We start from the raw sequence: 41,175 nt of genomic DNA on the forward strand, positions 1-41,175 counted from the left end.
CTGCCGGCTGCACCAGGCTGGCTGAACGCCTGAAGGAAGATGCGGTTTCCGAAGCGGCAGAAATGCCTCCCGGAGGGAACTTCCCGTCGGCCTTCCTGTTTGTCGGCCAGTGGTACCGCCGCCGTACGGGGGACATCGTGAACGCTGCCGATTCAATACGCCTTCCTGCCGCCGCTTCTTCATCATCCTTCCGATGGTCGGGCCTCGCCCTGGGCTTTGCCTTCGGCGGCTTCTTCGACGGCATACTCCTGCACCAGGTACTGCAGTGGCACCACCTTCTGAGCGGCCTCGATGGGGCCGCCGGCGATATCCGCCTCCTCATCCTGACGGACGGCCTCTTTCACGTCCTCATGTATGTCGTGGCAGGGGTCGGGCTGTGGCTGCTGTGGCAGGGACGCGGGCAGTTCGCCACTCCGGCTTCGGATCGCCTGTTGCTAGGGAACGTCCTCATCGGCTTCGGCGCCTGGCACATCCTCGACGCCGTCCTGTCCCACTGGCTGCTCGGCATCCACCGGATCCGGATGGACACGGACAATCCCCTGTTCTGGGACCTCCTCTGGCTGGCGGTGTTCGGCATCGTTCCGTTGCTGGCCGGCCTCGTGCTGCACCGGAAGGGAGGCACCGGAGGCCGCCGATCCACCCTCCGGTCCCATACGGCGCTGGTGATCGCCATCGTCCTTGCCGGCTCCCTGTCCGCTCTGCCGCCCCCTTCCAGCGATACGACCCTGGTGGTCTTCCGCCCCGGAACCTCGCCTGCGCAGGCCATGGCGGGGCTCGCAGCTTTGAACGGGCGGCTGATGTGGTCCGACAGCAGCGGGGCCGTCTGGGCCGTGGAAATTCCCGAAGGCACCGATCCCGGCGCATTCTACCGCCATGGCGCACTACTCGTCAGCAACTCGCTGCTGCCGGCCGGCTGCCTCGACTGGACGAGAGCGTGAAGGCGGAGCAACGGCCGCATGACCTTGCTGTACGACGAGCGGGACATAGGCGAGGCTGAACGGTTCAACCGGGTTCTGCGGCTGCTTCCACGCTATCACACCGACCGCCGGATGAACGCCCGGGTGATCCAGGCGATCCTGAGGGCATGGGAGACGCTCCCCCGGCTTTCGCGCAGGAGCGATGTCGATATCGAAGAGCGTTCGATAGATCGGGACGGGCGCACCCTGCGACTGCGGCTGGTCATCCCGCGGCAACGGCCGGCGGGTATTTATCTGACCTTTCACGGCGGCGCGTGGGTGATGGGAACGCCGCGCTTCGACGATCCCATCAACAGCCGGATCGCCGCCGAATGCCGGGCTCTCGTGATCAGCGTGGATCACCACCTCGCCGTGGACGACCGGCTGGACCTTGCCATCGAGGATGCGCGGCGGGCGGCGGAATGGGCGGCTGCGGAAGCCGCCGCCGAGTTCGGGGCGGAGCGGATCGTTGCGGGCGGCGAATCCTCCGGGGCGCATCTGGCGGCGCTTGCCCTGCTCCATCTCCGCGCGCTCTGCCCGGACAGGCTTGCCGGCGCGGTCCTTTTCTACGGTGCCTATGACATGGCCGGCACCCCCGGCCTGCGGAGGTCGTCATCGCGATCCCTGCTGATCGACGGACAGGCAGCCTATCGGAACCTGCTGCGGCTGACGTCGCAACTCACGGAAGAACAGCGGCGCGATCCCCGCCTTTCGCCCCTCTTCGCCGATCTTTCCGGAATGCCCCCTGCCCTTTTCGTGGCCGGAGAGATGGATCCGGTGTTCGAAGACAGCCTCCGGATGGCCGAGCGCTGGAACGAAGCGAACGGGAATGCGGAATTTCTGCCCGTGCCCCGGGGCGCACACGGTTTCAACCGTCTTCCGCTGTCGATGGCGCGCAAGACGAATGCCCATGCGCGGCAGCGGATCCGTCACTGGCTGGAATGCGGTCTTTCGGCTAGCTGACTGACCGGGTCAGAGCCAGCCGGTGCGCTTGAAATGGAGTTCAGCGCATCCTCCACCGCCAACTCGTGCAGCCCAAAGGTCCTGGCAAGGCCCTCGATCTCCGCGGCCACCGGCTCGTGCAGTCCGATCCAGACGAAATCCCTCTTCCCCAGGAAGGGGAGCGTGCCATCGGTCGGAACAGGCTCGCAGCGCTTACCCTTGCGATAGACGAACGAGGCGACGAGGACCATGGAGTTTCCGGCAACATAGGACAGCCAGCCCCCGCTCCAAGGGGCGGCTGTCCGGCCGGGCCGTGCTTCGGCCGCTCACGAAGAACGGGACTGATGCACCGCTGCACTGGCTTTACGTGCGCAGCGCCTTAAAATTGCGCCAAAACCGAAATCGCCCATCTGCAGGAGATGCCATGTCCAACGTCCTGGAATTCAAGCGCCCGCCGACGCCACCGGAACCGAAGAAGCCGAATCCGCGCCTGCGCAGGCTCCTGACCGTGCTGGGCATCGCCGCGGCTCTTGTGCTGGTCTGGGCATATTTCCAGTATGTAGGCGGGGAGGCCCCCTGAATAACGCCTCACGCGCTCGCTGCCGGCACCCGCAGTTCCAGGCAGGTGAGATCGAGCCAGCGGCCGAACTTGGTGCCGACCTCGGAAAAGGTGCCGACATTGCGGAAGCCGAGGCGCTCGTGCAGGGCAATGGAAGCGGCATTGCCCGCTTCGACGCAGGCCACCATGACGTGGATGCCGCCCTTGCCCGCCTCTTCGATCAGAGCCGTCATCAGCAGCCGCCCAAGGCCCAGTTCGCGATGGTCGCGATGGACATAGACGGAATGTTCAACCGTGTGGCGGAAGCCGTCGAAGGCACGCCAGTCGCCATAGGAGGCATAGCCGGCGACGGCGCCGCCGGCATCGGCCACCAGTACGGGGAAGCCGCGGGACCGACGGGCCTTGAACCAGTCCTGCCGGTTGGCGAGGTCCACCTGCGTGTCGTTCCAGATCGCCGTGGTATTGGCCACCGCGTCGTTGTAGATCTCCATGATCGCAGGAAGATCGGCTTCGGTGGCGGCGCGTATGGTCGGAATGGATGTCATGGCGGTTTCCGCGGATCGGGCCGTTCGGCATAGCAGACGGGATGAAGCGCTGTCCATGGAGGGGCGCCGGAGGGCGAAGGGCATCCTCGCCCTAGCCGCAATCTGGCTTACGTCCGCCGGTGCCGCGGCGCCGCAGTGGGTGACCCATGAGGATCAGCGCGGCGGGTTCCGGCTGCACGTCCCGCCGGGCCTCCAAGCAGCAGGGCCGACGGGCGAGCCAGACATAGTCAGGTACGAGGGCGAGAACAGCATGCTGTCGGTGGAGCGGCTGGATCTCCAAAACCCCTTCGCCGCCGAGGCCCGTTCAAGGCGGGATGCGGCGGCCGCAGCCGGCTGGTTCCATTCCTACGAGATCATCGACGGGCGATCCGCGACCTTCCACCGGTCGAAGGACGGGCGGGTGCACTATGTCCACGGCATCCCCCTCTGCGACGGCGCAGCCGTCTTCTTCCAGTACGACTACCATTACCACGACGTGAAGATCCTCGCGCCGATCCTGCGGCACATGGCGCTCAGCCTGCAATCCACCGGTGCTTGCGCCGGCACGGTTGCGGATATCGGCTATCCTACAGATTGAAGCTGGTGACGACCGCGACGTAGTGGACCGCGGAGGCGGCGACCACGAAGCCGTGCCATATGGCGTTCTGGAAGCGGAGCCGCTCCCAGACATGGAAGATCACGCCGAGCGAATAGATGATGCCGCCCGCGACGATCAACCAGACGCTGACGGCGGGCAGGTATTGCGAGATGGGCACGGCGACGATCACGCCGCTCCAGCCCATTGCGAGGTAGAGCAGGATCGCCAGCCGGTCGTAGCGGCCGGGGAACAGGCATTTCAGCGTGATGCCGCCGATCGCGGTCAGCCAGATCGCGACCAGCATGAAGAGGATCAGCGGATCGTGGATGCCGCGCTCGAGGAAGGGCGTGTAGGTGGCGGCGATCAGCACGAAGATGGCCGAATGGTCGAGACGGCGCAGGAGCCATTTCGTGCGCGAGTGCGGCCAGATGTTGTAGGTGAAGGAGATCGACAGACAGAGCAGCAGGCCGAGGCCGTAGATCCAGGCGGCGGCAAGCTCGCCGAGGCTCGCCCAGACGGTGGCGTAGAAGATCAGGGCGGTGACGCCGATGAGCGCCAGCACGATGCCGATGCCGTGGACGATGCCGTCGGCGACGATCTCGTGGAAATCGTATTTTCTTCCGAAGTTGAAGAACTCGCTCATGCAATCCTCGCGACACCCGTCCGGTCAAGATGATCCGTGTGATGCCGCAAGGCAAGAGGCTGTTGATTCAAATAGAATTTCACTCTGTCAGATTGCGGCGGCACAGGTCTGGCAGAAGGGGGTGTGGGGGACCACGTCGAGACGCCCCTCGGCGATCGGATCGCCGCATTTGACGCAGGTTCCGAAGGTGCCGGCCGCGATCCGGTCGAGCGCCGCATCGATGGCGGCCAGTTCCTTCTGCCCCGCTTCCCCGAGCTCTTCCAGAACCTCGTCATTGTTGCGCTCGACGGCACGGTCGTCATCGTCGGGATTGCGCGGCTGTTCGAAGTCCTCCTCGATCTTGTGCAGGCGCCCGTGGAGCTCGCGCTGCCGTTCGGTGAGGATAGCCTTGTACTTGGCGACGTCCATGGATCTGTGTCCTTTCTCTTGTTCTTCTTGCCTGCTCAGCGATCGACGAGGACCGAGCACTGGGCGTGACGCACGATCCTGTCGGCGGTGGCGCCGAGGAAGTAGTTCGAGAAGTCCGGCTTGTGGGAGGCCAGGATGATGAGATCGGCGTCATGCTCGGCAGCCGCCGTTAGGAGTTCGCGGGCCGGGGCACCCTGCCGCACTTCGATGGTCGCGGCCAGCCCGTGCCGGCGGCGGAGATCCTCGATCCTTGCCTCCGCCTCCCGGCGGGCATCCAGCGATATGCCGACCGGCACTTCCGCCAGGACATAGCCCGGCAGATCCTCCACGACGCTGACGAGCACGATGGATCCCCCTTCCCGGAGGAGTTTTACCGCCCGCGGGACGATGCGGTCCGCCTTGTCGATCGCTGCGGCATCCACGGCGACGATGATCTTGCTGTACATGGTGCTCTCCCGAGAGGTTCAGCTCGCATTGAAGAGTTTCTTGCGTTTTCATGCGGGGGGCGCATTGATCACGATCAACTTCGATCTGCCCACCGTCAATGGGTGATGAACGACCTATCAACAGACCGGCATCTTTATCGAACGCCGGTCAAAGCCGATATAGACGGAAACGGCAGCCCGCCAAGGATAGGAGATGCCATGACCCAGTCCCAATACCCATTCGCCCTGACACGCCCGGCCTTCGTGGACCATGTCCATCTCGTGGTTTCGGACCTTGCGGCGGTCTCACAGTTCTACCAGCGCATCATCGGCCTTGCGGTCATCGAAAGGCAGGCGCGCGGCGAAGTGCTGGGGGTGGCGGGACGCCCGCTCCTGACGCTGGAGAGGCGAAGCGACGCCGTCCGGGCGCCGAGAACGGCCGCCGGCCTCTTCCATACGGCCTTCCTCGTGCCTGGCCGCGCGGAGCTCGCCCACTGGCTGGCGCACGCGGCGGAGAACGGCGTGCGGCTCGAAGGCGCCTCGGACCATCTCGTCAGCGAAGCGCTTTATCTGTCCGACCCGGAAGGCAACGGCATCGAGATCTATCGCGACCGCCAGCCCGACGAGTGGACCTACCATGCGGACGGAATGGTGGAGATGGCCACTGAACGCCTGGACCTGCGGCTGCTTCACGCGGAGGCGCCGCAGGCGCCCTTCCGCGGAATGGCCGAAGGAACGGCGATCGGCCACATCCACCTGCAGGTGGGCGACGTGCCGGAGGCAGAGACCTTCTATCGCGACGTGATGGGACTGAAGCTGATGGCCCGGTATCCCGGCGCCAGCTTCTTCGCTACCGGAGACTATCACCATCACGTTGCCGCCAATGTCTGGAACAGCCGCAACGCGGGCCCTCGCCTGCAGAACATGACGGGCCTCGCGGGGTATACGCTGCGTTTCAATGATGCTGCCGCACTCAACGAAACGCTCGCCAGCATGGAGGCACGCCAGATCAAGGTGCGGCGCAACGGCAACGAATGGTCTCTCCACGACCCCTGGGGGATCGGCATCAGGCTTTCGCCATGAGCCGCGGAACCGGTGTTCCCGCTGCGCGTTGATCGCGCGCACCGGGACTCGACAAGATGGCGACTTCAGATACCAACGGCCGGAAGGCAAAGAGATCCGCGGCGGACCTGGCCATAGCCAAGGCAGAAGCAGCGGCCCAGCAGGACGAGGCCGATGTTGTCGAGTTCTCCCCGCTCGGGCGGGCCGCACTGGAAGTAGCGGCCAGTTGGGCGATCATCGGCATCTTCTGCCTGCTCGGCCTCGCCCTGATCTCCTATATGAAGCTCGTCCTGATCCCGATCACGCTGGCGATCGTGGTGGGCATCATCCTCGGAATGGCCGCCGAAAGACTGGGCGAGCTCGGCATACCCCGCTTCGGGATCGCCATCACCCTCTCCTCCGCCGTGGCGGTGGTGCTTTTCCTGATCGTCTATGCGCTGGCCGAGCCGGTGGCCTTCTTCATCAACAGCGGGCCGGCCCTGGTCGAGCAGACGATCGACCGCATCCTTCCCTATCTGGAGCGGATGGAATGGCTGAACATCAGCGCCGCCACCTTCGAGACGGGGCCGATGTCGATGGAGAAGCTCCTGGAGAACAGCAGCAGCGTGCTGGCGATCCTGAGCGCCAGCCTGGCGCCCGCCGTCATCCAGGCGCTGATCTTCTTCGCGGCCCTCCTGCTCTTCCTCTACGGGCGCGTGCGGCTGCGCCGCACGATCATCATGGCTTTCCCGCAACGGCGGCAGAGGCTGGTGGCGATCCGCGTGCTGAACTCCATGGAGGAGGTGCTGGGCTACTACTTCGCCACGGCCAGCCTGCTGTATCTCGGGCTCGGCCTGTCCATGACGCTCATCGCCTATTTGGGCGGCCTCGCCGCACCGGCAATGTGGGGGATCTTCGCCTTCATCTCCAGCTTCATCCCCTATCTGGGGATCACGCTCATGACCTTCTCGGTGGCGCTTGGCGGCGTGCTGACGCATGATACGCTGATCGTCGGCCTGGCGCCGGCCGCCGTGTTCTTCATCGTGCACCTGATTATGGAGAACCTGATCTTCCCGGCGATCATGGGCCGCCAATGGGAGATCAACCCGTTCCTGGTGTTCATCGCCATCATCTTCTGGACCTGGATGTGGGGAGCGGTCGGCGCCATGCTGGCGCTGCCGCTGTCGCTGATCGCCATGACGATCGCCAACGAGCTTTTCCCCGAGCGCAGGACGGTGCCGCACCTGCCGGGGTGAGGCCATATCAATCGTAGAGGTAGTACCGCTCCCATTGGTCGCGCGGCACCTTGCTGCCGATCCGGTACTTGAATGACTGGACCGTCAGGCCACGCTCGCCGGTCACGCATTTGAACTTCAACCGGTACCAGTCTCCGCCGCTGCGGAAGGCGGCCCCCGGCGCTTTCACCGCGTTGCCCTCTTCGACGGGATCGGAAAAGGTATAGGCGATCACCTTGTCCGGGCTCATGCCTTTCTGCTCCTGGGCGATGCGCTTCATGGCCTCGATATCGCAGCGCTGCTCCCGCCGCTCTTGCGGAGCGAGCGCCTTGAGTTGCCTGACGATCGCGGCATCCAGAGCATGGGCAGGCGCGGCGGCCGCGAGCGTCAGAAGGGCCAGGAAAACAGTCTTCTTGTTTTTCATCTTCGTCTCGCCGGAGGGATTCGGACGGGCCGGAAACTAGGAGATGACAGCCCGATTGACCACCCACCGAAACGGGAAATAGGATGATCCGGGGACTGGGTGGAACCTTGATGAGCAAAAGGCATGAAGCGATGCGCGCCAATCCGAAAGCGGACTGGCGCCTGGAGGACATCAAGGGACTTTGCGAGGAATTCGGCATCTCCTGTGAGCCACCGAGGGGTGGAAGTTCGCACTACAAGATCAGCCATCCGCAGATGCGGGAGATTTTGACCGTCCCTTTCAAACGTCCGATCAAGCCGGTATATATTCGGAAACTGGTTCAGTTCGTCGATGCAGTGAGGTTACTTTGACGCGCCCCCTGCGGTTTTCTGTCGTCGTTTCTCCGCTTGCCCCCGAAGACGGTGGCGGCTTCCTCGCGACCGTGCCTGATCTTCCCGGATGCATGAGTGATGGCGAGACTCCGCAACAGGCTATTTCGAACGTGCAGGATGCCATCGAGAGTTGGATCGAGGCGGCCCATGAAACCGGCCGGCCGATACCGCAGCCCTCCCGCCACCTCAACGCTGGCTGATTCCGACCGCTTGTCTCCCACCGAGGCACCCCCTATCTCTGGCACTCCCGCATGATATTCCGGAGTGCTTCCTTGGCCCTTTCCCGCAAGCCCGTCTTCCACAACCTCCCCTCCCCACCGGTCGCCGAAAGGAAGCCCGCAAGCGATACCCGCCACGGCATCACCCGAACGGACGACTATGCCTGGATGCGGGCAGAAAACTGGCAGGCGATGTTCAAGGATCCGAACCTGCTCGATCCGGCACTGCGGGCGCATCTGGAGGCGGAGAACGCCTATATGGATGCCGCCATGGCGGATACCCAGGCGCTGCAGAAGACGCTGTTTGCCGAGATGAAGGGCCGTATCAAGGAGGACGATTCCTCCGTGCCGATGAAGGACGGGCCCTTCGCCTACGGCACAGCCTATGTGACCGGCGGCGAGCAGCCGCGCTATTTCCGCATCCCGCGCGACGCCGACCACAGGGACGAAGCCAGCCGCAAGCTGCTGCTCGACGGCGACAAGGAAGCAAGCGGCAAGGACTATTTCCGCCTTGCAGGGCTTGACCACACGACCGACCACCGTTTCGGCATCTGGGGTTATGACGACAAGGGGTCGGAATACTTCACCCTGCGCATCCGCGACCTGGAAACGGGTGAAGACCTTCCCGACGTGATCGAGAACACCGGCGGCGGCGGCGTCTGGGCACCGGACGGCAAGAGCTTCTTCTATACCCTGCAGGACGAGAACCACCGGCCGTCGAAGGTCTTCCACCACATCGTCGGCCAGCCGCAGGCGGCGGACCGGCTGGTATACGAGGAGAAGGATCCGGGCTTCTTCGTCGGCGTCGGGGGCTCACTGCTCGACGACTTCATCTATATCGACGTGCATGACCATGAGACATCGGAATACCACCTCCTCCCGACCAAGGACCTGACGGCAGAGCCGTCGCTCGTGGCGGAGCGCGTGGAGGGCATCGAGTATTCCCTGACCGAGGGCGGCGATGTCTTCTACATCCTCACCAATGACGGCGGCGCCAAGGACTTCAAGATCATGGAGACGCCGGTCGAGGCGCCGGGCAAGAAGAACTGGCGCGAGGTCGTGCCGCACGAGCCCGGCCGGCTGATCCTGTCGCACATGGCCTATGCCCGCCATCTCATCTGGCTGCAGCGCAAGGACGGGCTGCCGCAGATCGTGATCCGCGATCGCCGGTCAGGCCAGGAACATGCCATCGCGTTCGACGAGGAGGCCTATTCGCTGGGCCTGCAGGGGGCGGCGGAATACGATACCGACGTCATCCGCTTCTCCTATTCGTCGATGACGACGCCCTCCCAGCTCTTCGACTACAACATGGCGACGCGCGAGCGGGTGCTCCTGAAGACGCAGGAGGTGCCCTCCGGGCACAATCCGGACGATTACGTCACCCGGCGGGTGATGGCGCCGGCGCATGACGGCGAACTGGTTCCGGTCTCGCTGCTGTACCGCAAGGACGTGGCCCTCGACGGCTCCGCGCCCTGCCTGCTCTACGGCTACGGCGCCTATGGCATCACCATTCCGGCAAGCTTCTCCACCAATGCGCTCTCGCTCGCCGACCGCGGCTTCGTCTACGCGATCGCCCATATCCGCGGCGGCAAGGACAAGGGTTTTGCCTGGTACGAAGACGGGAAGATGAAGAAGAAGGAGAACACCTTCAAGGACTTCATTGCGGCGGCGGACCATCTGGTGAAGCAGAAGTTCACCTCCTACGAGAACATCATCGCCGAAGGCGGCTCGGCGGGCGGCATGCTGATGGGGGCCGTCGCCAACATGGCGCCAGAGAAGTTCGCCGGCATCATCGCCGCCGTTCCCTTCGTCGATGTGCTCAACACCATGCTCGACGACACCTTGCCGCTCACCCCGCCGGAATGGCCGGAATGGGGCAATCCGCTGGACTCGGAAGAAGAATACCAGTGGATCGCCGCCTACAGCCCCTATGACAATGTCGGGCCGAAGCCCTACCCGCCGATCCTGGCGCTCTCAGGCCTGACGGATCCCCGCGTCACCTATTGGGAGCCGACCAAGTGGATCGCCAGGCTGCGCGAGAAGGCGCCGGAGGCGGGACCCTATCTGCTGAAGACCAACATGGCAGCGGGGCACGGCGGCAAGTCGGGCCGGTTCCAGCGGCTGGAGGAGGTAGCGTTCGAATACGCGTTCGCGATCAAGATAGCTGGGAGGATGTAGCCGGCACAGGCTGCGCCTTCTACCTCCGCCCGCCACAACCAACAAGCGCAAATCACCCGCATTCGCGTCTTCACGAATCTGTCAAGAGTCCGATTCGCCCCATGCGCGCCCCGCGCAAGCTTCGCGCAAGGTTGCCTCGTTAACCATTTGTTAACGATTGAACCTGGTATGGCGCAATGAAGATCGACAGCGGCCTCAGCGGCTACGGCTACCATAGCCGCCCGAACGACATCGAGAGGCGGACAGAGGAAACTCCGCTGCGGGAAAGCGATGCCCCGACACGCTCCAATGCCTTCACAGTGGAAAGCAGCACGCTCCTTTCCAGCTCCCTCGCAAAGGCACTCTGGCTTGGCGTCGAGAGCAAGAGGAGCGAAGCCGCCGGACAGGCGGCGACCCAGACCGTCGCGCGCCCTCTGGCGGAAGAATGGGTCGCCGACCGTTACCGCGAATTCAGCGAATTCTAGCAAACAGCACGCGCTTCAGTGCGAGCGCGAGGCTTTCGGGTGATCATGCCCGCAGTGGTCGTGCCCGCTATCCCGGCCGTCCAGGCCGACATTCCCATCACTGTGCCCGGCATGGGGATCGAGCGATATTTCTCCGCCCGACCGCCATTCCCGCCACGACTGCCGCAGGATCTGCACCGACGAGGACAGGAACAGCCCGGCCATGATGGCCGCCACGATGAGATCCGGCCAGGCCGTCGCGGTTCCCCATACGCCCAAGGCCGCAATCATGACGATCACATTGCCGATCGCATCATTGCGCGAGCAGAGCCACACGGAGCGGACATTGGCGTCGCCGTCCTTGTAGTTGACGAGCAGCAGGACGCTCAGGAGGTTGGCGGCGAGCGCAAGGAAGCCTATGAGGCCCATGACCGGCGCCTCCGGAACACCGCCCTCGAGGACGCGCCAGATCGTCGAGCCGAAGACCCAAAGCCCCATCAGGAGGAGGCTGATCCCCTTGACGGCGGCCGCCGTCGTGCGGACGCGGATGGAGGCGCCGATGACGGCGAGCGAGATGCCGTAGGTGATCGCATCGGCGAAGAAATCCAGCGCATCCGCCTGGAGTGCTTGCGAGCGCGCCATCTGACCCGCGGTCATCTCCACGAGGAACATCGTGGCGTTGATGGCAATGACGGCCCAGAGCCGCCGCTTGTAGTCTCGGGACAGCCCCTCGAACGTGCCGTGATGATGGCCGCAGGAAGCACTCATGATGTCGCCTTTCCTCTTGCATGGACGTTGGTGACACCATAGCTAATCCCTCTAGCCACTATAGGTTCAAGAGGAAATTTCAGAAATGTATTCGATCGGCGATCTCTCCAGGCGCACCGGCGTGAAGGTGCCGACCATCCGCTATTACGAGCAGATGGGGCTGATCGCGGCGGCGCACCGTTCCGAGGGCAACCAGCGGCGCTACGAGAAGGCCGACCTTGAACGGCTCGCCTTCATCCGCCACGCGCGCGATCTGGGCTTCGACATCCAGGCGATCCGCGACCTCATCACCCTCAGCCGCCACCCGGAAATGCCCTGCGCCGGGGCCGACCGCATCGCCGGGGAACATCTCGCCGCGGTGCGCGAGAAGATCGCCAAGCTCAAGAAGCTGGAGCACGAGCTGGAACGCATCGTCTCCCATTGCGGCGGCCATTCCGTGGAGGACTGCTACGTCATCCGCGCGCTCTCCGACCACGCGATGTGCGAGGCGGAGCATTGAAATCTTCAGGCGGCTGCCCTGATGTCGAAATCAAAGTGGATACGGTCATAGGGAAAGACGATGCCGCCGGGAGCTTTCTCCACGACGCCGTTTTTGACCAATGCATCAACGTCTGTATACACACCCTTGAAATCACGGCCGACACGACGCGCAACTTCTCTGATGCTCAGAGGCCCATGACCCACGAGCACCTTCAAGATGTTTAGACGCTTGGGTGCCAGAACGCGGTGCACGGCATCCCATGAAGGGAAGGACAAAGTGGCGACGGCATCTTGCGAGGGTGCTGCTTCCTGCCTAATGGCCGAACCCATCCGAGACATCGTATCCTCAAGACTCTCTATCTTCACCGTCAGCGTGGTCATTCAACCATCCTCTTACCGCAGCATGAAAATCGGCGATGAGGGCGTCCATCGAGGAAAACTCGTACGGGGTCTCCCGATCCCCAAAATGCCGATGGTCACCCTTTCCCGCCTCGTTATCGAAGCGAAGCACGCACTCGCCGTTACAGATGAGGGCGAGGCTGTACTTGTATGCATGGTGGCTGCCTCTTACATTCTCCGGCACCCGCCATATGAGCATCTCGATGAAGGCGCCGTCGCGAATATAAGCCCGCGACTTGTGGATCAGAACCGCCTTCGCCATCTGCCCTCCATGCCATTGATGTAATCTAATCCATCATGAGTGACTTGGAAAGATCAAGATTGACAACCCCGCCGAACGGGCGCATCTACTTCGCCATGATCGACGCACGCGCACCCATCTCCTGCACGTATTTTTGGGCCTACCGGTAAGGGGCGGCTCGACAGATCACAATGTCAACAAGCCGCCGTCAGGCGGCTTTGTTGTTTCAAGACGGCTCCTCCTGACGGCACAGATACCCAAGAGGACGCTGAAATGACCGAAGATACCGAAATGACCCTTCCCCGCCCGGCGGTCGTGACCATCCGCGCCGCCAAGCGCCATGACCTCCCTGAACTCAACGAGATGATCGCACTTCTCGCCGCCCATCACGGCGACGCGGCGGCCATTACCCCGGACAAGCTGGAGCGCGACCTGTTCGGGCCGATGCCCTGGATCCAGGCGCTGGTGGCCGACAGCGGCGACGGGCTGATGGGCTACGCCATCCTCGTGCCGCTCTACAGGGCCGATACCGGCACGCGTGGCATGGACCTCCACCACCTCTTCGTGCGCGACGGCCAGCGCGGCAACGGCATCGGCCATCATCTGGTTTCCCGCGCCCGCGAGATTGCCCGCACCGCCGGCTGCGACTATCTTTCGGTCAGCGCCGCCACCGGCAACTTCGCAGCGCACCGCTTCTACGAGCAGATGGATTTCCGCCCGCGGCCGGTGACCGGCATGCGTTACATGCAGGCAATCGCCTGACCGTTCAGGAGGGCTGAGGATGACCCGTATTGCCATTGCGCTGACACCCCATTTCGCGGATTGGGAATGTGCGCTGCTGATGGCGGTGGCGCGCAGCTATCTCGGCGTCGAGATCGTCACCGCCTCGCCGGACGGCCGAACCGTCACCTCGATGGGCGGCCTGCGGGTGACGCCCGACCTTGCCCATGCGGCCCTCGATCCGCAGGCTTTCGACGCCCTCGTCATCCCCGGCGGGCTCGCCTGGGAGAAGGGCGAGGCGCCGGATTTCACGTCGCTTGCCGCGGATTTCAAAACGGCCGGAAAGGTCGTGGCCGGCATCTGCGCCGCCGCCAGCGCCCTTGCGGCGGCAGGCGTGCTCAACAACGTGGCGCACACGGGAAACTCGCTCGCGTCCCACAAGCAGCAGGCGGGCTATCGGGGCGAGGCGCTCTACCGGGACCAGCCGCAAGCGGTCTCCCACGCCGGCGTCATCACCGCGCCGGGCAATTCGCCGGTGACGTTCACCACCGAAATCCTCAGGGCGCTCGGCCTGTGGGGGCCGGAGGCCGAGGCGGAACTGGCCGTCTTCAGCCGCGAGCATTCCTGAAAAAGACGAGAGCTTGCAGCCCTCGCAGAAAAACCACCCCCGGCCAAAACCGAGGGTGGCAAGAGACATGGCCGACGGGATTGCATGTTTTTCCGTGCCCCCGCCGTTCTTTCAAGCCATACGACGCTGCTTAGCGCCCGCTATGGTGAACCGTCTTGTCGGTGCCCACCGCGCCCATGAGGGGCATGATCTGGTAGACGGCGGAAACACCGACAAGAATGTAGACGATGCGGGCCAGCAGAGAGCCGGCACCAAAGATTGCCGCGACAAGGTCGAAGCTGAAGAGGCCGACAAGGCCCCAGTTGAGGCCACCGACGATGAGGAGGGCCAGTGTGATGATGTTGAGCGCCTTCATAGTGTTCTCCTGGAATGCATGAGGTGGAGGGGATGCCCAAGGGCATCCCCGATCGCCAGGGTCAGCCCTCGGGCGGCAGGATGACCTGGTCGATCACGTGGATCACGCCGTTGCTGGCGGCCACATCAGTCGCCGTCACATTGGCCTCGTTCACCTTCACGGCGCTTCCGTCGACCTGGACGTCGATCATCTTGCCGTTGACGGTCTTGGCTTCATCCAGACCGACCACGTCGGCGGCCAGAACCTTGCCGGGGACCACGTGATAGGTGAGGATATCCACCAGTTGCTGCTTGTTCTCGGGCTTCAGCAACGTGTCGAGCGTCCCTGCGGGGAGCTTTTCGAAGGCGGCGTCGGTCGGGGCGAAAACCGTAAACGGCCCCTCGCCCTTCAGCGTGGAAACCAGATCCGCGGCCTCCAGCGCCGCTGCAAGCGTCTTGAAGTCGCCGGCGCCGACCGCCGTGTCGACGATGTCCTTGTCGGCCGCGTAGGCCGGAAGCGCGGTCGCGACGCTGATCAGCGCCGCAGCGATAAGCCTGTTCATCTTCATCTCAAACTCCCTTGTTGAATCCGTCTCGCTGGCGGATGATTTTCATATGGAGAAAAGTATTTTTACTTCCAATCACGTTTTCTTGAGATGAAAGATGTATTTCTTGACATGAAACTTATACCCCCCGCATTGTCGTGCGAGGAAAAAGGAGTTCATCTTTGACGTCGGAAACATTGGCTACGGAACTGGAGCGTTATCGCATCGGACCCCGCATCAAGGCGTTGCGCCTGAAGAAGAAGCTCGGGCTTGTGCAACTGGGCGACCACACCGGCCTTTCTCCAGCCATGCTCTCGAAGATCGAGCGGGGACAACTTTTCCCCACCCTCCCGACGCTGCTCAGGATCGCCATGGTCTTCGGTGTCGATCTGGACCACTTCTTCAGCAAGGGCGGGCCAAGGGTGGCGGTAACGCGGAAAGGCAGCCGCATCAAGCTCCCCATCCCCGCCGATGGCGCATCGGCTGCCTATACGTTCGAGAGCCTCGACTATCCGCTGCCGAAACGGAAGATGGAGGCTTTCCTGGCGGATTTTCCCGAAGGAGCGCCGGCGTCAGAGCCGCACCAGCACGGCAAGGAAGAGGTCGTCTACGTGATCTGCGGGACGCTGCAGGTCACGATCGGCGACGATATCCATGTGCTTGAGGAAGGCGATGCCATCTCTTTCGATTCCAGCGTGGCACACAGCTATGCCAGGGAAGGAACCGGGATCTGCTCCGCCCTCGTGGTGACGACGGAATAGCGGCCGCGCGACCAGTCTCGGCGACGGCATCCGGCGGGCAGCGGGTTACCGGCAAGGCGGGCCTCGGCCGACGCCTGCATCGGTCATGGCTGCGGACGCGCCCACCGGCGAACCGGCGACGCGAAGGCGTCGCCCTCTTATTCCTGCGCCGGCACGGCCTTCAGATAGGCGGCGATCGCTTCCAGATCCGCCTGCGGCAGGTGGGCAAGGTTCTTCTGTACCTCGACCATGGAGCCGCCGACGGAATCGTAATCGGGCGTGAAACCGGTCTGGAAATAACTGACGAGATCCGACTCGCTCCACGAACCGACCGACCGGGAGCCGGGAGTGATATTCGGGATACGGCCCTCGCCTTCCGGATTTGGCCCGCCGGCGAGCCATTGGGCCGTCTGAAGGCCGCCCAGCGCATTGCGGGGCGTATGGCACTCCCCGCAATGGCCGGGGCCCTCGACCAGGAACTGGCCGCGCTGCAGCTTTTCATCCGCGGAGGCGAACTCGACGCGCGGCCCGTCGTCGAAGAACAGGAACTTCCAGCCGCCGAGCGCGATGCGCATGTTGAACGGGAAGGAAAGCTCGTGCGGCGGCGCGACATTGCCGCTTGCCGGCAGGGTCTTCAGGTAGCCGAACAGGTCGTTGATGTCCTCAGGGCTCATGCGGGCATAGGAGGTATAGGGGAAGGAGGGGTAGAGGTGCTCTCCTTCCCTGCCCACGCCGCGCAGCATGGCATTGCCGAATTCCGCCAGCGTCCATTCGCCGATACCGGCCTGCGGGTCGGGCGAGATGTTGGGAACATAGAAGGTGCCGAACGGGCTGGTCAGCGCCAGGCCGCCCGACATGACCTTCACCTCCTCGCCCGTCGCCCCGCCCGCCGCATGGCAGCCGGTGCAGCCGCCGGCCCAGAAGAGCATTTCGCCGCGGGCAAGGTCGGGCTCGCCGCGGCCGTTCCAGGTCTCAGCAGGCATGGGGTTCGGCTTCGTCAGGAACCAGGCCGCCGCCACGCCGACCGCAACCACCGCCGCTCCGGCACCCAGCACCCTTCCCCATCGCAAAGCCATTCACATCTCCATTTGTTCGGTCCCGGTGCCGGCGGAGGGCCGCCGGCACCGGACAATCTATTGTTTCTTCGCCCGGAAGGTCTCGTGACAATCCGAACAGACGGGGCCAAGCCGCTGCATGGCCGCGCCGACGCCCGCCTGGTCGGCGGGCATGGAGGCGAGCAGCGCCTGGGCTTCGGTGTGAAGCTTTTCGGCACCCGCCCGGAACTCGTCCGGCTTTTCCCAGATCGCCGGAAGAGCCTCCGTTTCGTGGCCCTCCTCGGAACCCGGCGGGAACTGGTCGGGGAAGGCCTGGATATTGGTGCTGATCGTCGTCAGCGACTGCTCGACCACCGCAGCGTCATAGGGCTTCTCACCCTTGGCGATGGCGCCCAGCGCGCCGACCGAGCGGCCGATCTCCTTCATCAGGTTCTGCCGCACGACCTGCGGCTCCTCCTGCGAAAAAGCCGGGGTGGAAAGACAGAGACAGGCGGCAGCAGCCGCGGCAAGCAGAGACATCGACCGCATTCTTACACTCCTCCCGAAGTACCGGCCTGGCCGGCGGTTGACAACGCCGACACGATGCTCTTCGGGATGCGGAGGCGAAAGTAACAAGGCGGTGATATCGAAGCGTCCGGCCGGGCTTTCATCTCCGCCGACGGCACAGGGGAGACGAAAGCCCCCTCCCCGCAGCCTCAGCGCTTCAGGCGATAGGTTTCGTGGCAGTCGCCGCAGGTGGCGCCCAGCGCCTTCATGGCGGCGCCGACACCGGCCTGGTCGGCCGGCACCGAGGCGAGCAGCTTGTCGGCCTCGGCAGCGAGCTTTTCCGACTTCGCCCGGAACTCGTCCATCTTTTCCCAGACGGCAGGCGCGGCTTCCGTTTCCGAACCGCTTTCCGAGCCGGCCGGGAACTGGTCCGGGAAGGCTTTAGCATTGGTGCCGATCGTCTCCAGCGCCGTCTGCACGACTGCGGCGTCATAGGGTTTCTCGCCCTTGGCGATGGCGCCGAGCGCACCCATGGACTGGCCGATTGCCTTCATCTGGTTCTGCCGCACGACCTGCGGCTCCTCCTGGGCGGAGACAGCGGAAAGACAGAGGCAGCCGAGGACGGCTCCAAGGGCGAGAGACTTCAGACGCATGCAGCGATTTCCTTTTCGTAAGGCCGGCGACGGGCCGGGTTGATGCGCCGCAACATGGCCGCTTCGGCGCCTGGAACAAAGTAACAAGCCGGTGATTGGGCCCAGAAAAGCTGCGCTTTATCAGAGCTTCTCTGGACCATTTTCCCCACCCCTTATCGGCGTTAGGAGTTTCTTGAAATTCTGCGCTTATGCCGAAGAGGGACAAGGTGGATCAATGTTGCAGCGTTGGCTCAAAGCAGCATGTGGAGCATGCTATCAGGAAAGCGTGGCCCTAGGACCCTTCCATGTGATAGTCGCAGTCTATTCCCTACTGGTGCTGTCGACTGCTATCGCCCTTAACCAGACGGATGCCCTATCTTACCGAAGCTACTTCGCCAAGCTCGGTCCACTTTATCTGGCCATTCTTCCCATCGCGGGATTTTCTCTCGCAGTCGGAGTGATTGCACATCGCACCGACGACTGGTCTGAGAGAGGCAGGATGACGCATGAGTACCTCTCGAGCGAGACCGTGGGACGCGTCGTCGCGGGTCTTCTCGCCATGGTCAGCTTCATCATTTTCATGGGGTCCTTTACAAGCTGGAAGAACCTGATGCCCGCAATTCAGGACGGCTTTCAATACGACAGAGCCCAAGCGGCCATAGACAGGGTTCTCCACCTGGGTGCGGACCCCGGGCCGGCTCTTGTCAGACTTCTGCCATTTCCACAACTGCTTGCGGCAGTTGAATGGAACTACAGCGTCTTGTGGTCTCTATTCGGATTCTTGCCCCCCTTCTTTGTCGCAACTCACAAAGCGGCCGATGGCATCAGACTGCGTTACCTCGTCACGTTGGCGGCTACTTGGATCGTCGTTGGAAGCCTTCTCGCCTGTGCTTTCCTCTCTGCCGGCCCTGCTTTCTACGGGAGCGTTACTGGCGATGTCACCCGCTTTGCAGAAATCCCTGCATTCCTTGCCCAAGGCTCATCATCATCGTCCTCCGCGGTGGCATTCCAAGCCTACCTATGGAACCATCACGCGGCAGGAACATCCGCTCTCGGCAGCGGGATCTCGGCGTTTCCGAGTATGCACGTGGCGCTGGCGATGGTTAACGCCCTGTTCTTGCGCGAATTCAGCCGAACTGCCGGTCATGCAGGCTTTGCCTATGTCATCTTCATACTGTTCAGTTCTGTCTATCTAGGGTGGCACTACGCAATCGACGGATACGTCTCCATCATTGCAGTCCTCGTCCTCTACGCCCTCACGCGCCGCTTTGTTCGCGGCAGAGAACCGCTCCTCCGCGCAGAACCTCTCGCCATGCGGACGATAACGTCCCCTCCGCGAGGGTAACAAGCGAAACGGGGACGAGAGGGACGCCGGCACCGCGACCGATCCAGATCGTAGCAGTGGCGTTCCCGACAATTGCCTGCCGCGCCCTGTCCGCGGCCAGTGCCAGGCCGCCATAGACGGTAAGCTAGGTTGCTGCCGTCATCAATTTCCGGGCCGACCGGGTGGAACATTGCGGCCTTCGAAGCAATCCTACCGCGGCGAAGGCGCCCGGTTGCGCAAGCTCTGGGTGGACGGCTGGAGGTAAGCACCGGCGCCACCTGGTCTCTCCAAGATGTCAGCCCTCGGGCGGAGACTGGAAGAGCAGGAAAATCTGTGCTTACTACCTGGCGGGGACATTTAAACGGGGGATAATCCATGCGTTACCTGCCAGCATTAGGCATGGCGGCAGTCTTGATGTCGCTTGCCTCCTGTAACACCATGTCCAAGGAAGAATGCCGCGTTGCCGACTGGGCCGTCGTCGGCGATACGGACGGCGCGGCGGGCTACGACCCGCAGAGCCGCTTCGCCGATCATGTGCGCTCCTGCTCCAAGAGCGGTTCCGTTCCCGACCAGACGCGATGGTACGAGGGTTACCAGGCGGGCATCAGGCGCTTCTGCACGCCGCTGAATGGCGCCTCGACGGGAGAAGCCGGGCGTACCTACCACAACGTCTGCCCGGCCGAAACAGCCGCCGACTTCATGCGTGGCTACAGCCTCGGCAAGCGCGTCCACGACCTGCGTTCGCGGATAAACTCGCTCAACTCCAGCGTCAGTTCGAGCGAGTACGAGATCGACCGGCTGTACGACGAGATGAAGAAGGCGGCCGACAAGGACCGGCGCGGCATCCGCGACCGGATCGACGACCTGGAGCGCGACCGGCGCCGGGCGCGCCGCAAGGCGGACGACCTGGGCTATGAACTGAGCGAGGCCGAGCGGGACCTCGCCTTCTTCCGGCAGAACCCCATGGCGCAGCTTTCGCCGGGCTACTGAGCAAATGAAAAGGGCTCCGGCAGCCGCCGGAGCCCTTTTCCGTCCTGCCCGCGCAGGATTTACTTCGTCGCGGCTTCGTAGCGCTCGAGCACGTAGTCCCAGTTGATCAGGTTATCCACGAAGGCTTCGAGATACTTCGGCCGCGCGTTGCGGTAGTCGATGTAGTAGGAGTGTTCCCAGACGTCGACGCCGAGGATCGGTTCGCCGCCGTGGACCAGCGGGTTTTCGCCGTTCGGGGTCTTGGAGATTTCCAGCTTGCCGTTCTTCACCGAGAGCCATGCCCAGCCGGAGCCGAACTGCGTGGTGCCGGCGGCGACGAAATCGGACTTGAACTTGTCATAGCCGCCGAGATCGCTGTCGATCGCTGCCTGCAGCCTGCCTGGAAGCTTGGTGCCGCCGCCGTCCTTCTTCATCCAGTTCCAGAAGTGGATGTGGTTGTAGTGCTGGCCGGCATTGTTGAACAGCGTCTGGTGCGTGCCGTAGGACTTCTTGATCACCTCCTCAACGGAGAGATCACCCATGCCGGCTTCCGACGCCAGCTTGTTGCCGGTGTCGACATAGGCCTTGTGGTGCTTGTCGTGGTGGAATTCGAGTGTCTCGGCCGACATGTAGGGGGCGAGAGCATCGTATGCATAGGGGAGTTCGGGAAGTTCAAAGGCCATGATCTTACTCCTTTTCGGCAAAGCACGGTGAAACCGGTCGAGCGGGAACATAGGTGGCGAGCGGCAAAGTGGCAACGGCAGCGACGTCAGAATCCGGCCCCTCATTGCCATCATCAACGATGACGCAGCCCCGCCGTCGAGCCTCTTGCGGAACCGGGGTCCATTACGGCAGTTTGCCCCTGCACAATGACGAGGGAACGGCATGGGCGACTTTTTCGGCAGTGACCTCCTGGTCTTCATCGCCATCGGCTTCTTTGCCCAGATCGTGGATGGTGCACTCGGCATGGCCTTCGGCGTGCTGACCACGACCAGCCTGCTGGCCGTCGGCGTGCCGCCGGCCGCGGCAAGCGCCATGACCCATGTGACGGAGTGCTTCACGACAGCCGCTTCCGGCCTCTCCCACCTCTATCACCGCAATGTCGAGTGGCGGCTCGTGGCCCGGCTTGCGCCGGCCGGCATGGTGGGCGGGGTAATCGGCGCCTATCTTCTCTCCACCATCGACGGCAAGGCGATCGAGCCCTTCGTCTCCGTCTACCTGATCGGCGTCGGCCTCTTCATCCTCTACAAGGCCTTCCGGCCGAAATGGCCGCGCGACGTGCGCGACTGGATCGTGCCCTATGTCGGCGCCGCCGGCGGGGTGCTCGACGCCATGGGCGGCGGCGGATGGGGGCCGATCGTCACCAGCACCCTGCTTGGCCGCGGCCACGAGCTAAAGAAGGTGATCGGCTCGACCAACCTTACCGAATTCGCAGTGACATCGGTCATCTCCATGACCTTCCTGCTGGCGCTCGGCTGGTCGGAGCTTTCCTCCGCCGTCGGCCTCGTCATCGGCGGCGTGCTGGCCGCTCCCTTCGGAGCGCTGATCGTCAGGAAACTGCCGGTGAAGCCGCTGATGATCGCGGTTTCGCTGATCATCATCGGCACTGCGGCGGTGCGGCTGGTCTAGGCTGGCGCCCGCCTTTCCGGACGGAGGCCAGTCTTCACGCGGCCGCCGAGCGGGCCCAGTCCATGTAGAGTTCCAGCGCCTTGCGGGCGACGGGGCCTTCCTGGAAGTCGCAATCGTCGAGGCGGGTGACCGGGACGATCTTGGAATAGTTGCCGGAAGTGAAGATCTCATCGGCGTTGCGGAAGTCCTCCACCGTCAGCGTCACCTCGCGGACCTCGTAGCCCGCCTGGCGCAGGAGGCCGATGACGCGGGCGCGGGTGATGCCGGAGAGGAAGGTGCCGTTGGCCACCGGCGTCATGACCACGCCGTCCTTGACCATAAAGACGTTGGAGGAGGCCGTCTCCGCGACATTGCCGTTCATGTCGCGGGCGAGCGCATTGTCGAAGCCCCGCGAGCGCGCCTCGATGATCATCCGGCCGCTGTTGGGATAGAGGCTGCCGGTCTTGGCGGCGGTCATGGCCACTTCCGGGTTGGGGCGGCGATAGGGCGAGACGGTGAGCGATGACGGCTTGGCCGCGTGCATCGGCGCCTCGAAGAGGCAGAGCGCGAAGCGGGTCGATTCCGGATCGGGCGCCACGACGCTGTAGGACGTGCCGTGCTCGGCCCAGTACATGGGCTTGATGTAGATCGCCGTCCTGCCGTCGAACTTCTGGACGCCCTCGAGCGCGAGCCGCTCGATTTCCTCGGCCGCCATGGTCGGCTTCAGGCCCATGTTGATGGCCGAGCGGTTGACGCGCTCGCAGTGGAGGTCGAGATCGGGGGAGATGCCGTCGAACCAGCGGGCGCCGTCGAACACGGTCGAGCCCAGCCACATCGCATGCGATGTCGGACCGATCAGCGGGGGATTGCCTTCCAGCCATTCACCGTCGACAAAGGTCCAGGTTGCTGTGCGGGGCGCGGTATTCACGGGCATCATCGTCTCCTTGCGATCTGGCGGGAGTGAAGTCCCCGACAACCGGCGAGGTCAAGACAATTCTTGCCGCAGGCGTGGCTCAACAACCCGACGTCCTGCCAGGACACCTGTTGATATCGTTGACGATTTTCCCAAGACAGCAGCGCGCCGAATGGATCGATCACAAAATATCATGCAACGGGCGCAGCCGTCAGGAACGTGTCGGCGGCGGGAAAAGAGGGTTGCGCTCGGGCCGGACGGTTTCCATGAGCCCGTCCTGCATGCGCCCGGACCCGAAGCGGTCGAGCAGGACGATGCTCAGGATACAGCCGAGCAGGAAGAGCATGAAAAAGAGGAAGGACAAGCGCATCGGAGACTCCGGGATGGAACGCAAAACATATCCACAGATCCCCACCGTCCGGTCGCGGGACCGCCGATGGACGATGCGATTGAAGCGCTAAAATGCGTCCTGCTCATGGCGAGGAGGAAATCTTCAAAAGCGCCCGCAGGCGGTCCGTTACGGAGGCGATGGGCCGGCGTCTTCGGTGCGCGAGATCGCCGAGGTCGTCAGCATGTCGCGCGTCTGGCCCGTTTCCGGGCCGCTAGCGAGCAGGGTGCTCAGCACTGCCATGATGAGCACCAGAAAGATCACCGGCAGGGCAATTTGCATTGGGTCGTCCCTCGTTTCCGTCACTCACGGAACCGCGTCGAGACTAAATCGTTCCCGGACCGACGCGTCGAATCCCTCGATGCCGACAGGCTGGCGACCACCGGGGCAGGCAATGACATCGATACTGGCGGAGGGCGAGAGCTGCTGGCGCATAGCCCATGCCGACCGCTTTGCGGTGATCGTCGACGCTGCCGACTTCTTCCGTCATGCCAAGCAGGCGATGCTGAAGGCAGAGCGCTCGATCTTCCTGATCGGCTGGGACTTCGACACGCGCATCCGGCTGGAGCCTGGAAACGAGGACGCGCACCGGCCCGACAAGCTTGGCCGCTTCCTGAATGCGCTCGCCCGCAAGAACGACCGGATCGACATCCGCATCCTCAAATGGGATGTCGGCCTCATCTCCTCGCTGACGCGCGGCGAGACACCCTTCTACATCCTGCGCTGGATGTTCAACAGCCGTATCCACCTCAAGCTGGACGGCGCCCATCCGGCAATGTCGGCGCACCACATGAAGCTTCTCGTCGTCGACGACAAGGTCGCCTTCTGCGGCGGGATCGACATGACGGTCGGGCGCTGGGACACGCGGGAACACAAGGAGAAGGACCCGGCGCGACGCTCACCGCTCGGCTTCGCACAAGGCCCCTGGCATGATGCGACGAGTTGCTGCTCCGGCGCGGCCGCTGCTGCGCTCGGGGACCTCGCCCGGCAGCGCTGGGAATTGGCGACGGGCGAGAGGCTGGAGCCGGTCCTGGCGGAGGGCGATCCCTGGCCCGAGGACCTGCCCGTGGAGTATCGCGACGTCGACATCGGCATCGCACGCACCGCACCGGAATACGGCGAGAGGAAACAGGTGGTGGAGATCGAGACCGCGACGCTGGCGATCATCGCGGCGGCGCGCAGGAGCCTCTACGTCGAAAGCCAGTACTTCGCCTCGCGGCGGATTGCCGAGGCGATCGCCAAGCGGCTGAGGGAAGCGGATGGCCCGGAAGTGGTGCTCATCAATCCGAAGGAGGCGGACGGGTGGCTGGAATCGAAGACGATGGATTCGGCGCGGGTGCGGCTGATGAAACTCGTCCGCGACGCCGATCTCCACAACCGCTTCCGCATCTACCATCCGGTCAATGCGGTCGGCACGCCGATCTACGTCCACGCCAAGCTGATGATCGCCGACGACCGCATCCTGAAGATCGGCTCGGCCAATCTCAACAACCGGTCCATGGGCTACGACACCGAATGCGACCTCATCCTCGAGGCGCGGGACGACCAGCCCGCGCTACGCGACCGCATTCTTGCAGAGCGGAATGACCTGCTGGCAGAGCATCTCGGATGCACGGCTGCGGAGGTGCAGGAAGGCCTGGGGCGCACGGACGGTTCGCTGATCGCCGCGATCGACCTCCTGAACCGGCCGACGGGACGCGGGCTCCGTCCCATTCCGATACGCGACCTGACGGCGGAGGAAAAACTGATGGCGGAATCGGACCTGGCCGATCCGGAACGTCCCGCCGGCCTGCGCTACCGGACCCCGAAGCTCCTGCGCAACCGCTTCAGGCGGACGGCGGTCCTGCATGCGGAAGCGGGCTGACCGGGCCGCGTCGCGCGGCTCCAGCGAAAGACAAGTTGCGTCATGCAATCGGATTGATATTGTCCGGCAGCCGGCCGGAGGAGACCGATATGCAGCCGTCGCTCTATGCACATCCTTTCTCGTCCTACTGCCAAAAGGTGCTGATCGCCCTCTACGAGAACGAGATCCCGTTCACATACCGGATGCTCGGACCCGAGGATCCGGCGGCGATGGAGGAACTTGCCGCGATGTGGCCGGTCAAGCGGTTTCCGGTGCTGGTCGACCATGGCGAGCCGATCTTCGAAGCGACGATCATCATCGAATATCTCGGCCTCAACTATCCGGGGCCGGTGAAACTCGTTCCGGAGGATGCGGAAGAGGCGCTGGAGGTCAGGATGATGGACCGCTTCTTCGACAACTACATCTCCACCCCGCAGCAGAAATGCGTCTTCGACAGGCTGCGGCCGGAGGGAAAGCGCGACCCCACCGGCGTGGACGATGCGAAGGCGATGCTGGAGACGGCCTATGGCTGGCTGGACCGGCGGATGGAGGGCCGCCAATGGGCGGCCGGCCGGAGCTTCAGCCTGGCTGATTGCGCAGCCGCGCCCTTCCTCTTCTATGCGGACTGGACCCATCCCATTCCCGACGAGTTCCGCAAGGTCCGGGACTATCGCAGCCGGTTGCTGGCGCGGCCGTCCTTCGCCCGCGCCGTCGACGAGGCGAGGCCCTATCGCAAATACTTCCCGCTCGGCGCGCCGGATCGCGACTGAGGGCGGCGGTCAGAATTCGCTTTCGGTCAGGGTGCGGAAGTCGTTGTGGACGGCCCACATCACCTTGACCTCGTTGAGAAGGATCGCGGTTGGGCGGATGCCGCCGCTGGCGAAGTTCTTGTATTTCTGGCCATAGGCATCGAGGAAGGACGAGGCGGCCTGGAGCATCGCCTCGCCTCTGGCGGCCTGCCGGCGCAGCTCCGCATTCTCCTGCTCGAGCTTCTCGCACCGCTCGCGCAAAGCCGCGATCTCGCCGGCGGCATCGGGCGCCGGAGGAGCGTTGGCAGAATGGGCTTCCATGCGCAGGCGCGCGATCAGTTGGGCTGGTGTTTCGGTCATGGGCTCTTCTCCGGACGTCCGCGACGCCACAGCAAACTAGCGGACGGCAAGGGCCGCCTTCAAAATGTCGGAAAACAGCAGGGGCGGATCGCCCTGCCGGCAATTCTTGAATCGGCTTATATACGTCTTCGTCCATCCGCAAAATCCGGAAATCGGCCTGCTCCCCGAACAGCGGCGGCGGTTGAAGCCAACCATTTGCGGCCCATGTAGAAGGAGCCGCATTTCCCCGTCTTCGGGCGGGCATCCCCACAGGAGTATTCCCAATGCATTCAGTCAGCGCAAACGGCGCCAATATTCCGGCCCTCGGCTTCGGCACCTTCCGCATGCCGGAGGAAGACGTGCTGCGCATCCTTCCCGAGGCCCTGAAGGTCGGCTTCCGGCATGTCGACACCGCACAGATCTACAAGAACGAGGCCGCCGTCGGCGAGGTGCTGCACGCCTCGGGCATCCGGCGGGCCGACATCTTCCTGACGACCAAGGTCTGGGTCGACCGGGTGGGACATGAGGCCTTCCTCGCCTCCGTGGACGAAAGCCTCGCCAAACTGAAAACCGACTACGTGGACCTGCTCCTGTTGCACTGGCCGCAGAGCGAGATGCCCCTTGCGGACCGCATCGGCGCGCTGAACGAGTTGCGCTGGGCCGGCAAGGTGAGGAATATCGGCGTCTCGAATTTCTCGACCGCACTGATGGCCGAGGCGGTGCAGCTTTCGGACGCACCGATCGTCACCAACCAGGTGGAATACCACCCCTATCTCGACCAGAGGAAGGTGATCGGCGAGGCCGCCAAGACAGGCATGTCGATCACCGCCTATTACCTCATGGCCGACGGCAAGGTGCCGCAGGATCCGGTGCTGAGGGAGATCGGCGCCCGGCACGGCAAGACGGCGGCCCAGGTGGCGCTTCGCTGGGCGGTGCAGCAGAAGGATGTGATCGCGCTCTCCAAGACTGCGACCGAAAGCCGCCTGGCGGAAAACTTCGACATCTTCGATTTCGCCCTCGGCGAAGGCGAAATGGCGGAGATACACAGGCTCGCCCGCCCCGACGGCCGCATCGTCAACCCCGGACACCTGGCGCCGGAGTGGGATTGAGGCAACTGAAGGTCACCTTGTGTCGGTCCTCAATTGCTACCTACGTGGTGGCATTGCCGTCGCGATCAATTCGTACGTTAATCACTGGTGCAACTACATTGTGGACGTTGGCGGTCGCAGTTGCAGCGCCACCAGCGAGCCCCTTCATCAGGTTCGCCTGACGGACCATGGACCCGAGCAGAAACAGATCGACAATCTGCCCCACGCCCAATAGCCCAAAGGTCAGCAGCCACAGGAGACCACTACCAGGCCGCCCCACATAAAACCTATGGATGCCACAAATCCCCACTAGTCCTAGTAACCAGCACAGAAAGGCTACAAATCCCGACTTCATCTTCTTCCCCCTACAGTAAAGCCGCAGGGGGAAGCGTATCTATATATCTGTAAATTGAAAGAGGCATTATCACTGCATCAAGTTTTCATTTGATGTCAGTAGAAGTGGCCCAATTGTCAGGCAGCCTCAGACGAACTGGCTGAGGCCCGGGACCGAGGAAACCACCGTGTCCACGGTCTCGTCGCCGGCATGTTCGCGGGCGACCTTGATCGTTTCCTTGGCGAGCGAGGTGATCTCGCCCATGCCGAGCCCGAGGCCCATCAACTGCTGGCCGAGCGCCATGACGCCGCCGCCGAAGCTTGCCATCAGGCCGCCCAGCAGACCGCCGCCGCCCTGGCCCTCGCCGTTGAACCTGGCAACGAGTTCCGCAGCGCCGGGGATCGCTTCGATCATCCGGGCGACCGCGCCGTCATCGGCCTCGCGCTGCAGGAAGCCGAGCATCATGCCCACGGCCTTTTCGGCTGTGTCGGGGGCGATACCGACATTATCGGCGACGCGGGTGACGAGTTCGTTCATCAATCTCTCCTCGATGTTTTGACGTTGACGTCAAGGTAATACAAATCGCCGGCCATCGTCCAGCGACAAATGCGATCATCGGCGAGCGGCGCACCAATTCCGGCTTGCGGTCGGGTGCCTCCTCCGGCAGGCGCGGCAGTCAGCCCGATGCCTTGCCGACGGTATCGGCCATGTAGGCTCCCCGCGCGCCCATGGGCTCGGGCGGGCCGGTCGTGGTGTCCTTCGCCGTCTGGTGCTCGAGTTCCGCGTTGAGCTCGGCGCCGACGATGACGATGATGACAGAAACCCATGTCCAGACCATGAAGCCGATCATCGCGCCAAGGGTGCCGTAGGTGGCGTTGTAGTCGGCGAAGTTGGACAGATAGAAGGAAACGGCGATCGAGGCGCCCAGCCAGAAGACGGTGGCGAACACGGTTCCCCAACTCAGCCAGCGGGCCTTCGGCGGCTCCCGGCTCGGGCCGAAGCGGTAGAGGACCGCGATGCCGCCCGCCACGAACAGCATCATCAGCGGCCAGCGCAACACGCTGATGATCGTTTCCGCCCATCCGCCGAGCCGCAGGAAAGCGAGAAGCGCCGGAACGACACCCATGGCGACGATCAGCACGATGACGAGGATGAGCGTGCCGAAGGTGAAGAGGAGCGAGATGGCGTTGAGCTTGAGGAAGCTGCGCTTCTCGGTCTCCTGATAGGCGACGTTCATGGCCTCGAAGAGGGCCTTCATGCCGTTGTTGGCGCTCCAGAGCGCAATGCCGAGGCCCGCGATCAGGCCGATGCTGAGGGTCGACGTGTCCTGCGAGGCGAGAGACTTCAGCTGGTCGAGGAAGATGTTGAGCGCATCCGCCGGCATGACCGAGCCGAGAAACGCAATTCGCTCGGCGATGGCGACGGGGCTTGCGACGAAACCGTAGATCGACACCAGCGCCGCCATTGCAGGAAAGAGCGCCAGCAGGAGATAGTAGGTGACGCCGGCGGCGATCAGCATCACCCTATCCTCGCTGATGGCGGCATAGAGGCGCCAGAAGACGTCCTTCAGGCCGGGCGCCGGTATCTGGCCCGGCCGGTCCGCCCGCCGTCCCCGCCCAGGTTCGCGCTCCTCCGCCGCCTCCTGCACTTCCTTCACCGCATGCTCCTTCCGATGAGCCGCGGGCCACGTTGCCGGGCTCCGCAGCGCCCTCTATAACGACTGCAGCCGTAACGCAGCGAGGGAGCGCCAGTTGCATGACGAATGAAGGAAAACTGTTTCTCGGCGGGAGCCGGAACCCTGACGATTCCTTCAACAAGCCCGAATATCTGGACTTGAAGTTCGGCAATCGCCACGGACTGATCACCGGCGCAACGGGAACCGGCAAGACAGTCACCCTGCAGATCCTCGCCGAAAGCTTTTCCAATGCCGGAGTGCCGGTGTTCTGCTCCGACATCAAGGGCGATCTTTCCGGCATCGCCGCGGCGGGGGAGGAGAAGGACTTCCTGCTGAAGCGCGCCGAACAGATCCGGTTCTCCGACTACGATTTCGCCGCCTCTCCCACCATCTTCCTCGACCTTTACGGCGAGAAGGGCCATCGGGTGCGCAGCACGATCGCGGAAATGGGGCCGCTGCTGCTCGCCCGCCTGATGGATGCCACCGACGCCCAGGAAGGGGTGCTGAACATCGCCTTCAAGATCGCCGACGAAGGCGGGATGGCGCTTCTCGACCTCAAGGACCTGCAGGCGCTCCTGAACTACATGGGCGAGCATGCCGGCGAGATCTCCACCCGCTACGGCTTCGTTTCCAAGGCATCCGTCGGTTCGCTGCAGCGGGCGCTGCTCGTGCTCGAGCAGCAGGGCGCCGAACACTTCTTCGGAGAACCGGCGCTCGACATCCGGGACCTGATGCGCACGACCCAGGACGGACGCGGCATCGTCACCGTGCTTGCCGCCGACAAGCTGATGAACAATCCGCGCCTCTACGCCACCTTCCTGCTGTGGCTCCTGTCGGAGCTTTTCGAGGAGCTTCCGGAGGTTGGTGATCCGGACAAGCCGCGGCTCGTCTTCTTCTTCGACGAGGCGCACCTGCTTTTCGACGAGGCGCCGAAGGTGCTGATCGAGCGGGTCGAGCAGGTGGTGCGGCTGATCCGCTCCAAGGGGGTGGGCGTCTATTTCGTGACGCAGAACCCGCTCGACGTGCCGGAAACCGTGCTGGCGCAGCTCGGCAACCGCGTGCAGCATGCGCTCAGGGCCTATACGCCGCGGGAACAGAAGGCTGTGAAGACGGCGGCGGAAACCTTCCGCACCAATCCCGCCTTCGACACGCAGGAGGCGATCACCGGGCTCGGCACCGGCGAGGCGCTGGTGTCCACCCTCGAGGGCAAGGGGGCGCCTTCCATGGTAGAGCGGACGCTGATCCGCCCGCCCTCGTCGCGGATCGGACCCCTCACGGATGCGGAGCGCCGGGAGATCATCGACCGGAGCCCGATCGCCGGGCAGTACGACCGAGACGTGGATCGCGAATCCGCTTACGAGATCCTGATGGCCCGCGCCGAGAAGGCGGCGCAGGCGCAAGCGGCGCAACGCGAGGCCGAAGAGCAGGAAAGCGAAAGCGCGGCCGGCCGCTGGACCCTGCCCGGCTTCGGCGACGAGCCGGCAGAGAAGCCCGCCGCGCGGCGCGGCTCCGGCCGCTCCGGCTACCAGCGCGAAACGGTGGTTGAGGCTGCGATGAAAAGCGCCGCCCGCTCCGTCGCCAACTCGCTCGGACGGGCGATCGTGCGGGGCATTCTCGGCAGCCTCAGGCGGTGAAGCCGACGGCGGCCGCTTCCGGCCGCCGGACGGATGGGAGGCGTCTCGTCAGCCCCAGGGGGCCGACGATCGACGCTCCCGTCAGCGCTTGCGCACGAATTCCGTCCGCAACACGAGGCCCTTGATGGCGTCGTGGCGGCAGTCGATCTCCTCTGGATATCCGTGAGGCGGATGGAGCGGATCACCGTGCCCTGCTTCAGGGTCTGGCCGGCGCCCTTCACCTTCAGGTCCTTGATCAGCGTGACGGAGTCCCCGTCCTTGAGGACATTGCCCGAGGCGTCGATCACCTCGGCGGCCTCGGCCGCCGCAGCGGCCATTTCGGAAGCCGGACGCCATTCGCCGGTTGCCTCGTCGTAAACGTAGTCGTCATCCCCGCCTGTCATGCCCGCTCTCCTTCTGCATAGCCGTCTCTAGGCGTTCCGGAGCGGAAGAGCAAATCCCGAGCAGAAGTCGGCTCAATCTCCCTCATCCGGAATCCTGAGGATCTCCCCGCACGCCTTGCAGTGGACCGCATCCTGGTCATGCCGCTGCAACCCGCAGCGGGGACAGGGGTAGCGGACCTTGTTCGGGCGAACGACCGCCTGGGCGAGCCGAACAAAGAGCGAAATGCCGACGATCATGATGACGACCGACGTCAGCTTGCCGGCGGTTCCGGGGAGCGTGATGTCGCCGAAGCCGGTCGTGGTGATCGTCGTCACCGTGAAATAGAGGGCGTCGACGAACCCCTCCTCGCCAGACCGGTTGTAGAAGAAGCTCGTGTAGACGAAGCCGGTGGCGATGAACAGGAAGACGAGTACGTTGATCAGCGCGCGAACCACTTCCAGAAGATGCCCGTAGCCGATCCGTCGCAGTCCATGCAGGACTAAAGGACTATTGCCGATCGCCCATAGCCGCATGGCCCGCAAGAAAGCGAAGTTGAACAGCACATCGGGAAAGAGCAGCGTTGCCAGGATGACGATGTCGATCCAGGTCATGAAGCGGCGGAAGAAGACGCCCCAGCTTGGTGCCGCCAGCGCCCGCGCAGTGAGTTCCATGCCGATCCACACGGCGATCAGGTAGTCGATGACGAGATAGGATGGTCCCGAGCGGAGGTAGGGGCCGAACAGGAAGAACGCGAGAATGAGGATGTCGATGACGGCAAAGCCGAGCTGCCAGCGCATGGCGGTGGCATCCCGGCCGCGTTCGATCCGCACCACGAATTCCCGCAGATGCCGGAAGCGGGCGCCCGCGGCGCCACCCGTTCTCGTCGCTGTCATGGGGCGACCATAGCAGCCGTCAGCATGGCATCAAGGGCATGAGCCGGCACGATCAGTGGATGTCTACGGTGCCGCTCTTGCCCTCTTCGCCCAGGCTCCTGAGGATTGCCATGCGGGCGCGGTTGACGCGGCTCTTGATGGTGCCGACGGGGCAGTCATAGCGCAGGGCGGCCGCTTCATAGCTCTCGCCCCGCATCAGCACGGTTTCGAAAGCCTCCCGGTAGTGATCCGGAAGCGCGGCAAGCGCGCGGTCGAATTCCAGTGCGCGAACCGCCCATTCCTGCGGCGCGCTAATGGCACGCTGCAGCGAGGCGCAATCCTCGGCGCCGACAAACTCCCGCTTGGCCTGGCCGTAGCGGGTGCAGAAGGTGTTGCGCATGATCGTGAAAAGCCAGGACTTGAGGCTGGTTCCCGGCTGAAACTTGTCGATGTTGGCGATCGCCCTCAGCAGGGTGTCCTGCACGAGATCGTCGATATCGCTGGTGTTGGCGTAGAAGCGGCGGGCGAAACTGCGAAGAGCCGGTATCAACTCGACGACATCCACCTGCTGGCGGACCTGATCTGCCGTTTGCTGCATGAACCCACTCCTCGTTGAGTGGGTGCAATTCCCGAACAATCCTTTTGGTTCCCCTGGCCGCAGTCTTTTCCGGCGAGGATCAGGAGACTGTTTCCTGCACAGGCCGGCTCTCGGCCATTAGTTCGGCCAGTTGCACCAGCTTGTCGCGATCCGTCAGGCCGATCCTGTAGAGCCGCAGCACGATCCGCGCCACGGCTTCCGGCTCCGGCGCGCCATTTGCGTTTTCAACGACCGACAGCACTTCCCGCACCGTCTCGTGCATCAGCCTGAGGTCGTCGGCGGAGAGAATTTCCGGGTAGAAGTAGCGATCCGGCATGGTGATCTTCCTCCCGATACAGGCAGCGACCAAAGGGGCCGGTGCCGGAACTTCGGATTCAACCATAGGACCGGCGGGCGGCGAATCAATCACAAATGTTTACTGCATCGTCTTTTCTTCGGAGACGAGAAGGTGCCGGACCACGGCATTGATGGCCTCCGGCTCCGCAGAGAAGGCGAAGCCGCCGCCGGCAGCCGGCCTGCCGCCGCTGGCAAAGAGAGCCGGTATGGCGAAAGCGTCCAGAACCTCGACGATGCGCAGCAGCGTGGAAGCGTCGTACTGGACGTCGATGATCGCGCCGTCGACGGACACATGGGCCACCTTGGAGGCGAAATCCGCCGAGCCGAAAGGCCCTTCCAGATCGATCTCCGCCCGGTCCCAGGCTTTGCGGACGGCTGGCGGAAGATATGGCGGCGGTCCAATCACCATCAACCTGATCCTGCGCATCCGTTGCCTTTCGTCCGGGGCCCACACGCTCTCGCGTGCTTCCAACAGACGCCTATAGCAGCAGTTCCATGAACTCAGCTTTAACGGCGACGGAGAAAAGCCGGGGCACCGGGCCCCGATACGGGAAGATCATTTCTGCATGGATGCGAGGCAGAAGAAGGCACCCTGCGGATCGGTGCACTGGGCAATCCAGCTGCCGCCGGGAACCTCCATCGGCCCGTTCAGCACCTGGCCGCCGCCAGCGCGAACCCGCCCGATGGCGGCCTGGACGCTTTCGACGTTGAAGTAATAGACCCAACACGGCATGGGGATCTCCTCCGGGCGCTTCATCATCCCGCCGGCCTGCTTGCCGTGCTCGGCGAAGAGCCGATAGGCGCCCATCTCTCCCATGTCGAAGTCGCTGTCCTTCGTCCAACCGAAGATGCGGCTGTAGAACCCGAAGGCCTCCTCCAGGTCGCCGGCATAGAGTTCGTGCCAACCGACAGTGCCGGGCGAGCCTTCCGGAGGCGGCGCCGGCATGTCATCCATCGGGGAAGGTGTCATGATGCACAGCACGGCGCCGTGAGGATCGGCGACAACCGCAAAACGACCGACGCCCGGGATGTCCTCCGGTTCCCGCTGCACGCTTCCGCCGTTTGCCTTGTAGTCCTTTGCGGTCCGGTCGACGTCGTCGACGGCGACGTAGCCGGTCCAGTTCGGCGGGACGTGGCCGGCGAGTTCCGCCGGAAGCGTCATCATGCCGCCAATGCCGGGGCAACCGTCGCCCTCACCGATCTGGAAGAGGTGGTAGACTTCCCCCTCACCCATCGGCATCGCATTCAAGGACCAGCCCACGACAGAGGCATAGAAGCGGCCTGCCGCCTGCGTGTCCGACGTCATCAGCTCGCACCAGATGAACCTGCCGTGGGTCTCGCTTCCCGTTTCCGATGCAGTCTGCAGCATTGCGACCTCCTCTTTCCGGCCATGGCCGAACTCGCGTGATCCGTCCTGACCGCGGCCCCGGTCTAGGACAGGCGGCTGTAATGGGCTTCCATGAACTGCTTCCAGCTGCCGTCGGGCTGCCTGGCGCTGGAGTTGAAGATCCGATGATCGTCATCGCTGAAGATGATCTGCTCGCGGTATTCACCCGTCTTTCCCGGATTCTCGAAATCCGGGCCGGTGGTGTAGAGGCTGAGCGTGCTGCCGTCAGCGGACACCTCCCCCTCGTAGACCCACATATGGGTCATCATCGAGCCGATCCAGCTGCCGACATACTTGCCCTTCGCAGGATCATAGCCGAGCGTCAGCACCGTCGTCGCCGCCCCGCCGCCCGGCATTTCGCCATTGCCTTCGGCGACGAACCAGAGGCCGTGAAGCGAGCGGACGGTTTCCGTCCATGTGCCGGCATCGGCCATGTCCCTGGCCGTCACCTCCCAGGTGCCGACGAGCTTCTGCAGGAAACCATGCTCGGCCTGCGGCTTTGCCATCTCCATGACTGATCCTCCCTTTGGACGGACGATGATGCGCCGGATTAGTGGCAGCAGGATGAAGCCGAAGCTTGCGCGGGTTCATATTCGTCGTGGCGCTTGACGAAGTCCATGATGGCCTCCTCGTTGCGGCCGAACGGCGCGCGGTCGAGGATCATCAGGGTGCCGATCAGCTCCTCGCCGCCGCGGGCATAGGTGGAATAGGTATGGAAGACCTCGCCCTTCCCGTTCCTGTAGAAAGCGGAAAGTCCGGGCAGTTCGTCGTGCGCCTGCTCGCGCGGTATTTCAGTGAAATTGTAGTGTACGGTGCCCTTCGCCAGATCGTCCGGCGTGAAGGAGACGTGAAAATCATAGTTGAAATCCGAACCGTAGGAGGAGACCCAGGGGAACTTCCAACCCATGCGCTTCCGGTAGGCCTCGATCTTCTCGATCGGCGCACGCGACACGGCGACATAGGTGACGTCGTGATGGTTCAGGTGGGCAAGCGTGCCGTCGACATGATCGGAATGGAAGGAGCAGCCGGTGCAGCCCGCATCCCAGTCCGGCCCCAGCATGAAGTGGTAGACGATCAACTGGCTGCGGCCATCGAAGAGGTCGGCAAGCCGCTTCTCCCCATCGGCTGCCCGGAAGACGTAATCCTTGTCGATCCTTACCCAGGGAAGCGCCCGGCGCTCGGCCCGTACCCGGTCGCGCAGGCGCGTTTCCTCCTTTTCCAGCTGAAGGAGCCTGCGGCGCGCTTCCAGCCATTCCTCCCTGGACACGACTGCATTCTCCGGCGATGTGATCGCGTTCATGCTCATCCTCCTGTGGCTTGACATTTAGGTTGATATCAACATATATGATCCATGTCAAACGCCATGCCGATTCCCTTCTCCACCACCCTTCATGTCCGGGACACCTGCCTGTGCCTGCACGTCCAGCGAGCGGCGCGGGCGCTGGCGCGCCGCTTCGACAATGCGCTCAAGCCGCTCGGCATCACCAACGGGCAGTTCTCGCTGATGATGGCGCTCAACCGGCCGCAGCCGGCGCCGATGGGGCCGGTGGCCGAGGTGCTGGCCATGGACCGGACGACACTGACGGCCGCCGTCAAGGTCCTGGAGCGGCGCGGACTGGTGGAAACCCTCCCCCACCCGCAGGACGGGCGCAGCCGGCTGATGAGGCTGACGACGGAAGGAACACGGCTTCTTTCGGAGGCGCTGCCGGTCTGGCAACGGGTGCACGGGGAGCTGGACGGTGAGCTTGGCGATGCCATGGCGCCGTTGCGGAAGACACTTGCCACGGTCAGGTAGTCAGGGCGCCGCCACGGCATCCCGACCGAGGCGCTCGTCGAGATGGGCAAGGACGTCGAGCAATCCGTCACGGGTGGCGATCTTTTCCGCCGGAATGCCGCCGAGCGCAAGATTGGCGTTTCGCAGCCACGCGCGGGCGCTGCCCGCATCTGCATGGGTGACGGCGTTGAGCGCGCGGAAAAGCCGGATCAGCAGCAGCGCCTGCTCGAAGGGCGGCGTGCCCTTGCGAAGGAGATGTTCGAGCCGCCCCATCCGCAGAACCGTATCTTCGCAGACGCCGATGACGGATGCGAGATCGCCGGCGGTGAGTCCGAGCCGCTCCGCCGCCGCAACCGTCGCCCCCGTGACGACCTGCGCCTCGGACATCACGAGGGACTCGGGGCCCTTTTCCGCTGTTTCCATGCCGTCCCTCCTTTTGCGGGAGGATAGCAGACCGGCGGAGACCCCGAAAGGAGCGGGACGCCCGCTCCTTTCGGGCGATGTTCAGGCAACCGAGACCGGAACCTCGGTCGAAGTGCGCATGGCGTGGCTGTAGGGGCAGACGATATGCGCCTTGGCGACCAGATCCTCGGCCTGCGCCCTGTCCATGCCGGGAAGCTCGACCGACAGCGAAACCTCGATGCCGAAGCCGGTGCCGTCGTCGCGCGGGCCGATGCCGACGGTGGCCGTGACCTTGGCGTCGTCCGGGATCTTCACCTTCTCCTTGCCGGCGACATTCTTGAGGGCGCCGAGGAAGCAGGCCGAGTAGCCGGCGGCAAAAAGCTGCTCCGGATTGGTGCCGGTGGCGCCGTCACCGCCGAGTTCCTTCGGCACCGTGAGCGTGACGTCCAGCACGCCGTTTTCCGATGCGGCGCGGCCGGCACGGCCGCCGGTGGCGGAAGCCTTGGTCCTGTACAGAATTGCCATCGTCTTCACTCCTTGAGGTTTCGAGACACGGATACATAGCCAACAACTGAATTGTACGCAATATAATTTTGCACGTTGATAATCGGCCCTGACGGGAGGATAATCGAGGAAATAGGCTTCGGGCCGGGAAAGTCAGGGATATGACGACGAAAAAAGAGCAGAATGCCGCAGGAGAAGCGCCGGCCCGGCTGGAGACGCAGTTGTGTTTCGCCATCTACGGCGCCGCCCACGCGCTGACCCGAACCTACAAGCCGCTGCTCGAGCCGCTGGGCCTCACCTATCCGCAATATCTGGTGATGCTGGTGCTGTGGGAGGAGGACGACCAGCCCGTGCGGGCGATCGGTGAGCGGCTGGGCCTCGACTCCGGGACGCTCTCGCCGCTGCTCAAGCGGCTGGAACAGGGGGGCCTCCTCAGCCGCGTCCGCGACAGCCAGGACGAGCGGCTGGTCCGGATCTCGCTGACGCCGAAGGGTCACGACCTCGCGGCAAAGGCTATCGACGTCACGCGCGCGATCGCTGCGGCGACGCAATGCAGCCTCGAGGAGATGGAGGGCCTTCGCGACCAACTGCAGGCGCTGACCGGCCGGCTGCAGAAGCAGCCCGCGGGATGAGCTTCGCCCTTACTGCCAGACGACGATGCGGGCCTTCTGCGGCACACGCTCGTAGAGGTCGATGACGTCCTGGTTGATCAGGCGGACGCAGCCGGAGGAGACCGCCTTGCCGATCGAGTTCCACTCCGGCGAGCCGTGCAGGCGGTAGAGCGTGTCCTGGCCGTTCTTGAAGATATAGAGCGCCCGGGCTCCGAGCGGGTTGTCGAGACCCGGCGGCTGGCCGCCGTTTTCGGCGGAATACTTGGCGAGATGCGGCTGGCGGGCGATCATCTCGGCGGGCGGTGTCCATTTCGGCCACTTCTGCCGCCACTGGATGACGCCCTCCCCTTCCCAGGCAAAGCCCTCGCGGCCGATCCCGACCCCGTAGCGCATGGCGCTGCCGTCTGATTCTACCAGATAAAGGAAGCGCGAAGCCGTGTCGACGACCACCGTCCCGGGGCGCTCCCCCGTCGGGTCGATCACGCGCTGGCGATAATAGCGCGGATTGATGTTCCAGTAGGGAACCGCCGGAATGACGAAGCCGCCGTCTACGACCGTCCCGTACATGGCATCCAGTTCCGGCGAGCGGCCGGCCGGCGACACCGGCGGCGGCGCGAAGGAGGCCGGCGTGGCGGAAATGACGGAGCCGCCGACCGGCCGCGGGCCGCTCGATGCGCATCCGGCAAGGGTCGAGGCCGCGCCCGCCGCAAGAAGCGACAGCACGCCCCGGCGGGAATAGGAAATGTTCATGCTCATGTTCGGAAAACCGCCCGACTTGTTCTTCTGACTAGGCCCGATCAACGGCAACCCAAATGCAAAGGTTCCATGATGTGGCTGTGCTATCACGGGATCGTTTACGCTTCCCTACGGACGCACGCCGGGCTGCCGGAAATCGGCGGACAGGGCTCGTGCCGGAACGAGGCGGATCAGATCACGACGATCGGCGCCGATGCCGGAACCCGGTCATAGAGATCGATGACATCCTGGTTGAGCATGCGCACGCAGCCGGAGGACGTGGCCTTGCCGACCGACTGCCAGTCGGGCGTGCCGTGCACGCGGTAGAGGGTATCCTTGCCGTCCCTGAAGATATAGAGGGCGCGCGCGCCGAGCGGATTGTTGAGGCCCGGATTGGCGCCGCCTTCCGCGGCGGCGAACTGGCGCAGTTCCGGCTGACGCTCGACCATGTCGCTCGGAGGCGTCCAGCGCGGCCACTTCGCCTTGCGCTGGATCGTGCCGCGGCCGGACCAGGCAAAGCCGTCCTTGCCGAGGCCCACCCCATAGCGGATCGCCTTGCCGCCGGGCTGCACGAGATAGAGATAGTGCTGCTTCGTGTCGACCACGATCGTGCCCGGCGCTTCCTGGGTCTGGTAGGATACTTCCTGGCGCAGGAAGCGCGGATCGATGCGGGAATAGGGAATTGCCGGCAGGGTGCGCCCGTCATCGCTGATCGTGCCATACATGACCCGGTGCACCGGATTGTATACGGGCATTCCGTAGGTCGGACGGTAGGTCTGGTGGAAATGCGTCGGGTAGAGCTGGCGCCTCTGCGGAATGCCGCCCGGCATCGGCGGCGGCTGGTTGGTCGGCGGATCGGCATAGGGCGGCACGTGAAAGACCGGCGCTGTCTCCTGCACGAAGACATCCGGATTCATGCGGCTGGTATCGGTGACCAGGATGCAGCCGCTGAGGCTTGTGGCCGCGGCAAACATGCCTGCGGATGAGAGCATTCGGCGCAAAGACAGAGGCAAGAGCGGCATGGGGACCCGATTCCGGCTGATGAGACCGGAGCCACCATGCCGCCTGCGGCTGGCGCGAAGCTGGAGACGACGGCGGTCCTGCATCGAATAGGCCCGGAAACGCCATGGGAAGACCGAGGCGAGCGATGTCGGAAGGATCGGCTGGGTAGAAAATCGCACTCCATCAGTTTTTCCTAAATTTCACGGGCAAGATCTTACCATACCAGCGTTTGGCTTTCGTAAGACTTGACCCGCCAAAGTTGCATGGATCGAGGACAAGTGCGGCCGCAGGACGTCCTCGAACCCTCTCGCTTCGGAACGGACCCTCTCATGACACGACCGAAAGTTAAAACCGCTCTTGCAGGAATACTCATCCTTCTCGGCGCCGCATTTGCATTGTTCGCCACCTTCTCCGTCAATCGACTCGGAGCTCTGGATGGTCACATCGAAAACATCGCTGGTCTTGCGATGCCGACGATCGCCGCGGTCAAGGACATGGAAGTCCAGGTGATGACCATCCGCAACGGCTATCGGAGCCACTTGTTGAGGGAAGACGCGGAAGGCAAGGCCGAGGCGGAGAAGGCTATCGAAACTGCTCAGGCCGCACTGCAGGACAAGGCGGCACGGTTCAGAAAGCTCGAGCCTACGGCTGTCGAAGACCAGTTGCTCCGCAGCGTCGAAGAAGGAGTCGCGCAGTATGTGGAGCTTGGCAGGCGGGTACTGGAACTTTCCAATGCAGGAGACATCGCGGGCGCCAACAACATTCTCCGCACCGAGATGGTGAAACCTGCCGAGGCTTCAGCAGCCAGCCTGAGCGAACTCACCGAGATCAGTATCGCCGATGCCATCGCGGCGAAGGACGACGCCCATGCAAGCTATTCCATGACGCTTGCGGTAACCTTCGCAGCGATCGGCTTCCTTGCCGTCGTCGTCACCGGCGCGATCTGGTTTGCCATCACCGGCATCGCGCGGCCGATCCAGACCATCACCCATTCCATGAACACTCTCGCCGGCGGCGACGCCGACACGGCGATCCCCTATGCCGGCCGCGCCGACGAGATCGGCGAGATGGCGGCGGCCGTGGAGGTGTTCCGCGCGAACGCGCTGGAGAACCGGCGTCTGGAGCAGGAGGCGGACGCCCAGCGCAGTCAGTCGGAGGAGCAGCGCCGCCGCACGGCCGAGCAGGAGCGCATCCGCGCCGAAGCCATGGCGCAGGCGACCACCGGACTTGCTGACGGCCTGAAGCAGCTTTCCGCCGGCAATCTCGGCTTCCAGCTGACGCAGTCCTTTGCCGAGGAATTCGAAGGCCTGCGCGAGGACTTCAACCGCTCGGTCATGCAGCTTCGCGAAACCATGACGGCGGTGGCGGAATCGACCGGCTCGATCGACAGCGGATCGCGCGAGATCAGCCAGAGTGCGGAGGACCTCTCCAAGCGTACCGAGCAGCAGGCCGCCTCGCTGGAAGAGACCGCCGCGGCGCTCGACCAGATCACCACCAATGTCGCCAACTCCTCCAAGCGTGCCGAAGAGGCCCGTACGGTGGCGATCCAGGCCAACGAGAGCGCCCGCCATTCCGGCGCCGTCGTTGCCAACGCAGTCGATGCCATGGGCAAGATCGAGCAGTCATCCAGCCAGATCTCCAGCATCATCGGCGTCATCGACGACATCGCCTTCCAGACCAACCTGCTGGCACTGAACGCCGGCGTCGAGGCGGCGCGTGCCGGGGAAGCCGGCAA

The 41,175-nt window shown here is 63.9% G+C and carries 57 protein-coding genes and 1 pseudogene; 24 read left to right on the forward strand and 34 right to left on the reverse strand.

Annotated elements, in window-relative coordinates:
* Window positions 1-62: 62 nt before the first annotated feature.
* Together RTCK_RS03910 and RTCK_RS03915 are read left to right on the forward strand one after the other, a co-directional pair.
* Complete coding sequence (locus tag RTCK_RS03910; protein WP_142591754.1) at window positions 63-938, forward strand: DUF2243 domain-containing protein; 876 nt, start codon at window positions 63-65, stop codon at window positions 936-938.
* 18 nt (window positions 939-956) lie between these two features.
* The gene (locus tag RTCK_RS03915; protein ID WP_142591756.1) at window positions 957-1,919 is read left to right on the forward strand and encodes an alpha/beta hydrolase fold domain-containing protein; all 963 of its coding nucleotides are present in this window, start codon (window positions 957-959) and stop codon (window positions 1,917-1,919) included.
* On the opposite strand, the gene RTCK_RS03920 is transcribed toward RTCK_RS03915, so the two are convergent.
* Window positions 1,886-2,149: a hypothetical protein gene (locus tag RTCK_RS03920; protein WP_142591758.1), complete on the reverse strand. Its 264-nt coding sequence runs from the start codon at window positions 2,147-2,149 to the stop codon at window positions 1,886-1,888. The genes RTCK_RS03915 and RTCK_RS03920 overlap by 34 nt on opposite strands.
* 173 nt (window positions 2,150-2,322) lie before the next feature.
* Between RTCK_RS03920 and RTCK_RS03925 the strand changes: the two genes are divergently transcribed.
* Entirely contained in the window at window positions 2,323-2,478 is a 156-nt protein-coding gene (locus RTCK_RS03925) for a hypothetical protein (RefSeq protein ID WP_185927898.1), read from the forward strand.
* 8 nt (window positions 2,479-2,486) lie between these two features.
* On the opposite strand, the gene RTCK_RS03930 is transcribed toward RTCK_RS03925, so the two are convergent.
* Window positions 2,487-3,002, reverse strand: coding sequence for a GNAT family N-acetyltransferase (locus RTCK_RS03930; RefSeq protein WP_142521392.1), 516 nt, complete (start codon window positions 3,000-3,002; stop codon window positions 2,487-2,489).
* Here RTCK_RS03930 and RTCK_RS03935 point away from each other — a divergent pair.
* On the forward strand, window positions 3,001-3,579 hold the full coding sequence (locus tag RTCK_RS03935; protein WP_142591761.1) for a hypothetical protein: 579 nt from the start codon (window positions 3,001-3,003) through the stop codon (window positions 3,577-3,579). The two genes, RTCK_RS03930 and RTCK_RS03935, sit on opposite strands and share 2 nt — an antisense overlap.
* Here RTCK_RS03935 and trhA read toward each other — a convergent pair.
* The 3 genes from trhA to RTCK_RS03950 all read right to left on the reverse strand — a co-directional run bounded on the left by trhA (window position 3,569) and on the right by RTCK_RS03950 (window position 5,076).
* Window positions 3,569-4,222 (reverse strand): PAQR family membrane homeostasis protein TrhA, encoded by a 654-nt coding sequence (gene trhA, locus RTCK_RS03940; RefSeq protein ID WP_142591763.1) that lies wholly within the window; start codon window positions 4,220-4,222, stop codon window positions 3,569-3,571. The genes RTCK_RS03935 and trhA overlap by 11 nt on opposite strands.
* Window positions 4,223-4,309: 87 nt before the next feature.
* Entirely contained in the window at window positions 4,310-4,630 is a 321-nt protein-coding gene (locus RTCK_RS03945; RefSeq protein WP_142591765.1) for a TraR/DksA family transcriptional regulator, read from the reverse strand.
* A gap of 35 nt (window positions 4,631-4,665) precedes the next feature.
* Window positions 4,666-5,076 (reverse strand): universal stress protein, encoded by a 411-nt coding sequence (locus RTCK_RS03950; protein ID WP_142591767.1) that lies wholly within the window; start codon window positions 5,074-5,076, stop codon window positions 4,666-4,668.
* Window positions 5,077-5,274: 198 nt separating this feature from the next.
* Here RTCK_RS03950 and RTCK_RS03955 point away from each other — a divergent pair, with 198 nt between their 5' ends.
* A complete protein-coding gene (locus RTCK_RS03955; protein ID WP_142591769.1) occupies window positions 5,275-6,138 on the forward strand; it encodes a VOC family protein in 864 nt (287 codons plus the stop codon).
* A 56-nt stretch (window positions 6,139-6,194) separates the two neighbouring features.
* Window positions 6,195-7,352: an AI-2E family transporter gene (locus RTCK_RS03960; protein ID WP_142591771.1), complete on the forward strand. Its 1,158-nt coding sequence runs from the start codon at window positions 6,195-6,197 to the stop codon at window positions 7,350-7,352.
* Window positions 7,353-7,359: 7 nt separating this feature from the next.
* On the opposite strand, the gene RTCK_RS03965 is transcribed toward RTCK_RS03960, so the two are convergent.
* Window positions 7,360-7,755: a DUF930 domain-containing protein gene (locus RTCK_RS03965; protein ID WP_142521399.1), complete on the reverse strand. Its 396-nt coding sequence runs from the start codon at window positions 7,753-7,755 to the stop codon at window positions 7,360-7,362.
* Window positions 7,756-7,838: 83 nt separating this feature from the next.
* On the opposite strand from RTCK_RS03965, the gene RTCK_RS03970 reads away from it, so the two are divergent.
* The 4 genes from RTCK_RS03970 to RTCK_RS03985 all read left to right on the forward strand — a co-directional run bounded on the left by RTCK_RS03970 (window position 7,839) and on the right by RTCK_RS03985 (window position 10,986).
* Window positions 7,839-8,105, forward strand: a complete 267-nt coding sequence (locus RTCK_RS03970) for a type II toxin-antitoxin system HicA family toxin (protein WP_235988547.1) — start codon at window positions 7,839-7,841, stop codon at window positions 8,103-8,105.
* Window positions 8,102-8,326, forward strand: coding sequence for a type II toxin-antitoxin system HicB family antitoxin (locus RTCK_RS03975; RefSeq protein ID WP_142521400.1), 225 nt, complete (start codon window positions 8,102-8,104; stop codon window positions 8,324-8,326). Before RTCK_RS03970 ends, RTCK_RS03975 begins: the two co-directional genes overlap by 4 nt.
* 51 nt (window positions 8,327-8,377) lie before the next feature.
* Window positions 8,378-10,522, forward strand: coding sequence for a S9 family peptidase (locus RTCK_RS03980; protein WP_142591773.1), 2,145 nt, complete (start codon window positions 8,378-8,380; stop codon window positions 10,520-10,522).
* Between the two features lie 176 nt (window positions 10,523-10,698).
* A complete protein-coding gene (locus RTCK_RS03985; protein ID WP_142591775.1) occupies window positions 10,699-10,986 on the forward strand; it encodes a hypothetical protein in 288 nt (95 codons plus the stop codon).
* A gap of 15 nt (window positions 10,987-11,001) precedes the next feature.
* Here the strand turns inward: RTCK_RS03985 and RTCK_RS03990 are convergent, their stop codons facing one another.
* The gene (locus RTCK_RS03990; RefSeq protein ID WP_142591777.1) at window positions 11,002-11,733 is read right to left on the reverse strand and encodes a cation transporter; all 732 of its coding nucleotides are present in this window, start codon (window positions 11,731-11,733) and stop codon (window positions 11,002-11,004) included.
* A gap of 85 nt (window positions 11,734-11,818) precedes the next feature.
* On the opposite strand from RTCK_RS03990, the gene RTCK_RS03995 reads away from it, so the two are divergent.
* Window positions 11,819-12,232, forward strand: a complete 414-nt coding sequence (locus RTCK_RS03995) for a MerR family transcriptional regulator (protein WP_142591779.1) — start codon at window positions 11,819-11,821, stop codon at window positions 12,230-12,232.
* 5 nt (window positions 12,233-12,237) lie between these two features.
* Here RTCK_RS03995 and RTCK_RS04000 read toward each other — a convergent pair whose 3' ends face one another.
* Both RTCK_RS04000 and RTCK_RS04005 read right to left on the reverse strand, forming a co-directional pair.
* The gene (locus RTCK_RS04000; protein WP_142521405.1) at window positions 12,238-12,594 is read right to left on the reverse strand and encodes an HVO_A0114 family putative DNA-binding protein; all 357 of its coding nucleotides are present in this window, start codon (window positions 12,592-12,594) and stop codon (window positions 12,238-12,240) included.
* Window positions 12,560-12,874: a toxin-antitoxin system TumE family protein gene (locus RTCK_RS04005; RefSeq protein ID WP_142591780.1), complete on the reverse strand. Its 315-nt coding sequence runs from the start codon at window positions 12,872-12,874 to the stop codon at window positions 12,560-12,562. Before RTCK_RS04005 ends, RTCK_RS04000 begins: the two co-directional genes overlap by 35 nt.
* A gap of 252 nt (window positions 12,875-13,126) precedes the next feature.
* Here RTCK_RS04005 and RTCK_RS04010 point away from each other — a divergent pair, with 252 nt between their 5' ends.
* Both RTCK_RS04010 and RTCK_RS04015 read left to right on the forward strand, forming a co-directional pair.
* A complete protein-coding gene (locus tag RTCK_RS04010; RefSeq protein ID WP_142591782.1) occupies window positions 13,127-13,615 on the forward strand; it encodes a GNAT family N-acetyltransferase in 489 nt (162 codons plus the stop codon).
* 19 nt (window positions 13,616-13,634) lie between these two features.
* Window positions 13,635-14,201, forward strand: coding sequence for a type 1 glutamine amidotransferase family protein (locus RTCK_RS04015; protein WP_142591784.1), 567 nt, complete (start codon window positions 13,635-13,637; stop codon window positions 14,199-14,201).
* 130 nt (window positions 14,202-14,331) lie between these two features.
* Here the strand turns inward: RTCK_RS04015 and RTCK_RS04020 are convergent, their stop codons facing one another.
* Both RTCK_RS04020 and RTCK_RS04025 read right to left on the reverse strand, forming a co-directional pair.
* Window positions 14,332-14,556 (reverse strand): DUF378 domain-containing protein, encoded by a 225-nt coding sequence (locus tag RTCK_RS04020; RefSeq protein WP_142521409.1) that lies wholly within the window; start codon window positions 14,554-14,556, stop codon window positions 14,332-14,334.
* Window positions 14,557-14,617: 61 nt separating this feature from the next.
* Window positions 14,618-15,103, reverse strand: coding sequence for a fasciclin domain-containing protein (locus RTCK_RS04025; RefSeq protein ID WP_142521410.1), 486 nt, complete (start codon window positions 15,101-15,103; stop codon window positions 14,618-14,620).
* Between the two features lie 158 nt (window positions 15,104-15,261).
* On the opposite strand from RTCK_RS04025, the gene RTCK_RS04030 reads away from it, so the two are divergent.
* A complete protein-coding gene (locus RTCK_RS04030; protein WP_142521411.1) occupies window positions 15,262-15,840 on the forward strand; it encodes a helix-turn-helix domain-containing protein in 579 nt (192 codons plus the stop codon).
* Between the two features lie 137 nt (window positions 15,841-15,977).
* Here RTCK_RS04030 and RTCK_RS04035 read toward each other — a convergent pair whose 3' ends face one another.
* From RTCK_RS04035 to RTCK_RS04045, 3 genes are all read right to left on the reverse strand, one after another.
* The gene (locus RTCK_RS04035) at window positions 15,978-16,895 is read right to left on the reverse strand and encodes a c-type cytochrome (protein ID WP_142591786.1); all 918 of its coding nucleotides are present in this window, start codon (window positions 16,893-16,895) and stop codon (window positions 15,978-15,980) included.
* A 57-nt stretch (window positions 16,896-16,952) separates the two neighbouring features.
* On the reverse strand, window positions 16,953-17,402 hold the full coding sequence (locus RTCK_RS04040) for a c-type cytochrome (protein WP_142591788.1): 450 nt from the start codon (window positions 17,400-17,402) through the stop codon (window positions 16,953-16,955).
* Window positions 17,403-17,569: 167 nt separating this feature from the next.
* Window positions 17,570-18,013, reverse strand: a complete 444-nt coding sequence (locus RTCK_RS04045) for a c-type cytochrome (RefSeq protein ID WP_142591790.1) — start codon at window positions 18,011-18,013, stop codon at window positions 17,570-17,572.
* 286 nt (window positions 18,014-18,299) lie between these two features.
* On the opposite strand from RTCK_RS04045, the gene RTCK_RS04050 reads away from it, so the two are divergent.
* Window positions 18,300-19,337 (forward strand): phosphatase PAP2 family protein, encoded by a 1,038-nt coding sequence (locus RTCK_RS04050; RefSeq protein WP_185927899.1) that lies wholly within the window; start codon window positions 18,300-18,302, stop codon window positions 19,335-19,337.
* Window positions 19,338-19,691: 354 nt separating this feature from the next.
* Entirely contained in the window at window positions 19,692-20,306 is a 615-nt protein-coding gene (locus RTCK_RS04055; RefSeq protein ID WP_142591794.1) for a DUF2799 domain-containing protein, read from the forward strand.
* A gap of 59 nt (window positions 20,307-20,365) precedes the next feature.
* Here RTCK_RS04055 and RTCK_RS04060 read toward each other — a convergent pair whose 3' ends face one another.
* Window positions 20,366-20,968 carry a superoxide dismutase gene (locus tag RTCK_RS04060; RefSeq protein WP_142521416.1) on the reverse strand — a complete coding sequence of 201 codons (603 nt, stop codon included), beginning with the start codon at window positions 20,966-20,968 and terminating at the stop codon, window positions 20,366-20,368.
* 202 nt (window positions 20,969-21,170) lie between these two features.
* On the opposite strand from RTCK_RS04060, the gene RTCK_RS04065 reads away from it, so the two are divergent.
* Window positions 21,171-21,914: a sulfite exporter TauE/SafE family protein gene (locus tag RTCK_RS04065; RefSeq protein ID WP_142591796.1), complete on the forward strand. Its 744-nt coding sequence runs from the start codon at window positions 21,171-21,173 to the stop codon at window positions 21,912-21,914.
* A 34-nt stretch (window positions 21,915-21,948) separates the two neighbouring features.
* On the opposite strand, the gene RTCK_RS04070 is transcribed toward RTCK_RS04065, so the two are convergent.
* The 3 genes from RTCK_RS04070 to RTCK_RS04080 all read right to left on the reverse strand — a co-directional run bounded on the left by RTCK_RS04070 (window position 21,949) and on the right by RTCK_RS04080 (window position 23,476).
* Window positions 21,949-22,827 carry a branched-chain amino acid aminotransferase gene (locus RTCK_RS04070; protein WP_142591798.1) on the reverse strand — a complete coding sequence of 293 codons (879 nt, stop codon included), beginning with the start codon at window positions 22,825-22,827 and terminating at the stop codon, window positions 21,949-21,951.
* A gap of 190 nt (window positions 22,828-23,017) precedes the next feature.
* The gene (locus tag RTCK_RS04075; protein ID WP_185927900.1) at window positions 23,018-23,176 is read right to left on the reverse strand and encodes a hypothetical protein; all 159 of its coding nucleotides are present in this window, start codon (window positions 23,174-23,176) and stop codon (window positions 23,018-23,020) included.
* Window positions 23,177-23,323: 147 nt separating this feature from the next.
* Window positions 23,324-23,476 carry a hypothetical protein gene (locus tag RTCK_RS04080; RefSeq protein WP_185927901.1) on the reverse strand — a complete coding sequence of 51 codons (153 nt, stop codon included), beginning with the start codon at window positions 23,474-23,476 and terminating at the stop codon, window positions 23,324-23,326.
* Window positions 23,477-23,588: 112 nt separating this feature from the next.
* Between RTCK_RS04080 and RTCK_RS04085 the strand changes: the two genes are divergently transcribed.
* Both RTCK_RS04085 and RTCK_RS04090 read left to right on the forward strand, forming a co-directional pair.
* Window positions 23,589-25,058 carry a phospholipase D-like domain-containing protein gene (locus RTCK_RS04085; RefSeq protein WP_142591800.1) on the forward strand — a complete coding sequence of 490 codons (1,470 nt, stop codon included), beginning with the start codon at window positions 23,589-23,591 and terminating at the stop codon, window positions 25,056-25,058.
* A gap of 89 nt (window positions 25,059-25,147) precedes the next feature.
* Window positions 25,148-25,807, forward strand: a complete 660-nt coding sequence (locus RTCK_RS04090) for a glutathione S-transferase family protein (RefSeq protein WP_142591802.1) — start codon at window positions 25,148-25,150, stop codon at window positions 25,805-25,807.
* A 9-nt stretch (window positions 25,808-25,816) separates the two neighbouring features.
* On the opposite strand, the gene RTCK_RS04095 is transcribed toward RTCK_RS04090, so the two are convergent.
* Complete coding sequence (locus tag RTCK_RS04095) at window positions 25,817-26,146, reverse strand: hypothetical protein (RefSeq protein WP_142591805.1); 330 nt, start codon at window positions 26,144-26,146, stop codon at window positions 25,817-25,819.
* 263 nt (window positions 26,147-26,409) lie between these two features.
* Between RTCK_RS04095 and RTCK_RS04100 the strand changes: the two genes are divergently transcribed.
* Window positions 26,410-27,234, forward strand: coding sequence for an aldo/keto reductase (locus RTCK_RS04100; protein ID WP_142591807.1), 825 nt, complete (start codon window positions 26,410-26,412; stop codon window positions 27,232-27,234).
* 40 nt (window positions 27,235-27,274) lie between these two features.
* On the opposite strand, the gene RTCK_RS04105 is transcribed toward RTCK_RS04100, so the two are convergent.
* The 3 genes from RTCK_RS04105 to RTCK_RS04115 all read right to left on the reverse strand — a co-directional run bounded on the left by RTCK_RS04105 (window position 27,275) and on the right by RTCK_RS04115 (window position 29,204).
* Complete coding sequence (locus tag RTCK_RS04105; protein ID WP_142591809.1) at window positions 27,275-27,568, reverse strand: NINE protein; 294 nt, start codon at window positions 27,566-27,568, stop codon at window positions 27,275-27,277.
* A gap of 126 nt (window positions 27,569-27,694) precedes the next feature.
* Window positions 27,695-28,084, reverse strand: a complete 390-nt coding sequence (locus RTCK_RS04110; RefSeq protein ID WP_142591811.1) for a hypothetical protein — start codon at window positions 28,082-28,084, stop codon at window positions 27,695-27,697.
* A 139-nt stretch (window positions 28,085-28,223) separates the two neighbouring features.
* Entirely contained in the window at window positions 28,224-29,204 is a 981-nt protein-coding gene (locus RTCK_RS04115) for a YihY/virulence factor BrkB family protein (protein WP_235988550.1), read from the reverse strand.
* Window positions 29,205-29,302: 98 nt separating this feature from the next.
* Between RTCK_RS04115 and RTCK_RS04120 the strand changes: the two genes are divergently transcribed.
* Window positions 29,303-30,856 carry a helicase HerA-like C-terminal domain-containing protein gene (locus RTCK_RS04120; RefSeq protein WP_142591813.1) on the forward strand — a complete coding sequence of 518 codons (1,554 nt, stop codon included), beginning with the start codon at window positions 29,303-29,305 and terminating at the stop codon, window positions 30,854-30,856.
* An 81-nt stretch (window positions 30,857-30,937) separates the two neighbouring features.
* Here the strand turns inward: RTCK_RS04120 and RTCK_RS04125 are convergent.
* From RTCK_RS04125 to RTCK_RS04160, 8 genes and pseudogenes are all read right to left on the reverse strand, one after another.
* Window positions 30,938-31,239: pseudogene (locus RTCK_RS04125) on the reverse strand (alkylphosphonate utilization protein).
* A 72-nt stretch (window positions 31,240-31,311) separates the two neighbouring features.
* The gene (locus tag RTCK_RS04130) at window positions 31,312-32,112 is read right to left on the reverse strand and encodes an ion channel (RefSeq protein ID WP_142521426.1); all 801 of its coding nucleotides are present in this window, start codon (window positions 32,110-32,112) and stop codon (window positions 31,312-31,314) included.
* 52 nt (window positions 32,113-32,164) lie between these two features.
* Window positions 32,165-32,689 (reverse strand): sigma-70 family RNA polymerase sigma factor, encoded by a 525-nt coding sequence (locus RTCK_RS04135; protein WP_142521427.1) that lies wholly within the window; start codon window positions 32,687-32,689, stop codon window positions 32,165-32,167.
* Between the two features lie 79 nt (window positions 32,690-32,768).
* Window positions 32,769-33,005, reverse strand: coding sequence for a hypothetical protein (locus RTCK_RS04140; protein ID WP_142521428.1), 237 nt, complete (start codon window positions 33,003-33,005; stop codon window positions 32,769-32,771).
* A gap of 99 nt (window positions 33,006-33,104) precedes the next feature.
* Entirely contained in the window at window positions 33,105-33,434 is a 330-nt protein-coding gene (locus RTCK_RS04145; RefSeq protein WP_142521429.1) for a hypothetical protein, read from the reverse strand.
* Between the two features lie 147 nt (window positions 33,435-33,581).
* The gene (locus RTCK_RS04150) at window positions 33,582-34,394 is read right to left on the reverse strand and encodes a VOC family protein (protein ID WP_142591816.1); all 813 of its coding nucleotides are present in this window, start codon (window positions 34,392-34,394) and stop codon (window positions 33,582-33,584) included.
* Between the two features lie 62 nt (window positions 34,395-34,456).
* The gene (locus RTCK_RS04155; protein ID WP_142591818.1) at window positions 34,457-34,924 is read right to left on the reverse strand and encodes a DUF1579 domain-containing protein; all 468 of its coding nucleotides are present in this window, start codon (window positions 34,922-34,924) and stop codon (window positions 34,457-34,459) included.
* Window positions 34,925-34,962: 38 nt separating this feature from the next.
* Window positions 34,963-35,712, reverse strand: a complete 750-nt coding sequence (locus RTCK_RS04160) for a DUF899 domain-containing protein (RefSeq protein ID WP_142591820.1) — start codon at window positions 35,710-35,712, stop codon at window positions 34,963-34,965.
* 51 nt (window positions 35,713-35,763) lie between these two features.
* Between RTCK_RS04160 and RTCK_RS04165 the strand changes: the two genes are divergently transcribed.
* A complete protein-coding gene (locus RTCK_RS04165) occupies window positions 35,764-36,207 on the forward strand; it encodes a MarR family winged helix-turn-helix transcriptional regulator (protein WP_142591822.1) in 444 nt (147 codons plus the stop codon).
* Here RTCK_RS04165 and RTCK_RS04170 read toward each other — a convergent pair whose 3' ends face one another.
* The gene (locus tag RTCK_RS04170; RefSeq protein ID WP_142591824.1) at window positions 36,208-36,609 is read right to left on the reverse strand and encodes an antitoxin Xre/MbcA/ParS toxin-binding domain-containing protein; all 402 of its coding nucleotides are present in this window, start codon (window positions 36,607-36,609) and stop codon (window positions 36,208-36,210) included.
* Between the two features lie 81 nt (window positions 36,610-36,690).
* Window positions 36,691-37,113 (reverse strand): organic hydroperoxide resistance protein, encoded by a 423-nt coding sequence (locus RTCK_RS04175; protein WP_142591826.1) that lies wholly within the window; start codon window positions 37,111-37,113, stop codon window positions 36,691-36,693.
* Between the two features lie 140 nt (window positions 37,114-37,253).
* On the opposite strand from RTCK_RS04175, the gene RTCK_RS04180 reads away from it, so the two are divergent.
* Window positions 37,254-37,724, forward strand: coding sequence for a MarR family winged helix-turn-helix transcriptional regulator (locus RTCK_RS04180; RefSeq protein WP_142591828.1), 471 nt, complete (start codon window positions 37,254-37,256; stop codon window positions 37,722-37,724).
* A gap of 9 nt (window positions 37,725-37,733) precedes the next feature.
* On the opposite strand, the gene RTCK_RS04185 is transcribed toward RTCK_RS04180, so the two are convergent.
* Both RTCK_RS04185 and RTCK_RS04190 read right to left on the reverse strand, forming a co-directional pair.
* Window positions 37,734-38,453, reverse strand: a complete 720-nt coding sequence (locus RTCK_RS04185; RefSeq protein ID WP_408004503.1) for a L,D-transpeptidase — start codon at window positions 38,451-38,453, stop codon at window positions 37,734-37,736.
* Between the two features lie 176 nt (window positions 38,454-38,629).
* Window positions 38,630-39,460, reverse strand: coding sequence for a L,D-transpeptidase (locus tag RTCK_RS04190; RefSeq protein WP_142591903.1), 831 nt, complete (start codon window positions 39,458-39,460; stop codon window positions 38,630-38,632).
* A gap of 309 nt (window positions 39,461-39,769) precedes the next feature.
* Here RTCK_RS04190 and RTCK_RS04195 point away from each other — a divergent pair.
* On the forward strand, window positions 39,770-41,175 hold a 1,406-nt coding region (locus RTCK_RS04195; protein WP_142591904.1), incomplete at its 3' end, for a HAMP domain-containing methyl-accepting chemotaxis protein.

This window comes from Pseudorhizobium endolithicum, from assembly GCF_902153245.2.
Classification (GTDB): Bacteria; Pseudomonadota; Alphaproteobacteria; order Rhizobiales; family Rhizobiaceae; genus Neorhizobium; species Neorhizobium endolithicum.

Excerpts from the sequence above, each read along its gene's own strand:
- RTCK_RS03995 (WP_142591779.1), top strand. The coding sequence starts at position 11,819 with ATGTATTCGATCGGCGATCTCTCCAGGCGCACCGGCGTGAAGGTGCCG.
- RTCK_RS04025 (WP_142521410.1), bottom strand. The coding sequence starts at position 15,103 with ATGAAGATGAACAGGCTTATCGCTGCGGCGCTGATCAGCGTCGCGACC.
- RTCK_RS03965 (WP_142521399.1), bottom strand. The coding sequence starts at position 7,755 with ATGAAAAACAAGAAGACTGTTTTCCTGGCCCTTCTGACGCTCGCGGCC.
- RTCK_RS04090 (WP_142591802.1), top strand. The coding sequence starts at position 25,148 with ATGCAGCCGTCGCTCTATGCACATCCTTTCTCGTCCTACTGCCAAAAG.
- RTCK_RS04065 (WP_142591796.1), top strand. The coding sequence starts at position 21,171 with ATGGGCGACTTTTTCGGCAGTGACCTCCTGGTCTTCATCGCCATCGGC.
- RTCK_RS04085 (WP_142591800.1), top strand. The coding sequence starts at position 23,589 with ATGACATCGATACTGGCGGAGGGCGAGAGCTGCTGGCGCATAGCCCAT.
- RTCK_RS04105 (WP_142591809.1), bottom strand. The coding sequence starts at position 27,568 with ATGAAGTCGGGATTTGTAGCCTTTCTGTGCTGGTTACTAGGACTAGTG.
- RTCK_RS03985 (WP_142591775.1), top strand. The coding sequence starts at position 10,699 with ATGAAGATCGACAGCGGCCTCAGCGGCTACGGCTACCATAGCCGCCCG.
- RTCK_RS04100 (WP_142591807.1), top strand. The coding sequence starts at position 26,410 with ATGCATTCAGTCAGCGCAAACGGCGCCAATATTCCGGCCCTCGGCTTC.
- RTCK_RS04075 (WP_185927900.1), bottom strand. The coding sequence starts at position 23,176 with ATGCGCTTGTCCTTCCTCTTTTTCATGCTCTTCCTGCTCGGCTGTATC.
- RTCK_RS04015 (WP_142591784.1), top strand. The coding sequence starts at position 13,635 with ATGACCCGTATTGCCATTGCGCTGACACCCCATTTCGCGGATTGGGAA.
- RTCK_RS04040 (WP_142591788.1), bottom strand. The coding sequence starts at position 17,402 with ATGCGGTCGATGTCTCTGCTTGCCGCGGCTGCTGCCGCCTGTCTCTGT.
- RTCK_RS04185 (WP_408004503.1), bottom strand. The coding sequence starts at position 38,453 with ATGAACATTTCCTATTCCCGCCGGGGCGTGCTGTCGCTTCTTGCGGCG.
- RTCK_RS03925 (WP_185927898.1), top strand. The coding sequence starts at position 2,323 with ATGTCCAACGTCCTGGAATTCAAGCGCCCGCCGACGCCACCGGAACCG.
- RTCK_RS04190 (WP_142591903.1), bottom strand. The coding sequence starts at position 39,460 with ATGCCGCTCTTGCCTCTGTCTTTGCGCCGAATGCTCTCATCCGCAGGC.
- RTCK_RS04055 (WP_142591794.1), top strand. The coding sequence starts at position 19,692 with ATGCGTTACCTGCCAGCATTAGGCATGGCGGCAGTCTTGATGTCGCTT.
- RTCK_RS04140 (WP_142521428.1), bottom strand. The coding sequence starts at position 33,005 with ATGCCGGATCGCTACTTCTACCCGGAAATTCTCTCCGCCGACGACCTC.
- RTCK_RS03960 (WP_142591771.1), top strand. The coding sequence starts at position 6,195 with ATGGCGACTTCAGATACCAACGGCCGGAAGGCAAAGAGATCCGCGGCG.
- RTCK_RS04035 (WP_142591786.1), bottom strand. The coding sequence starts at position 16,895 with ATGGCTTTGCGATGGGGAAGGGTGCTGGGTGCCGGAGCGGCGGTGGTT.
- RTCK_RS03980 (WP_142591773.1), top strand. The coding sequence starts at position 8,378 with ATGATATTCCGGAGTGCTTCCTTGGCCCTTTCCCGCAAGCCCGTCTTC.
- RTCK_RS04095 (WP_142591805.1), bottom strand. The coding sequence starts at position 26,146 with ATGACCGAAACACCAGCCCAACTGATCGCGCGCCTGCGCATGGAAGCC.
- RTCK_RS04045 (WP_142591790.1), bottom strand. The coding sequence starts at position 18,013 with ATGCGTCTGAAGTCTCTCGCCCTTGGAGCCGTCCTCGGCTGCCTCTGT.
- RTCK_RS03970 (WP_235988547.1), top strand. The coding sequence starts at position 7,839 with ATGATCCGGGGACTGGGTGGAACCTTGATGAGCAAAAGGCATGAAGCG.
- RTCK_RS03910 (WP_142591754.1), top strand. The coding sequence starts at position 63 with ATGCCTCCCGGAGGGAACTTCCCGTCGGCCTTCCTGTTTGTCGGCCAG.
- RTCK_RS03990 (WP_142591777.1), bottom strand. The coding sequence starts at position 11,733 with ATGAGTGCTTCCTGCGGCCATCATCACGGCACGTTCGAGGGGCTGTCC.
- RTCK_RS04155 (WP_142591818.1), bottom strand. The coding sequence starts at position 34,924 with ATGGAGATGGCAAAGCCGCAGGCCGAGCATGGTTTCCTGCAGAAGCTC.
- RTCK_RS03950 (WP_142591767.1), bottom strand. The coding sequence starts at position 5,076 with ATGTACAGCAAGATCATCGTCGCCGTGGATGCCGCAGCGATCGACAAG.
- RTCK_RS03955 (WP_142591769.1), top strand. The coding sequence starts at position 5,275 with ATGACCCAGTCCCAATACCCATTCGCCCTGACACGCCCGGCCTTCGTG.
- RTCK_RS03945 (WP_142591765.1), bottom strand. The coding sequence starts at position 4,630 with ATGGACGTCGCCAAGTACAAGGCTATCCTCACCGAACGGCAGCGCGAG.
- RTCK_RS04000 (WP_142521405.1), bottom strand. The coding sequence starts at position 12,594 with ATGACCACGCTGACGGTGAAGATAGAGAGTCTTGAGGATACGATGTCT.
- RTCK_RS04145 (WP_142521429.1), bottom strand. The coding sequence starts at position 33,434 with ATGGTGATTGGACCGCCGCCATATCTTCCGCCAGCCGTCCGCAAAGCC.
- RTCK_RS04150 (WP_142591816.1), bottom strand. The coding sequence starts at position 34,394 with ATGCTGCAGACTGCATCGGAAACGGGAAGCGAGACCCACGGCAGGTTC.
- RTCK_RS04020 (WP_142521409.1), bottom strand. The coding sequence starts at position 14,556 with ATGAAGGCGCTCAACATCATCACACTGGCCCTCCTCATCGTCGGTGGC.
- RTCK_RS03915 (WP_142591756.1), top strand. The coding sequence starts at position 957 with ATGACCTTGCTGTACGACGAGCGGGACATAGGCGAGGCTGAACGGTTC.
- RTCK_RS03935 (WP_142591761.1), top strand. The coding sequence starts at position 3,001 with ATGGCGGTTTCCGCGGATCGGGCCGTTCGGCATAGCAGACGGGATGAA.
- RTCK_RS04180 (WP_142591828.1), top strand. The coding sequence starts at position 37,254 with ATGACGACGAAAAAAGAGCAGAATGCCGCAGGAGAAGCGCCGGCCCGG.
- RTCK_RS04165 (WP_142591822.1), top strand. The coding sequence starts at position 35,764 with ATGTCAAACGCCATGCCGATTCCCTTCTCCACCACCCTTCATGTCCGG.
- RTCK_RS04005 (WP_142591780.1), bottom strand. The coding sequence starts at position 12,874 with ATGGCGAAGGCGGTTCTGATCCACAAGTCGCGGGCTTATATTCGCGAC.
- trhA (WP_142591763.1), bottom strand. The coding sequence starts at position 4,222 with ATGAGCGAGTTCTTCAACTTCGGAAGAAAATACGATTTCCACGAGATC.
- RTCK_RS03930 (WP_142521392.1), bottom strand. The coding sequence starts at position 3,002 with ATGACATCCATTCCGACCATACGCGCCGCCACCGAAGCCGATCTTCCT.
- RTCK_RS04080 (WP_185927901.1), bottom strand. The coding sequence starts at position 23,476 with ATGCAAATTGCCCTGCCGGTGATCTTTCTGGTGCTCATCATGGCAGTG.
- RTCK_RS04110 (WP_142591811.1), bottom strand. The coding sequence starts at position 28,084 with ATGAACGAACTCGTCACCCGCGTCGCCGATAATGTCGGTATCGCCCCC.
- RTCK_RS04060 (WP_142521416.1), bottom strand. The coding sequence starts at position 20,968 with ATGGCCTTTGAACTTCCCGAACTCCCCTATGCATACGATGCTCTCGCC.
- RTCK_RS03920 (WP_142591758.1), bottom strand. The coding sequence starts at position 2,149 with ATGGTCCTCGTCGCCTCGTTCGTCTATCGCAAGGGTAAGCGCTGCGAG.
- RTCK_RS04130 (WP_142521426.1), bottom strand. The coding sequence starts at position 32,112 with ATGACAGCGACGAGAACGGGTGGCGCCGCGGGCGCCCGCTTCCGGCAT.
- RTCK_RS04160 (WP_142591820.1), bottom strand. The coding sequence starts at position 35,712 with ATGAACGCGATCACATCGCCGGAGAATGCAGTCGTGTCCAGGGAGGAA.
- RTCK_RS04120 (WP_142591813.1), top strand. The coding sequence starts at position 29,303 with ATGACGAATGAAGGAAAACTGTTTCTCGGCGGGAGCCGGAACCCTGAC.
- RTCK_RS04070 (WP_142591798.1), bottom strand. The coding sequence starts at position 22,827 with ATGCCCGTGAATACCGCGCCCCGCACAGCAACCTGGACCTTTGTCGAC.
- RTCK_RS04135 (WP_142521427.1), bottom strand. The coding sequence starts at position 32,689 with ATGCAGCAAACGGCAGATCAGGTCCGCCAGCAGGTGGATGTCGTCGAG.
- RTCK_RS04010 (WP_142591782.1), top strand. The coding sequence starts at position 13,127 with ATGACCGAAGATACCGAAATGACCCTTCCCCGCCCGGCGGTCGTGACC.
- RTCK_RS04170 (WP_142591824.1), bottom strand. The coding sequence starts at position 36,609 with ATGGAAACAGCGGAAAAGGGCCCCGAGTCCCTCGTGATGTCCGAGGCG.
- RTCK_RS04175 (WP_142591826.1), bottom strand. The coding sequence starts at position 37,113 with ATGGCAATTCTGTACAGGACCAAGGCTTCCGCCACCGGCGGCCGTGCC.